The organism is Tamlana sp. 2_MG-2023 (assembly GCF_030548465.1).
Taxonomy (GTDB): Bacteria; Bacteroidota; Bacteroidia; order Flavobacteriales; family Flavobacteriaceae; genus Pseudotamlana.
The window spans coordinates 115344-173014 of record NZ_JAUOSF010000006.1 but is presented as its reverse complement, the minus strand read 5'-3'; the positions used below and the strand labels follow the sequence as shown (position 1 = coordinate 173014).

51 protein-coding genes and 1 tRNA gene (2 of these 52 cut by a window edge) are annotated in these 57671 nt (G+C 35.9%); 22 read left to right on the top strand and 30 right to left on the bottom strand.

What is annotated here, in order from left to right:
* The 5 genes from Q4566_RS12030 to Q4566_RS12010 form a co-directional block, all read right to left on the bottom strand.
* Window positions 1-1057, bottom strand: the 5' portion of a protein-coding gene (locus Q4566_RS12030; RefSeq protein WP_303421461.1) for a mannosyltransferase. It extends 419 nt beyond the left edge of the window; 1057 of the gene's 1476 nt are visible here — the first part of the coding sequence; its start codon is at window positions 1055-1057; its stop codon lies off the left edge, out of view.
* Between the two features lie 99 nt (window positions 1058-1156).
* Complete coding sequence (locus Q4566_RS12025) at window positions 1157-2644, bottom strand: cellulose synthase family protein (RefSeq protein WP_303421459.1); 1488 nt, start codon at window positions 2642-2644, stop codon at window positions 1157-1159.
* Window positions 2641-3333 (bottom strand): glycosyltransferase family 2 protein, encoded by a 693-nt coding sequence (locus tag Q4566_RS12020; protein WP_303421457.1) that lies wholly within the window; start codon window positions 3331-3333, stop codon window positions 2641-2643. Before Q4566_RS12020 ends, Q4566_RS12025 begins: the two co-directional genes overlap by 4 nt.
* A gap of 149 nt (window positions 3334-3482) precedes the next feature.
* Entirely contained in the window at window positions 3483-5084 is a 1602-nt protein-coding gene (locus tag Q4566_RS12015) for a 4Fe-4S dicluster domain-containing protein (protein WP_303421455.1), read from the bottom strand.
* Between the two features lie 12 nt (window positions 5085-5096).
* The gene (locus tag Q4566_RS12010) at window positions 5097-6404 is read right to left on the bottom strand and encodes an NAD(P)/FAD-dependent oxidoreductase (RefSeq protein ID WP_303421453.1); all 1308 of its coding nucleotides are present in this window, start codon (window positions 6402-6404) and stop codon (window positions 5097-5099) included.
* A gap of 163 nt (window positions 6405-6567) precedes the next feature.
* Between Q4566_RS12010 and Q4566_RS12005 the strand changes: the two genes are divergently transcribed.
* Window positions 6568-7299 carry a metallophosphoesterase family protein gene (locus Q4566_RS12005; RefSeq protein ID WP_303421580.1) on the top strand — a complete coding sequence of 244 codons (732 nt, stop codon included), beginning with the start codon at window positions 6568-6570 and terminating at the stop codon, window positions 7297-7299.
* Between the two features lie 5 nt (window positions 7300-7304).
* On the opposite strand, the gene Q4566_RS12000 is transcribed toward Q4566_RS12005, so the two are convergent.
* From Q4566_RS12000 to Q4566_RS11945, 12 genes are all read right to left on the bottom strand, one after another.
* The gene (locus Q4566_RS12000; protein WP_303421451.1) at window positions 7305-8819 is read right to left on the bottom strand and encodes a carboxypeptidase-like regulatory domain-containing protein; all 1515 of its coding nucleotides are present in this window, start codon (window positions 8817-8819) and stop codon (window positions 7305-7307) included.
* A gap of 182 nt (window positions 8820-9001) precedes the next feature.
* Window positions 9002-9706, bottom strand: a complete 705-nt coding sequence (locus Q4566_RS11995; protein WP_303421449.1) for a TIGR04283 family arsenosugar biosynthesis glycosyltransferase — start codon at window positions 9704-9706, stop codon at window positions 9002-9004.
* Entirely contained in the window at window positions 9699-10472 is a 774-nt protein-coding gene (locus tag Q4566_RS11990; protein ID WP_303421447.1) for a DUF547 domain-containing protein, read from the bottom strand. Before Q4566_RS11990 ends, Q4566_RS11995 begins: the two co-directional genes overlap by 8 nt.
* A 5-nt stretch (window positions 10473-10477) precedes the next feature.
* Window positions 10478-11374, bottom strand: coding sequence for a sterol desaturase family protein (locus tag Q4566_RS11985; RefSeq protein WP_303421445.1), 897 nt, complete (start codon window positions 11372-11374; stop codon window positions 10478-10480).
* A 67-nt stretch (window positions 11375-11441) separates the two neighbouring features.
* A complete protein-coding gene (locus Q4566_RS11980; protein WP_303421444.1) occupies window positions 11442-12005 on the bottom strand; it encodes a transposase in 564 nt (187 codons plus the stop codon).
* A gap of 177 nt (window positions 12006-12182) precedes the next feature.
* Window positions 12183-13151, bottom strand: coding sequence for an arsenosugar biosynthesis arsenite methyltransferase ArsM (gene arsM / locus Q4566_RS11975; protein WP_303421442.1), 969 nt, complete (start codon window positions 13149-13151; stop codon window positions 12183-12185).
* A 216-nt stretch (window positions 13152-13367) separates the two neighbouring features.
* On the bottom strand, window positions 13368-14180 hold the full coding sequence (locus Q4566_RS11970; protein ID WP_303421440.1) for a purine-nucleoside phosphorylase: 813 nt from the start codon (window positions 14178-14180) through the stop codon (window positions 13368-13370).
* Window positions 14181-14228: 48 nt separating this feature from the next.
* Entirely contained in the window at window positions 14229-14852 is a 624-nt protein-coding gene (locus Q4566_RS11965; protein WP_303421438.1) for a TIGR04282 family arsenosugar biosynthesis glycosyltransferase, read from the bottom strand.
* Window positions 14845-15339, bottom strand: a complete 495-nt coding sequence (locus tag Q4566_RS11960) for a rhodanese-like domain-containing protein (RefSeq protein ID WP_303421436.1) — start codon at window positions 15337-15339, stop codon at window positions 14845-14847. Before Q4566_RS11960 ends, Q4566_RS11965 begins: the two co-directional genes overlap by 8 nt.
* A 28-nt stretch (window positions 15340-15367) precedes the next feature.
* On the bottom strand, window positions 15368-16423 hold the full coding sequence (gene arsS, locus Q4566_RS11955; RefSeq protein WP_303421434.1) for an arsenosugar biosynthesis radical SAM (seleno)protein ArsS: 1056 nt from the start codon (window positions 16421-16423) through the stop codon (window positions 15368-15370).
* A gap of 66 nt (window positions 16424-16489) precedes the next feature.
* Window positions 16490-16825, bottom strand: a complete 336-nt coding sequence (locus tag Q4566_RS11950; protein ID WP_303421432.1) for an arsenosugar biosynthesis-associated peroxidase-like protein — start codon at window positions 16823-16825, stop codon at window positions 16490-16492.
* Between the two features lie 253 nt (window positions 16826-17078).
* Complete coding sequence (locus tag Q4566_RS11945; RefSeq protein ID WP_303421430.1) at window positions 17079-18221, bottom strand: acyl-CoA dehydrogenase family protein; 1143 nt, start codon at window positions 18219-18221, stop codon at window positions 17079-17081.
* Window positions 18222-18315: 94 nt separating this feature from the next.
* Between Q4566_RS11945 and Q4566_RS11940 the strand changes: the two genes are divergently transcribed.
* The 7 genes from Q4566_RS11940 (at window position 18316) to Q4566_RS11910 (ending at window position 23835) form a co-directional block, all read left to right on the top strand.
* On the top strand, window positions 18316-19380 hold the full coding sequence (locus Q4566_RS11940; RefSeq protein WP_303421427.1) for an anhydro-N-acetylmuramic acid kinase: 1065 nt from the start codon (window positions 18316-18318) through the stop codon (window positions 19378-19380).
* A 232-nt stretch (window positions 19381-19612) separates the two neighbouring features.
* The gene (locus tag Q4566_RS11935; RefSeq protein WP_303421425.1) at window positions 19613-20314 is read left to right on the top strand and encodes a MotA/TolQ/ExbB proton channel family protein; all 702 of its coding nucleotides are present in this window, start codon (window positions 19613-19615) and stop codon (window positions 20312-20314) included.
* 1 nt (window position 20315) lies between these two features.
* Window positions 20316-20708, top strand: a complete 393-nt coding sequence (locus Q4566_RS11930) for a biopolymer transporter ExbD (RefSeq protein WP_303421423.1) — start codon at window positions 20316-20318, stop codon at window positions 20706-20708.
* A 2-nt stretch (window positions 20709-20710) separates the two neighbouring features.
* Entirely contained in the window at window positions 20711-21589 is an 879-nt protein-coding gene (locus Q4566_RS11925; RefSeq protein ID WP_303421421.1) for an energy transducer TonB, read from the top strand.
* A 3-nt stretch (window positions 21590-21592) separates the two neighbouring features.
* Window positions 21593-22810, top strand: coding sequence for a folylpolyglutamate synthase/dihydrofolate synthase family protein (locus tag Q4566_RS11920; RefSeq protein WP_303421419.1), 1218 nt, complete (start codon window positions 21593-21595; stop codon window positions 22808-22810).
* Between the two features lie 65 nt (window positions 22811-22875).
* A tRNA-Val gene (locus Q4566_RS11915) sits at window positions 22876-22950 on the top strand.
* 114 nt (window positions 22951-23064) lie between these two features.
* Complete coding sequence (locus Q4566_RS11910; protein ID WP_303421417.1) at window positions 23065-23835, top strand: helix-turn-helix transcriptional regulator; 771 nt, start codon at window positions 23065-23067, stop codon at window positions 23833-23835.
* 387 nt (window positions 23836-24222) lie between these two features.
* Here the strand turns inward: Q4566_RS11910 and murF are convergent, their stop codons facing one another.
* A complete protein-coding gene (gene murF, locus Q4566_RS11905) occupies window positions 24223-25503 on the bottom strand; it encodes a UDP-N-acetylmuramoyl-tripeptide--D-alanyl-D-alanine ligase (RefSeq protein ID WP_303421415.1) in 1281 nt (426 codons plus the stop codon).
* An 81-nt stretch (window positions 25504-25584) separates the two neighbouring features.
* The gene (gene gldJ, locus Q4566_RS11900; RefSeq protein WP_303421413.1) at window positions 25585-27273 is read right to left on the bottom strand and encodes a gliding motility lipoprotein GldJ; all 1689 of its coding nucleotides are present in this window, start codon (window positions 27271-27273) and stop codon (window positions 25585-25587) included.
* Window positions 27274-27538: 265 nt separating this feature from the next.
* Here gldJ and porU point away from each other — a divergent pair, with 265 nt between their 5' ends.
* The 11 genes from porU to Q4566_RS11845 all read left to right on the top strand — a co-directional run bounded on the left by porU (window position 27539) and on the right by Q4566_RS11845 (window position 41781).
* Window positions 27539-31423 (top strand): type IX secretion system sortase PorU, encoded by a 3885-nt coding sequence (gene porU, locus Q4566_RS11895; RefSeq protein WP_303421411.1) that lies wholly within the window; start codon window positions 27539-27541, stop codon window positions 31421-31423.
* Window positions 31424-31457: 34 nt separating this feature from the next.
* Entirely contained in the window at window positions 31458-32696 is a 1239-nt protein-coding gene (gene porV / locus Q4566_RS11890; RefSeq protein WP_303421409.1) for a type IX secretion system outer membrane channel protein PorV, read from the top strand.
* A gap of 114 nt (window positions 32697-32810) precedes the next feature.
* A complete protein-coding gene (cdd, locus tag Q4566_RS11885) occupies window positions 32811-33296 on the top strand; it encodes a cytidine deaminase (protein ID WP_303421407.1) in 486 nt (161 codons plus the stop codon).
* A 203-nt stretch (window positions 33297-33499) separates the two neighbouring features.
* Window positions 33500-34498, top strand: a complete 999-nt coding sequence (gene pdhA, locus Q4566_RS11880; RefSeq protein WP_303421404.1) for a pyruvate dehydrogenase (acetyl-transferring) E1 component subunit alpha — start codon at window positions 33500-33502, stop codon at window positions 34496-34498.
* A 3-nt stretch (window positions 34499-34501) separates the two neighbouring features.
* Window positions 34502-36154 (top strand): pyruvate dehydrogenase complex dihydrolipoamide acetyltransferase, encoded by a 1653-nt coding sequence (locus tag Q4566_RS11875; protein WP_303421402.1) that lies wholly within the window; start codon window positions 34502-34504, stop codon window positions 36152-36154.
* Window positions 36155-36243: 89 nt separating this feature from the next.
* A complete protein-coding gene (locus tag Q4566_RS11870; RefSeq protein WP_303421400.1) occupies window positions 36244-37191 on the top strand; it encodes a M20/M25/M40 family metallo-hydrolase in 948 nt (315 codons plus the stop codon).
* Window positions 37184-37867 carry an SDR family oxidoreductase gene (locus tag Q4566_RS11865; RefSeq protein ID WP_303421398.1) on the top strand — a complete coding sequence of 228 codons (684 nt, stop codon included), beginning with the start codon at window positions 37184-37186 and terminating at the stop codon, window positions 37865-37867. The genes Q4566_RS11870 and Q4566_RS11865 overlap by 8 nt, the downstream gene beginning before the upstream one ends.
* 3 nt (window positions 37868-37870) lie before the next feature.
* On the top strand, window positions 37871-38521 hold the full coding sequence (locus Q4566_RS11860) for an HAD family phosphatase (RefSeq protein ID WP_303421396.1): 651 nt from the start codon (window positions 37871-37873) through the stop codon (window positions 38519-38521).
* 63 nt (window positions 38522-38584) lie between these two features.
* Window positions 38585-39181, top strand: a complete 597-nt coding sequence (locus Q4566_RS11855) for a SprT-like domain-containing protein (protein WP_303421578.1) — start codon at window positions 38585-38587, stop codon at window positions 39179-39181.
* A gap of 5 nt (window positions 39182-39186) precedes the next feature.
* Complete coding sequence (locus tag Q4566_RS11850) at window positions 39187-40266, top strand: mannose-1-phosphate guanylyltransferase (RefSeq protein ID WP_303421394.1); 1080 nt, start codon at window positions 39187-39189, stop codon at window positions 40264-40266.
* Between the two features lie 6 nt (window positions 40267-40272).
* The gene (locus tag Q4566_RS11845) at window positions 40273-41781 is read left to right on the top strand and encodes a DUF389 domain-containing protein (RefSeq protein WP_303421392.1); all 1509 of its coding nucleotides are present in this window, start codon (window positions 40273-40275) and stop codon (window positions 41779-41781) included.
* A 100-nt stretch (window positions 41782-41881) separates the two neighbouring features.
* Here the strand turns inward: Q4566_RS11845 and Q4566_RS11840 are convergent, their stop codons facing one another.
* The 3 genes from Q4566_RS11840 to Q4566_RS11830 all read right to left on the bottom strand — a co-directional run bounded on the left by Q4566_RS11840 (window position 41882) and on the right by Q4566_RS11830 (window position 45244).
* Window positions 41882-43633: a sulfatase-like hydrolase/transferase gene (locus tag Q4566_RS11840; RefSeq protein ID WP_303421390.1), complete on the bottom strand. Its 1752-nt coding sequence runs from the start codon at window positions 43631-43633 to the stop codon at window positions 41882-41884.
* A 106-nt stretch (window positions 43634-43739) separates the two neighbouring features.
* A complete protein-coding gene (locus tag Q4566_RS11835; RefSeq protein ID WP_303421388.1) occupies window positions 43740-44507 on the bottom strand; it encodes an ABC transporter ATP-binding protein in 768 nt (255 codons plus the stop codon).
* Window positions 44507-45244, bottom strand: a complete 738-nt coding sequence (locus tag Q4566_RS11830) for an ABC transporter permease (protein ID WP_216066319.1) — start codon at window positions 45242-45244, stop codon at window positions 44507-44509. Before Q4566_RS11830 ends, Q4566_RS11835 begins: the two co-directional genes overlap by 1 nt.
* 109 nt (window positions 45245-45353) lie before the next feature.
* Here Q4566_RS11830 and pafA point away from each other — a divergent pair, with 109 nt between their 5' ends.
* Together pafA and Q4566_RS11820 are read left to right on the top strand one after the other, a co-directional pair.
* Window positions 45354-47006, top strand: coding sequence for an alkaline phosphatase PafA (gene pafA / locus Q4566_RS11825; RefSeq protein WP_303421385.1), 1653 nt, complete (start codon window positions 45354-45356; stop codon window positions 47004-47006).
* On the top strand, window positions 47007-47816 hold the full coding sequence (locus Q4566_RS11820; RefSeq protein ID WP_303421384.1) for a DNA/RNA non-specific endonuclease: 810 nt from the start codon (window positions 47007-47009) through the stop codon (window positions 47814-47816).
* On the opposite strand, the gene Q4566_RS11815 is transcribed toward Q4566_RS11820, so the two are convergent.
* From Q4566_RS11815 to gcvP, 4 genes are all read right to left on the bottom strand, one after another.
* The gene (locus Q4566_RS11815) at window positions 47809-48657 is read right to left on the bottom strand and encodes a glycosyltransferase family 2 protein (protein ID WP_303421382.1); all 849 of its coding nucleotides are present in this window, start codon (window positions 48655-48657) and stop codon (window positions 47809-47811) included. The two genes, Q4566_RS11820 and Q4566_RS11815, sit on opposite strands and share 8 nt — an antisense overlap.
* A gap of 21 nt (window positions 48658-48678) precedes the next feature.
* The gene (locus Q4566_RS11810; protein WP_303421380.1) at window positions 48679-49203 is read right to left on the bottom strand and encodes a methyltransferase; all 525 of its coding nucleotides are present in this window, start codon (window positions 49201-49203) and stop codon (window positions 48679-48681) included.
* A gap of 59 nt (window positions 49204-49262) precedes the next feature.
* On the bottom strand, window positions 49263-50324 hold the full coding sequence (locus Q4566_RS11805) for a 3-oxoacyl-ACP synthase III family protein (RefSeq protein ID WP_303421378.1): 1062 nt from the start codon (window positions 50322-50324) through the stop codon (window positions 49263-49265).
* A 104-nt stretch (window positions 50325-50428) separates the two neighbouring features.
* Entirely contained in the window at window positions 50429-53278 is a 2850-nt protein-coding gene (gene gcvP / locus Q4566_RS11800) for an aminomethyl-transferring glycine dehydrogenase (RefSeq protein ID WP_303421376.1), read from the bottom strand.
* A gap of 120 nt (window positions 53279-53398) precedes the next feature.
* Here gcvP and Q4566_RS11795 point away from each other — a divergent pair, with 120 nt between their 5' ends.
* Window positions 53399-54217, top strand: a complete 819-nt coding sequence (locus tag Q4566_RS11795) for a hypothetical protein (protein ID WP_303421374.1) — start codon at window positions 53399-53401, stop codon at window positions 54215-54217.
* Here Q4566_RS11795 and Q4566_RS11790 read toward each other — a convergent pair.
* From Q4566_RS11790 to purE, 4 genes are all read right to left on the bottom strand, one after another.
* Window positions 54197-54457 (bottom strand): hypothetical protein, encoded by a 261-nt coding sequence (locus Q4566_RS11790; protein ID WP_303421372.1) that lies wholly within the window; start codon window positions 54455-54457, stop codon window positions 54197-54199. The genes Q4566_RS11795 and Q4566_RS11790 overlap by 21 nt on opposite strands.
* Before the next feature lie 3 nt (window positions 54458-54460).
* Complete coding sequence (locus Q4566_RS11785) at window positions 54461-55012, bottom strand: sigma-70 family RNA polymerase sigma factor (RefSeq protein WP_303421370.1); 552 nt, start codon at window positions 55010-55012, stop codon at window positions 54461-54463.
* Between the two features lie 46 nt (window positions 55013-55058).
* Complete coding sequence (locus Q4566_RS11780) at window positions 55059-57098, bottom strand: M3 family metallopeptidase (RefSeq protein WP_303421368.1); 2040 nt, start codon at window positions 57096-57098, stop codon at window positions 55059-55061.
* A gap of 153 nt (window positions 57099-57251) precedes the next feature.
* Window positions 57252-57671, bottom strand: the 3' portion of a protein-coding gene (gene purE / locus Q4566_RS11775; RefSeq protein ID WP_216066310.1) for a 5-(carboxyamino)imidazole ribonucleotide mutase. It continues 60 nt past the right edge of the window; only the last 420 of its 480 coding nucleotides appear in the window; the start codon falls outside the window, past its right edge; the stop codon is at window positions 57252-57254.

Below are 57671 nucleotides of genomic sequence, written 5' to 3'. Positions count from 1 at the left end.
AATACAAGCTACCGTTAAATTCAAAATTCTGAAACCATAAGGCCACGGTGGTGGCATAATTATTTATAAATTCTGAAGAATAAAAAGGTGCAAAAAGTAAAAGGGTGCAAAAACCTATAATAACATAAAAAGTGATGAGCTTAAATAGCCCTTTTTTGAATGTATTTAGTTCTTGGTTGATATTGTCCTCATTTATGATTTTAGAGTTAGGACAAGGCTCTGAAGGCGTAACAGGTATATGTTGCGCTCTTTCAGAAGTAGAACGTTTTATAAACCACTGATAAAAAAGCGGTAGAAAAATTAAAGGAATCAATTTCACCGATATGGATAAGGAAAACACCACCGCTGCCCATTGCCATTTTCCTATGTGCAGTAAATAAAGACTCCATATTAAAAAGAAAATCATCACCCCTTCAAAATGTAGATTCCCTGTTAGTTCTATGATGATAAACGGGTTTAGAACATACCAGAATATAAGATAGGATGGAAGTTGGAGTTTTTCAAGCAGTTTTTTTCCGAAGTAAAGGGTGCCAAAATCAGCTGCAATAATAAGTAATCGCATCGTAACGATGGCGCCAAGAATACTTTTACTTGAAATAAGCGCGGCGATAGCAAAACAAAGCTGATTAATAGGTGGGTAATTTGAAAAATGACTGGCGTTTAAATTGCCCATGCCTTTTTGAAGTTCTAAGGCCTGAGCAACGGGAGCATGACCTTCCGTGATAAGCGCATTCACCGTATTTAAATAGGGGTTAATACCTTCTAAAATGAGGCGCCCATCCCAAATAAAACGGTGAAAATCTTGTGACAGGTTGGGAATGGCACATATAAAAATGGCTCGAAAGGCAAAGGCTAAATAGGTGAGTGCTTTTGTGTTTCCTTTTAAAAGTTGAACCAGCTTATAAAATAAAAAGAAAAGTGCCGTATAGAGACTTATCAGCTTAATATAATCGGTTCGAACTAAGTTATATGCAAATGCCCAATAAAAAAGCAAACAAGAAAGCCCTAAAAGAATAGGTGTTTTGTTCAGTTTTAAAAAGGAAGCGTTTAGATGCATAAAAACCGAAGTTATGAAAAAACCAGAATAATTTTATGCCATTCAAAGTTAAGAATGAAACTACAAACTTGAAACTTTAAACTAAAAACTAGCAATCAACTACACCTTCGATCGTAAAGATTTAAAGAATACATAGCCAAAACCTACGAAAAGCATCAAGTGAAAAGGAAACAATCCAAAATCACCACCTTGATTTCCTACAGTGAAAGCACTGTACATACCAAAAGCAAAATACAACATCAATAACCCTTCAAAAATCACATTGATAGAAAGGTTTTTTGCCATGTATTTATTGCTTTTCCAGTTGTCTTTATATTTACTAATGTTAAATTTCGGCGTACGAATAAATTCAGATTTTTTTCCGGCATGACCTTCAATTACAGCAATTGAGTTGTGTAGAGAAAAGCCCATAGCAATGGAGAAAAACACGAAAAACATACCGATATATCTAATGAAGTTTTTAAAGCCACTGCCGTAGGTGTTTTTGTACATGAACCAGTAGCAAATGAAAAATATTATGGTACTCATAACAAAGAAACTCATCACATAAAAGTAAGGTCTTAAATGCGCATATTCATTCTTGATATATAACATTGGAATACTTAAAATACCAACAATAAGCACGTTTAAAAACATGGTGCTGTTTAGTAAATGTAGTAACCCGTGAACTTTTGTTTTAGATGATTGATCTGAACTTAATACGCGGCCAAGCATTTTTCTAAAGTTCTCTGCACCACCTTTATTCCATCTGAATTGTTGCGAACGCGCTGCACTAATTACAATTGGAAGTTCAGCAGGTGTTTCAACATCTTCCAAATATTTGAATTTCCAGTTTTTCAATTGGGCGCGGTAACTTAAATCTAAATCTTCTGTAAGGGTATCACCTTCCCAGTTCCCCGCATCGATAATACAGGTTTTACGCCATAATCCAGCGGTACCATTAAAGTTGATAAAATGTCCTTTGCTGTTTCTGCCAACTTGTTCTAAAGTAAAATGAGCATCTAGAGCGAAGGCTTGAATTTTTGTAAGGATGGAATAGTTTCTGTTAATATGTCCCCAACGTGTTTGAACGACACCTATAGCTTCATCCTTAAAATAAGGAACGGTACGTTTCAACCAATCTTTTTTAGGAAGGAAATCAGAATCGAAAATGGCAATAATCTCACCTTTTGCAATTTCTAAACCTTCTTTTAGTGCACCGGCTTTAAATCCTTTTCTGTCGGTTCTTGTAATGTGCGTGATATCTATTCCTGTAGCGTGAAGTCTTTCAATTTGTTTTCTTGTGCTTTCAACAGTTTCATCGGTAGAATCATCTAAAACCTGAATTTCAAGTTTGTGTTTCGGGTATTCCAGTTCAACAATATTATCCAGTAGACGTTCCATCACATACATTTCGTTGTAAACAGGAAGCTGAATAGTGATAAAAGGCACTTCGTCAGGGTTTGATAAATCAAGCTGTGGCGAATGGTCCTCTTTCTTTTTTGACGATAGATAGTTAAAAAGTAAGTTCAGCTGAGCCAAAGCATACATGAATATCAGCATTAATGAAATGCTGTAAATAACTATTATTGTGGTTTCTAGAATCATTTTTTTATACTGTATTTAAAAATCCAACCAAGAATTTTTGCGCCTGCAAATATAGCACCTTTTATTGTACCTGACACTTTTGAGACGCCAATTCTATTTCTATAATTTACAGGGACTTCCGTGTATGAAAATTCTCTCTTTAAAGCCTTTAATTGCATCTCTACAGTCCACCCATAAGTCTTGTCCTCCATGTTAAGTTCGAGAAGTTTAACGTATTTAATTGCCCTAAACGGACCGAGATCGGTAAATGTAGATTTGAAAAACAAGGCCATTAGTGATGTGGCGAGCCAATTACCAAAAATTTGAGGTGTTGTCATAGAACCTGATTCGCGGAGTTTTTCCACACGTGCACCAATAACAAAATCGATGTCATCATCAATGATTGGAGCGACGATTTTGGTTAACTCTTCGGGGAAATCACTGTAATCGCCATCAAGAAAAACAACGATATCAGGTTTTGTAGGTTGGTTGGCAATGTGCTGCATGCCTTTTAGGCAAGCATATCCGTAGCCTTTATTGGTTTCAGATAACACGGTGGCGCCGGCTTTTTTTGCATTGATTTCAGTATTATCTGTTGAGTTGTTACTCACCACAATAATCTCATCAACCAATTCAGGAATTGCTTTAACAACAAGGCCGATAGAATCAGCTTCGTTATAGGCAGGAATAATGACTTTTATTAGAGTCATTGCAGGGTTGGGTTAGTATTTGGGTTAAGGTTGCCGCAAATGTAACATATTTTTGGTGTTTCACAGAAATAGCTAACATTTTAACAGTGGCTTATCTCAGTTTTACTATTATTTTGTGTGCCTGTGTTTTTTTTAGCGTTGTTTTATTTCTATTTCTGGTTTACTAAATCCATTAAATCTACATCATTACCTAAAAGCACATCATTAGAGTTGATGCGTCCTTTCATAGTGTCGTTTTCCAATTTTAAAACGCCTCTTGGGCAAACAGCAGAACAAACGCCGCAACCAACACAGCTTGATCGTACAATATTTTCACCTTTTTGAGCATAGGCGCGCACATCGATACCCATTTCGCAGTAGGTAGAACAATTTCCACATGAAATACATTGTCCGCCATTGGTAGTAATTCTGAATTTCGAAAATAAACGTTGCTGAAAACCTAAAATAGCAGCCATTGGGCATCCAAATCGGCACCATACGCGATTCCCTAAAATCGGATAGAAACCAGTACCAACCACACCTGAAAATATTGAGCCAATATATAAACCATAAGCGGAACGTAGGCTGCTCGATTTTATAAAAAATAATTTGTCGCTGTTGCCTGTAAAATACATGATAAACAAGGCTGCGATGATGATAAAAAAGCCAATAGCACCATATTTGGCGTCCTTAGCCAAGGCATGACGTTTAAAAATAAAAGTTAGGGCGAAGACTAAGGTTAATAAAACACCAACACCAATTAAAAAAGTGGAGCGAGTGAGCCAATATTTAGAGGAATCATCACCAAGATAGGAGTAGACAACAGCTGTCGTCATGATAACTGAAAATACTAAAACCGTATGAATGAGCCAGCGTTCGAGTTTCCATGCAGATAATTTTTTGCTACTTAATTGGCGAAAGGAATCACCAGCAGTTTCGGCCAAACCACCACAACCACAAACCCAAGAGCAATACCAACGTTTTCCGTACTTGTAGGTTAAAATGGGTGAAACCACAAATATGGAAAGTACACCAAAAATTAAAAGACCTAGACCTAAATACCCTGAAGAAAGAAAGCCGTTTATAGACCAGCCATCAAATAAATAATAGTTTAAAGGCCACATGCTTTTTATGTCGTAGTATGGTAAATTATAATCAGGACTTTCATTTAATCGCGCCATAAATTCGGGAATAAGGAAAGCGAATGCTAATTGAAAAAACATGACCGAAACCGTTCGTAACTGTTGGTAGCGGTTGTGGCGGTATTTTAAAATGTATTTATAGCCGAAAATTAAAATGGCCAGCGTATAAAGTGTACCGTAAACGAACCATTGACTTGCAGGTCTTCCGCTTAAAAGGAAACTTAGCGGATCGAAAAGAGTTATGAGTCCGCTATTCGCTTCGCCATTACTACCTTGCCCTAAGTATTGCGGAAAAAAGTAAAGCACAATGTAAAATCCAGTTAAAACAATTCCGATAATCCAGGCCAAAACACCTCTAGAGGTGAGGGATTTAAACCAAATTCCGTCATTTTTTATACCCTCTAATTTGTCGAGGTATAAACTGTTTGACAAAAGAATGGTGCCTGCAGTTATGAGTCCTAAGGCTAAAATTAAGAATAGAGTTTTATTAGGGAAGTTGGTGTTGAACACGGCTAGTGCTAAAATGAAAAGCCCTGAGACACCAAGGAAAACCGCTGCTTTTTGCTTTCCTGAAAGCGCATTCGTGTCAGGTGTTGTTAAAGACATGCTATGGTTTTGTTTATCGCTCATATGTGGTTTTAATTATGCTGGTTGAAATTGGTTTTTATACGATTCAAGAATATCCTTTTCGTATGTTTTATAGAATTCAGGGTCAAAATTGGCTTCAGCTAAATGCTGAACAACATAATCAATGTCTCGCTTTTCAGTGAGCCAGCCGTCAAAAGTTTCGTGTTTCATCCGAATTCCAAAAGTGTTAATACCTAAAAACTGATTCGTATTTTCATGAAAAGCGATGGTAATGCATTTGGTGTCATCGTCATGTTTCCAATGAAAATGATTTTCATAACCTGGTCTTCCTTTTAAACCGTGTACCCAACCATAAGTTTGATATTCGATGTCTAAGAATTTTGCCGAGTTAAACCAATGGCCGGGGTTGTAGGCCATGCGATTGCCACAAATGGTTTGCGCCAAGACTTCACCCATCATGCGGCCTGTGTACCAAACGGCTTCAATAGGTGGACGCTGGTCTATAGCTTCCTCTTGTTCGGCACAATCACCAATAGCAAAAACATCGGGGATATTGGTTTCTAAAAAACGATTCACTTTAACGCCTTTATTGGTTTCAATTTTTGAGTTTTTAAGGAAATCGATACTTGGAGAAACGCCAGCGGTAAGTCCGACAACCGTACAAGGAATTTCTTCACCAGTCTCTTCGATAATAACAGATTTCACCTGACCATTTTCATCGGAAACAATTTCTTTTAAATTCGTGTTTAAACGTAAATCGATATGATGATTTTTAATATGGCGGTTAATCATTTCACTTTCACCTTGTGGTAAAACGCCGTTCCAGAAACTTTTTTCTCGAACTAGAAAAGTCACCGGAATATTGCGTGAATTCAACATTTCGGCTAGCTCGATGCCTATTAAACCGCCACCAACAATCACAGCGTGTTTACAGGTTTTATTGTCTGGAGCATGTTTCTCTAAACTGTCTAAATCCTGCTTGTGATACAGCCCCATAACACCTTTTAAATCCTGTCCCGGCCAACCAAACTTGTTCGGTTTACTACCTGTAGCAATGATGAGCTTGTCGTAATTTAAAGATTCGCCACCTTCAAAATGAAGAGTTTTAGAGTCACTATCAACCGTTTTGACATAACCTTTTTTTAATTCGATTCTGTTTTTCTCCCAAAACCAGTTTTCATAAGGTTGGGTGTGCTCAAATGTCATGTGCCCCATGTAAATATACATAAGGGCTGTTCTGGAGAAAAAATAATCGGTTTCCGCAGAAACAATTGTAATTTTTTTATCGGATAATTTTCGAATATGCCTAGCCGCCGTAACGCCGGATATCCCATTTCCTATAATAACAATATGTTCTTCCATGGATTTTTTTAGATTATGTTGTATTGGGTCGTAGTTAAAGATAATAACTTAACAGCAGAATGTCATTTAGTTGAACTTTTCTTATAAATAATAATAATTACTTAACTAACCCATTTAATATTCTTATCAGAAACCTTTAGTTTTGCTGAAAATAGATTTTATGATGCGCACAATTGCAATTGGAGACATTCATGGTGGCTTAAGAGCACTAACTCAAGTCCTGAATAAAGTTGAAGTTAAAGACGAAGACAAACTTATTTTTGTTGGCGATTATGTTGACGGATGGAGTGAAGCAGCTCAAGTTGTTCAACTTTTAATTGAGCTTTCTCAAAAAGTGAATTGCGTGTGCATTAAAGGAAATCATGATGTTTGGACTGAAGAATGGTTACGTTCTGGTGAAGTGAACCAAACCTGGTACATGCACGGCGGCAAGGAAACTATGGAAAGTTATAGTGGGTTTTCTGAAGAAGATAAAAAAGCACATTTAGCCTTTTTTGAAAGTATGCCGTTGTATCATTTAGATGATGAAAACCGTTTGTTTTTGCATGCTGGGTTTACGTCAGTGAAAGGTATTGAGCATGAGCTTGATCAGCGTTATTTTTATTTAGACCGTACCTTATGGGAAATGGCTTTAACGATGAAAACTGATATTGATGAAAATGATGTCATTTACCCGAAACGTTTAAAGTTTTACAAAGAAGTTTACATAGGGCATACGCCAACCACAAATTTTGGTGTTGAAGTACCTATGAATGCCATGAATATTTGGAATATTGATACCGGTGCAGCTTTTAAAGGTCGTGTAACCGCTATGAACGTCGATACTAAGGAGTTTGTGCAAAGTGATAATTTGCCAGACTTATACCCTAACGAAACCGGCAGAAATAAAAGCTAAATCTCTTATTCGAGACTTTTAAAATCTTTTATAGCTTGGTTGGGTTCTATAACATTGTAACCTTTCCAGAATTCGGGGTCGTATTTAGGGAGGTAAACTGGTTTTACATCAGGTTTTTCGGTGAATGCATCAAATTCAGCTTCTGAAATGACTTCGTTTTCAAACACGATTAATTCGTTTTTTTCAGTGTTTCCAACTTTAAAATGAATGTCAGAAGATAATTCGTTTTGCTTTCTTCTACCTCTAGTGTTTTTATTTTTTTCTATGATTTTTAAGGGACGCTCAATTTCGAATATCGTACCATTTTCTACATCGGCATATCTTAAATCGTAAGTGCCAAGGCTGTTTTTAGCATATATAATCGTGCCTTTTTTATGGTAATGTTTATAAGACACCCCGAACATGCTGAATTTTTTTAAGGGGTTTACGTTTTCATAATCTAACCTTATTATGGCAAAGTCATCGGTGCTTACATAAATAACGCCTTTGTAATCTTCACTACGCTTGGGTTTAAAGCTGATTTTATAAACAAATTCATCGTTTAAGAAACTATAGTCTTCGAGTTTAAATTCGTAGCGGTTAGATTTTTCGAGAAAATTGAAGTCGCTATCTTCAAAAACAAAACTGTTATTTTGAATGTCAGATATGGCCGATTTTCGGTACTTTAAAAAATCAGCTTTTCGTTCTTTTTCTTTTTTCTTTTCTGCTTCAAGCATGGCTTCTGTTTGGCTACCTTTATCGTTATCGAGCTCATTGAAAAATGTCGAATCTATATCTTGTTTTGTTCCGAAAAAGCCTGATTTTATTTTGAAATAGGAATCTCTTTTGACGTGTTTTTTAATTATGTTATTAAACTTTTCTTCGTAAAACTCGAAAGTAACTTCATTGCTTTTATCATATAAATGAGAAGCTTTAATGATATCTAACTTTTGCGAATCTTCTAGGCCAGATTTGCCGTAGATATCAGCTAATATTTCAGTGTGATCATCGGCTTCTTTTGGCATGGCTGTAACGACGCTATCAATAAACTGCTGATTAAGTTCTGGAATACTCGTTTTTTTGATGTCAACATCACTTTTTGTGACACGGTTAAAGTTAGATGATCGATAAAAAAGGCGGCTTTTAATGGGCGTACGGTTGTAGTTTTCTTCTAAATTTTCGTTTATTTTTTCAATAATTTCTTCAGTAGAATAATTTTTATTTGAAACCATAACTTCATCAAGTTCGATAGAGGTTTGATTTAGAAACACTATAGAATCTTGAAAGGCTTCAATTAAAAACTGTTTGGTTTCATAGCCTAAAGATCTAATTTTTAGCGAATCGGTTTTTGATGTCTTCTCGGTTAAGTATATTGAGAAATCGCCATTTTCATTACTAATCACGCCCGAATTTTCGTTTATAGATATAGTGGCGTAAGGAATGGGTTCTTTTGAAATAGAATCTAATAATTTAGCTTGAATAGATTCTTGAGCTTGAATGCATAATGAACTAAAAATAAAAACGAGTAAAAATTTTTTCATGTGGTTCTGTTGGATGTTTGATGCTCTAAATGTATAACGATTAACAAACACATTTGTAACATTTAGTGTTTTGTTAAGGCTCTTTTGTAGGTTTTTTAACATTTCAGACTCCTTGCTGATGATGAATCAAGTTGATGAGCTAACAAGAAATGTTGTAATAAATAAGAAGTTTCTATTGCGAATTACCTAGCAACACGACTTAAATAAAACTGGTGAAGTTCTTCGGCCGAAGCGCCAAACCATTTTTTTACGTAAACACTCCAGTAGATGTACTGTATTTTCCAAACGCCATGTTCTTCATAACATCGGGCCGATGTTTGCAGTTTTTTATTAATTACAACAAATTGCTTTCGGGCGTAGAGTGCGTTAATTAACATGTTATCTTCATAGATAATATAGCGTTCGTCAAAACCTCCAATGTCGCGGAATAGTGATTTGGTTATAAACTGACTTTGGTCGCCACCTCGACAGGCGCGCCATGAAAATTGCGTAAGCCAACTTGCTAATTTTAACCACCAATGTTGGCTGTCAAATTGCATTCTGAAACAGCCAGCCTCATGGCCTTTTTGTACTTCAGCTAAAATGAATGTATCAAAATATTTCGGCGGGAAGGAATCGGCGTGAAGAAAATAGAGGATGTCTCCATTGGCTTGTTTAGCGCCAAAATTCATTTGTTTGGCACGTCCTTTTTCCGAGTGTAAATACGTGATAGGACCTTCAGAAAAAGCTTGAACAATTTGTGGTGTTTCATCGGTGCTTCCACCATCAACAACTAAAATTTCAGTAATATTTTCCGCGGAAGCGTTATCTAAAAGATGCTCTAATAGCTTTCTAATAAAAGGTGCTTCGTTTAAAACCGGGATGATTATGGAAATTTGACTACTCATTGAGGTCCCAAATATAATCTTTATAATGGGTTTTCGCTTTCGCGGAAATGTGTACGTTCGAAAATTGGTTGAGATAATCAATTAAAGAACTACCGTGTTTAAAATCTTTAGTAAACCATTGAAAGATTTTAGATAGTTCTAACTGCTCTTTTGAGATGCTATTTTTTGCGGAATCATTTATAAAAGTTCTAGCAGCTTGGTCTAACTGAAGCTCTAAATTTGATGCGGTAAAAGCTTTGTTTTGTAGAATCGGACAAGAAACAGCAGCGCAAACAATCGCAAAATGGATGCGAGGTTCATTCATTTTTCTTAAAATTTCATGTTCAATATCGTGAAGATCATATGTGGTGTCGCCGAGTGTCCAAAGTCTCTGTTTCCAAGGATTTTTGATGTCTTTTATACTCCTTATGGGATAGTTTCTAACAATTAAATCAACTGTTAAGGCGTTGTAAGCATTAATCCAGTAAGCGAGTTTTTCTGCTTTGCTCCAAGTGGATTTTGGTGTGTTTTTAGATAATTTTGAAATGTATTGATTAAGTCGTTTTTTATCGGCTAAAAAGCCTTTGTAATTTACTTTTCCGTCGTTAGAAACGTGTTTTTGAAGTAAGTCATCCCACAATTGATGGTTAAACGGTTCTTGTGTTTTTGTTGAAATTGAATCTGCAGTCGTAATGTTTGTGTTCATCTCTATTATGACATTGTAGGCGCGAAGCTGAAATGTGCCAAGTAGCAAAAAACTAATAATTAAGAATAAAAGGCTTTTCATAATGGTTAATCTTTTGAGGTTTTAGTACCTGCGGGGTACATTTCCTGTTTGAAAAAATCTTGCGGAAAGTTTTCATCGCCGTCAAAACCCAGCTCAATGTCTTTTCCGCTATGCGGAATATAATCTGTTTTGAAAATATAATCCCAAAAGCTGAATGTGAGTCCGTAGTTCATGCCGTATTTCAGATGTTTTGGTAAGGCTTTTGCATGGTGCCAAATGTGCATTTTCGGGTTGTTGAAAATATATTTTAGCACACCGTAATCCCAACCTAAATTGGCATGGTTTAAATGCCCAATAACAATACTGAAAAAGTAAACAAAAGCCACGTCTTTAGAACTGTAGTTGCCAATAATGGCTAGCGGAATATAAAGTAAGGATTTGTAAACAATGGGTTCCATCCAGTGGTAGCGTAAGTGTGCTGCAAAGCCCATTTCTTTAACCGAGTGGTGGACTTTATGGAAATTCCACAGCCAGGGCACGCGGTGCAAAAGTCGATGCGTGTTCCATTGTACAAAATCTGAAACCAAGAAAAAGACCAATAAGCCCAACCATGTAGGTAATTGGTTCACATCAAAAAGCTGAAAACTAGAAAGTGATAAACCAAAAACGTTTAAGGCATCGTTCAAAATTTCAGCGGCGGTGTTTGAAAGTGCGATTAATATGATAAGGTTCAGAAGAAAGAAATTAAAGAACATGTAGAAGGTATCTAGCCAAAAGTCTTTCCTAAAAATCGATTGGTTTTTCCGCCAAGGAAATATAATTTCTAGCCCCCAAACAAGTAGGGAAATAATGATTAAACCATAAAAATAGTTATCCCAATTACTAGGGAATTGCACCTCATGTTTGAGGTAATTCCAGTAACCCGAATAGGCTTTTTTTATGAGGTCTAAATATTTTTCCATTCCTTATTCCCGCAGACCCTTCAGGTTTCTAAAACCTGAAGGGTCTTAATTTCTAAACTAGAAGTTTTTACTCCAGAATTAAATTTTCGTTTTCAATATTAATAATTACTTTTTTTTGAAGATGTGTTTCTTTAAAGTTATTTATATCATCAAATAGATTGATGACCTCTTCTCTTTGAAGGTTTGTTTTGGCTTGTGATATTATAGATTGGTACGATGAATATTTATATGTGCTAAAATTGTTGTGAATTTGGTGATGCTCGGGATTCAAGTGAATATATAAAATCAAAGTTCTAAGATATGCTTCATTTAAAATACAAATTCTTTTAAAGGGCTTTTCTAAAAGGCTTCCAGTTCTGTCATATTTCTTATTAATCCCTTTTGTATACGCATTAAATAGGTTTGATAAATTTTGAGAAGGATTAGGGCAGTCTTCATTAATTTTTAATAACAGATGAAAATGATTAGGTAAAAGACAAAAGCTTAAAATTTTGAAGTCCGGAAGTAAGTGTCTTTTGATTAAATCTAGAAAATAGGAGTAGTTAATAGCTTCTATGAAAATATTTTGGCCGTTATTTCCACGATTGTAAATATGATAATAATGTCCTGCTACTAACTTTTCTGTTTGCATATTTTCTATAATAAATATTATGTTTTTTTGGTTGGTAGACCCTTCAGGTTTTAAAAACCTGAAGGGTCTTAGTAAATATCTAAAATTCAAACTAAAATCGGTTAAGAACTATAGTTTTTCATATCACTTGAATTAACCTTTTAGGTCTAATTCACGAGATTCCTGCTTTCGCAGGAATTAGCAACAACCACCTCCATCATAGTGGTAAGTCGATTTACTAATATAAATATCATCACGATCTAAATCGGCTAAAGCTCCAGCGGTTTTATCACAAATAGCTAAGGGCTGATTTTTCAATAAAACATGTCCTTTTTTATCATCAAAATAATCGTCTTCACCATAATAAATAGCAGCTTTTCCAGTAAAAACACATGGGCCATCTTCTGGCATGGGGTCTTTAATGGCAGCAACTTCAATCGATTCGATGTAAATTAATTCTTCCGTAGGATAATTTTTAGGATCTAAAATTCTATAAGGTTTTCTAGCGCGAATTTCAATAGTGCCAAAACCAGCATCGGTAAGTGCTTTAACGTATTCGGCAATTGGTAAGCTTCCGCTAAGGCATAAAGCACGTAAGCGTTCGTCATTGCGTAAGGCATCATTCATCGGTTGTTCGCAAGTCGGGTCGCTCATAACTAATTTACCGTGAGGTTTTAAAACGCGGTACATTTCAGCAATGGCTTTCTTTAAATCTTCAGCTTTAAAAATATTAAAAAGGCAGTTTTGTGCCGCCACATCAATGCTGTTGTCTTCCACCGGAAGATTCATGGCATCACCTTTTTTAAGGTCAACGAATTCACTTTTAAACCAAGGGTTTTGGGCTTCAGCCTCAATGAAGTTTTTTCTTGAAGCTTCAAGCATTTCATCAACGACATCAATACCAATAACGCCATGTTTTTGACGATTGAAATACGAGAACTGTAAGAGTTCCATACCGCCGCCTACACCAACGTAAAGCATTTTTGGATTATTGGTTAAATCGCGGGCATGTACCGTGGTGCCACAGCCGTAATTCATCTCTTGCATGATTTTCGGAATTTTTAATCCCGGTAATTCCCAAATCGGATTCGTAGTGCAGCACAAGCCAACGTCTGGCGTTAGTGCGGCTTCTTTATAAACATCGTGTGTGGTTTCTAGGTAGCTCATAATTTACATTCCCATGAAAGTGGGAATCTCTTGGTTTTAAGTTGATTATTTCAAATTTCTGTAAAAAAACATAATAGAATATGTTCACCTCAAATCTAGAGAGTTGTGTTGAATTTTAGATTTCAGAGGCTTAATCATAAGTTTTTTGCTTTCAAAATTAATGAGATGCCGAATCAAGTTCGACATGACGCAGTGAAAGTTTTATGATATCGTATTCTATAAACTTTTTATAAGTTCCTTAAACAAAGTAATCATCACCGGTTCAGCTTTGTGAGCCATGGCAATAATCTCTTCAATATTTACAGGTTCCAGATTGTCTGGGTCGCATTCATCTGTTAAAACTGACACAGCAGCCACTTTTAATTTTAAATGGTTGGCTACGATAATCTCTGGAACGGTACTCATCCCTACGGCATCGGCACCTATGATTTTAAGCATGCGGTATTCAGCGCGGGTTTCCAGTTGTGGACCTACCACACTAGCGTACACGCCGTTGTGTAAATTAATGTTATGGGCTTTGGCGATATTTTTAAATTTTTCATTGATTTCTGCATCATAAGGTGCGCTCATATCCACAAAACGCTCACCCATTTTTTCAACACCATTAAAGGCTAGGGGAGAGCCCCCTTGCAAATTAATATGGTCTTCAATAAGCATAATCTCTCCTTTTTTGAAATCTAAATTAATAGCACCTGCAGCATTAGAAACTAATAAAGTGTGAATGCCTAGTTTTTCCATAATGCGAACCGGGTAGGTAACATCCTGTAGTGTGTAACCTTCATACAAATGAAAGCGCCCCTGCATAATCACAACTTTTTTTCCTTCTAACAAGCCAAAAATTAATTTTCCTTTATGGAATTCTACGGTTGCCGTTGGGAAATAGGGAATATGATTATAACTAATTTCCTTAATAATCTCTATTTCATCAATAAGCTGCCCTAAGCCCGTGCCCAGAATAATACCGATTTCAGGCTTGTCGAAGCCTTTATCTATTAAATATGTTGTTGTTTTTTCTATTTGATTTATCATAAGTATCTATTTTGTAAACTTAATAAGCAAAGATTTTGAGTTTTGATATTAAAGGTTATTATGATTTGAGCTGTTTAAAGCAAGTTTCATAAGTTGAGGATTAGCCTCAAGATCTTCGATAGTATCAATATCGTTTAAGGATTCTAAAAGCGCATAAGTTACTTTTCTTTTATCCAGTTCATTTAACGTGGTTTCTAGTAAATTAGTTTCACTCCACGGCTTATTTTCGAAAATAATATCATGTTTTTTACTTAGCCCAACGAGATAGTAACCGCCATCTTCAGCAGGACCAAAAACAACGTCATTATGTTGTAATTTATCTAAAGCCGTGTTGAGGTGCTCAGTGGTTAAACTTGGCAAATCAGACCCTATTAAAACAATGCGTTCATAACCTTTTTCAAAACTGGTTTTAAAGGCGTTTTTCATGCGGTCCCCTAAGTTTTTTCCTTGCTGGATGGTTTTATTCGTGTTTTTCCAAAGGGTATCGTCTATGGTTTCAGAAAAGTGAATACAAACATCGGTATCGAGGTTTTTGGTCACATTTTCAGTGATTTCTAATAAGGCTTTGTAAACCTTTAAGGCATTATCATCACCTATGGTTTTAGCCAATCGTGTTTTTACTTTACCAAGTTGTATGTTTTTTACAAATACAATAACGAGTTCTTTATTCATATACTTTAATGCCGTTTTTTAACCATTTACTCCAAGATTTTGAATAGGTATGGATGCTATCCGTGGCCTTATCTTGCGAGTTGTAAACTGGTAAATGGTTGTTTTTCCATTCAAAAATTCCACCGTATAGGTTTTTTACGTTGGTGTAGCCGTTTTGTTTTAATTTTTCGCCAATAGTTTCCGAGCGCATTCCTAAGCTGCAATAGATGACGATGCTTGATGTTTTTTCATGAATTATTTCATTTAAAGAATCTATACTGAAAAAATCGTAACCTACTAAAATAGCGTTTTTAAGATGACTTACCGCGTACTCATTGGATTCTCTGGCATCTAAATAGATAACTTCTGAAGATGTGTTTTGTAATTCTGAAACAGTGATGTAAGGAACAGCATCGTTATTATGTTTTTTGAGCAGTTTGTCCAGTGATTTTTGTGCAAAACCTGCTGTAACGCTTAAAAAAAGTATGAATAAAATTAAGTTCTTCATGGTTATGAGATTCCTGCTTTCTCAGGAATTAAGCAACAACACCCTGGCAACTGCTTCCAGCACCAGCAGTACAGCCGTAACAATGTTGTGAGATAGCGATATTTCTACCTTCTAAAAGTGATGCGTTATACTCTGAAATATGTTTTGCTTTACTATTTATCGGAAGTTCAAGCATTTGATTAAAATCGCAATCGTATAAATAGCCGTCCCAACTAATTGATAGGGTATTGGTACACATTACATTTTTTACAGCTTCTGGATTATAGGCTTCTACCAAGGCATACATATAATCTTCATAGTTTTCAGAAGCTATCAAGTAATCTAAGAAACGAGAAATAGGTAAATTGGTAATGGCAAAAAGATTATGAAAATCAATATTGAAATCTTCTTTCAATGCTTTTTTAAATTCTTTTTCCATGGAGGCCTGGTCGCCAGGTAAAAATGCACCAGAAGGGTTGTAAACCAAATCAAGCTTTAAGTCGCTATCTGGCATACCGTATCCAATGGCGTTGAGGTCGTTCAATGCTTTAATCGACTTATCAAAAACACCATTACCACGTTGCTTGTCTGTTTTTCCACGGGTCCAGTGTGGCATAGAGCTGACTACGTGAACTTTGTGCTTTTTAAAAAATTCAGGAAGGTCGTAATATTTTTTGTTTGCTCTAATGATAGTTAAATTGGAGCGCACAATGAAATCTTTAATCCCTGCTTTGGCAGCTTCTTCAACAAACCATCTAAAATCAGGGTTCATCTCTGGAGCGCCGCCGGTTAAATCTAATGTGTGCGCGCCGGTTGTTTTTATCACATTCAAACACTGTTGCATGGTGTCTCGTGTCATGATTTCTTTACGGTCTGGACCTGCATCAACATGGCAATGGGTACAAACCTGATTGCACATATAGCCCAAATTAATTTGCAAAATCTCTAGTTTTTTCGCTTTCAGCGGAAATTGATGCGTTTCTGAAATTTTAGTTTTAAAAGTTGGTAAATCCCCATTTTGGAAAATACCATTTGATAAAATTTTTAGTTGCTTTTCGCTTTTTGCTAGTGCGCTTTCACGCTTATTTAAGGACTTTATAGCCATTAATCTGTTTTAAGTTTTATAGAAATCGATTTGAAATGGGTGTGATCATTTATTTTTTGAAGCAGGTTACATGTCCAGTTTATTCACTTTATTCATCATTTGAACACCATGAACCAACGTCGCACCACTTTTAATGGCTGCGCCAACATGAATGGCTTCCATCATTTCCTCTTTGGTGACACCGCGTTGCAAGTTGTCTTTGGTGTAAGCGTCAATGCAATACGGACACTGTTCAGTATGAGAAACAGCTAAGGCGATAAGTGCTTTTTCACGAGCCGTAAGGGCGCCTTCTTCAAAAACTTTGCCGTAGTAATCGAAAAATTTCTCACCCAATTCAGGGTTCCATTCGCTAATTTTTCCAAATTTCTTTAAGTCGGCAGGGTCGTAATATGTTTTTTGCATGATGTGTTTTTATGTTATACCAATTTAATTGTATAATGTCGTATTTTTAATTTGAATTATTTTTTGTTCAGATGAAATATAAAACTCAAGTGAAAAAGAAACAAATTATATGCGATATTATAGGGTTGAAATGGTGTTAGTCTGTAAATCTAAAATTTTAAGTCGATAAGTTTAAATCAACATAACAAAATCCGTTGTAATATTTTAAAAATAGTTTACAACGGATTCAAAAGTTTATGAATAATCCTAATAGTTAATCTCTAGTAATACTTCTGGAGATAATGATTTTTTGAATTTCAGAAGTGCCTTCGTAAATCTGCGTTATTTTGGCGTCGCGCATTAAACGTTCTACATGATATTCTTTTACAAAACCGTTGCCTCCGTGAATTTGAACGGCTTCTACCGTGTGTTCCATAGCAACTTTAGAAGCGAATAATTTCGCCATGGCACTCGATAAATCGTAGTTTAAACCTTGGTCTTTTTCCCAAGCGGCTTTCATCACTAAGTGTCTGGCGGCTTCAATATCAGTGGCCATATCTGCTAATTTAAAAGCAATGGCTTGGTGGTTGCAAATTTCAACCCCAAAAGTTTTACGAGTTTTTGAATATTTTAAAGCCAATTCGTAGGCGCCCGAAGCAATGCCTAATGCCTGAGCGGCAATGCCTATACGGCCACCAGAAAGTGTTTTCATAGCAAATCGAAACCCAGAACCATTAACGCCAATTCTATTTTCCTTCGGAACTTTAACGTCGTTAAATTGAAGGGTGTGTGTGTCGCTTCCGCGGATGCCTAGCTTGTCTTCTTTAGGTCCAACATGAAAACCTTCAGTACCTTTTTCAACAATAAAAACATTAATGCCGTGTGAGCCTTTTTCTTTATCGGTTTGTGCGATGACTAAGTAAACATCGGCACGTCCGCCACTTGTAATCCAGTTTTTGGTACCGTTAATAATGTAATGGTCCCCTATATCAATGGCTGTTGTTTTTTGTGATGTGGCATCACTTCCGGCTTCCGGCTCGCTTAAGCAGAAGGCGCCAATAAATTCACCAGTAGCTAATTTTGTAAGGTATTTTTGTTTTTGCGCTTCGGTACCGTAACATTCCAAGCCAAAGCAAACTAACGAATTATTAACAGAAACAATCACCGAAGCCGAAGCGTCAATTTTAGAAAGCTCTTCCATAATAATCACATAAGAAATGGCGTCCATGCCACTACCGCCGTATTTGGGGTCTACCATAACACCTAAAAAACCAAGGGCTCCCATTTTTTTTACGAGTTCATCGGGGAAGTGTTGGTTCGTGTCACGTTCAATCACGCCTGGGAGTAATTCAGTTTGAGCAAAATCGCGAGCGGCATCGCGAATCATGATATGTTCTTCAGAGAGCTTAAAATCCATAATTCGTAATAATTTAGTTTATTTGGTGATATATTTTATCAAATATAGCTTTTTCATGTGAATTATTTAATCGTCTTTCTTATTTTTACCAGCTATGTTAGAAGATAAGTATCATGTTATTGGAGTGATGTCTGGAACCTCATTAGATGGGATTGACCTCGTTGAAATAAATTTTCAGTTTAAAGGAGAATGGCAGTTTGAAATTTTGAAAGCTGAAACGGTCTCGTATCCGTCATTTTGGAAAACACAGTTGAGCGCATTAGTTTCTTATTCCGAAGAAAAATTAAAACGTATTGATGCCGATTATACGGTTTATCTTGCTGAAGTCATAAAAACCTTCATTCAAAAACATAATTTAAAGGATATCGATGCAGTTTGTTCGCATGGGCATACAGCTTTGCATCAGCCGGAAAAAGGCATGACTTTACAAATTGGAAACCTGCCTGAGATTTCAAAATTAATAGGAGAAAAGGTAGTTTGTGATTTTAGAGTTCAAGATGTTCTGTTTGGCGGACAAGGAGCTCCTCTGGTACCTATTGGTGATCAGTTTTTGTTTTCTAATTATGACTTCTGCCTAAATTTAGGAGGCTTTGCTAATGTGTCTTCAGATATTAACGGTGTGCGCATTGCTTATGATATTTGTCCCGTGAACATTGTATTGAATCATTATGTGAACCGTTTAGGTTTTGATTATGATGATGGCGGAAAAATAGCTTCTAAAGGTGTTTTGAATATGAAACTTCTTGATGAGTTAAATGCCCTTTCTTTTTATAAAGCAGCTTTTCCCAAATCTTTAGGTTTAGAGTGGGTTAAAGAACAGGTGTTGCCGCTAATTGATTCTTATCATTTAGAGGTTGCAGATATTCTTAAAACCTTTGTGGAGCATATTGCCTTTCAAATCGCAACGCAATTTAAAATTAAGGAAACTGGTAAGGTGCTGGTTACCGGTGGCGGGGCATACAATATCTATTTAGTGAATGCTCTAAAAGGACATACTTCTCTTGAAATTATCATCCCTTCAAAGCGCCTTGTGGAATTTAAAGAAGCCTTGATTTTTGGTTTTTTAGGCGTATTGAAACTTAGAAATGAAGTGAATTGCCTACAAAGTGTTACAGGAGCTTCAAAAAATCACAGTTCAGGAGAAATATTTCTGGCCTAAAATCTTCAAAAAATGAAGTCTAAATAGTTTAGTTTTTTATATTTGTTCGGTTTCCAAAATTAACCAGGCGTATTTAAACGTTTTGTAACTAGTTAATTTGAAACTTTAACGAACCAAATCATATTGTTGAACAACCACATGAACACTTATATAAAAGAGAAAAGCTTTTGTATACGGTTTATACTTTAACCAAGAAAGTAACGTTATAACGTTGCAATAAATAACAGAATTTATGGTGAATATTTTAATACAAGAAGCACAAGAGGGAGTCGATGTACTTCCGGAAGGAGAATCGGTTGAAAAAACACTTTCAATTATTGAGTTAATAGCTAGCGGGGGAGCAGCGGGACAGGTTATTATAGCCATATTGTTTCTACTGCTTGTAGGTGCTATTTATATTTATTTCGAACGTATTTTCGCTATAAAAGCAGCTTCGACTATTGATGCTAATTTTATGAATCAAATTAAAGATCATGTTAGCAATGGTAAGATTGAATCGGCACAGCAATTATGTGCTCAGATGAATTCACCGGTATCACGATTAATCGGAAAAGGAATATCAAGAATTGGAAAACCTTTGGCTGATATTAATACGGCTATTGAAAATGCAGGACGTCTAGAGATTTATGGTCTTGAGAAAAACGTAAGTGTTTTAGCGACTATTTCTGGAGCGGCGCCCATGATTGGTTTCTTAGGAACTGTGGTAGGGATGATTTTAGCCATTTTCGAATTGGCTAATGCTGGAGGAAGCATTCAAATGGATGTTTTAGCAAGTGGTTTATATACAGCGATGACAACCACAGTTGCTGGTTTAATTGTGGGTATTGTTGCTTATATGGCATACAATCACTTGGTAGTAAAAACCGATAAGGTTGTTTACCAAATGGAAGCGCACTCTTTAGAATTTTTAGATCACTTAAACGAACCAACTTAGTATGAATCTTAGAGGAAGAAATAAAGTAACACCAGAATTCAATATGTCGTCTATGACCGATATTGTATTCTTACTACTTATCTTTTTTATGATTGCATCTACTTTGGTAACCACTAATGCTATTGATATTTTATTGCCAAAAGCAAGTGGTAAAACAGAAAATAAGAAGTCTGTTGCAGTTAGTATTAAAAAAGATTTAACGTATTATATCGATCAGAAACGAGTTGGCGTAAGTGTTCTAGAAAACGAATTACTTGCAGAATTATCAGCCGCAGACAAACCAACCATTATATTACGTGCCGAAAAATCGGTGCCTGTAGATAATGTGGTTAAGGTTATGGATATAGCCAATAGAAATAAATTTAAAGTCATTCTTGCGGTACAACCGAATTAATAATGAAATACTTAAGAACCAAACACGAACGGAATTCAGCAAAATTAACGGCTTTAATTAGTCTCATTATTTTGTTGCTTTTATTTGTGGTTGGCACCAAGTATATGGACCCACCTGAAGAATATGGTGTTGCCGTAAATTTTGGTAATTCTAGTGTTGGAAAAGGTGATGTACAGCCATTGAAACCGGTAAAATCGGAACCTCAAGAGGTGGTTGAACCTGTGGAGCCCGAAGTTTCTGAACCCGAACCAGAAGCAGCAGCGCCTGCTGAAGCTCAGGAAGAAGTACTTACCGAAGATAACTCTGAAGCGATAGCTATTAAGAAACAAAAAGAAGCCGAAGCTAAAGCCAAAGCGGACGCAGAGGCCAAGGCAAAAGCAGAGGCGGAAGCCGAAGCCAAAAGAAAGGTGGAAGAAGCAGCCAAAGAAAAACGCGAACAGGACGAAAAGAAGAAAAAATTAGATGCCTTAATTGGAGGTGTTAAAAAATCTGAAGGCTCTGAAGTAGGAGGTGAGGGTAATGATAATAAGTCTGGGGATAAAGGCCAATTAGATGGCGATCCTTATGCTACTAGTTATTTTGGCGGACAAGGTTCAGGAAGTGGCGGTGTAGGATACGGTTTAAATGGTCGTGGTACTGCTTCATTTAAAAGGTTGACACAAGACTGTAACGAATCGGGAATGGTTGTTGTTAGGATAGTCGTGAATCAAAGTGGAAATGTTATTGAAGCGACTCCAGGGGTTAAAGGTACTACCAATACAGCTGGATGTCTTTTAGATCCTGCTAAAAAGATTGCTTTATCGCACAAGTGGCCAGCAGATTCTAAAGCACCGACGCGTCAAATAGGATTCGTGAGTGTGAACTTCAAAATAAGTGAATAACAAATGACTTATAACGATACGCTAGAGTGGATGTTTTCTCAACTTCCCATGTATCAAAATCAAGGTAGTACGGCGTTTAAAAAAGACTTAAGCAATACCCTTAAGCTTGCCAAGCATTTAAATTTTCCAGAAAATAATTTCAAATCCATTCATGTGGCTGGAACCAATGGGAAAGGTTCTACAAGTCATATGCTCGCTTCTATTTTACAAGAGGCTGGATATAAAGTAGGACTTTATACTTCACCGCATTTAAAAGATTTTAGAGAACGTATTAAAATTAATGGTAAAGAAGTTTCTGAAACTTTTGTTATCGATTTTATAGCACGTAATAAGTCGTTTTTTGAATCAGAATCTCTGTCTTTCTTTGAAATGACCGTAGGTATGGCTTTTGAATACTTTTCAGAAGAAAAAGTAGATATTGCCGTTGTTGAAGTCGGAATGGGAGGGCGATTAGATTCTACCAATATCATTACGCCTGAAGTTTCAGTGATTACTAACATTGGACTAGATCATACACAGTTTTTAGGAAATACCTTGGAAGCGATTGCTTCCGAAAAAGGCGGAATCATTAAAAATCATGTTCCCGTGGTAATAGGGGAGACGCAAAGCGAAACCCAAACGGTTTTCGAAACGCTAGCGGAAGAGCATCAGTCTAAAATCGTATTTGCCGATCAGGTGGTAAAAACGGACTATAAATCAGATTTAATTGGAAGCTACCAGTCCAAAAATATTAAAACTGTTATACAGGCCATTAAAGAGCTTCGTGAAAAAGGTTTTGTTATTTCTGAAGACGAATTAAAAACAGGTTTGCTTCATGTGGTTAAAAACACCGGACTTTTGGGAAGATGGCAAATTTTAAATGAAAATCCGAAGGTGGTTTGTGATACCGGACATAACGAAAGTGGTCTAAAAGATGTCATGAATCAACTGTCAAAAGAAGATTTTGACGCCTTACACATTGTTTTTGGAGTAGTAAATGATAAAGATTTAGGGTCGATTGCACATTTGTTACCTAAAAACGCAAAATATTATTTTTGCAAACCAGAAATTCCTCGAGGTATGGATGCAAGCCTCTTAAAGGAGGCTTTATCGGCTTTCGGGCTAGTAGGAATGGCGTATTCGTCTGTAAATGAAGCTTATAAAAAAGCTTTAAAAAACGCGAAACCAAGTGATTTTATTTATGTTGGAGGAAGCACTTTTGTCGTTGCAGAAATAATTTGAAAATTTTTTCAAAAAAGTTTTTGTAAAGTGAAAAAGGGTTGTATATTTGCAGCTCCTAATAATTAGGGCGCGTAGCTCAGTTGGTTCAGAGCACTTGGTTTACACCCAAGGGGTCAGGGGTTCGAATCCCTTCGCGCCCACAGAAATTAAAAAAACCTGATGATTTTCATCAGGTTTTTTGTTTTTATAGGGATTTGTATTTCAAAATAATATTGTAATTTGAAGCATTATTGTTTTTAGAAAAATATATCCATATGAAAGGTGATAGTATTAGAGATACTTACAGAGAGATATTTAGTTCGCACGACCATCCAACTTTAGAGAAACATATTGAGAAATTAATTGAGCTTGATGTTTTTCTTCCATATAGCTCTACTTTTTTTTGCATTACAAATACCCAGGACTTAACGTTCGAATATGTAAGCAAAAATATCCATGCTTGCTTAGGTTTAGATGGGGCAGATGTAAAGACTAAAGGGATGCGTTATTTTTGGAGTAGAATGCACCCAGAAGACTTAGATTTATGGTTACATGCATTAAGTGACCTTATGAAGTTTACGTTGAATAAAATTAGTGTAGAAGAGCGTAGTAAAATGACCTATACCTGGAATTATCGTTTGATGAATAATTATGGTAACTACGTTAATATCGTTCAAAATACGACACCGTTGGAATTTGATAGTGGTAATAAACCCATTATTGGTCTAGCTCATTACACGGTGTTGGTTCCAGAGATAAATATGCAAATATGTGCCTCTGCGAAGTTACTAAATGGGAATAATGAATATGAAACGGTTTACTATAATAATTTTTCTCAAAAATTACTTTCCAACGGAATTAGTAATCGGGAACGTGATGTGATTCGTCTTTTAGTTTTGAATCAATCTAGTAAGGCTATTGCTGAAAAGCTAAATATTAGTCCGAACACTGTAGATACACATCGCAGAAATATTTTAAAAAAGCTGAATGTATCCTCAACAGGTGAACTTGTTGGTATGATTAAAATGAATACCAATTTGATATAGGTCATACCAATTTAACCATATAATGTCGCACATAAGTTGTTTCTTTTTCGCCCATATTTCAATATAAAATAAAACCGTAGCTAATGCTATGCTTGAATTTTCTATTTCATCTGAACAAAAATAATTCAAATTAAAAATACGACATTATACGGTTAAGTTGGTATTATTTCTTCGGGAAACAAGAAAAGTTTGACTTAAAAATGTTCAGATTACCCTAATAAACGGTCGTTAATCGAAATTTAAATAATTACTCAAATTGAGTATTGGCTTAAAGCTAATATAATTGCAACTTTGAGTTGCTATTAATTAGTTCTTAGGGAGAATTATTTATTGATGTCTGTCTTATATATTGTTTATAAGGCAGGCATTTTTTTGTATTATTAATTTTTAAAGCAGTTCTAGTACGCGTTCCAAAGCCATGCCTCTAGAGCCTTTTATTAAAAGATTAGAGCCCTTAGGTGTGTTTATTTTACCTTCAGATTCAAAATCGGAAAAAGTAGAGTAGGATATTGCTTTTTCAGATAGGATATGGGTACTATGAAAATTTTCTCCTAAAAAGTAGACGCTATCAATATCAAGGGTTTCTACTAAATTTACGATGTTTTGGTGTTCTGTTTTGGCATCTTCTCCAAGTTCAAACATATCACCTAAAATAGCAATTTTAAAGCCTTTTTGTTTTTCAAAATTAAGTAAAGCTGCTTGCATACTTGTAGGGTTGGCATTGTAGGCATCTAAAATGATTTTATTGGTGCCCTTAGTGATAATTTGTGAACGATTATTGGTAGGGGTGTAGTGTTCTATAGCTGTTTTAATAGCGTCATCATCGACTTTAAAATAATTTCCAATAGTTATGGCTGCCGCAATATTATTAAAGTTGTAATCACCTATAAGGCAGCTTTCAACTTTCATGTCATTATATTGGCTTATTACGAAAGGTTGTGCTTTAATAAAGTTTATGTTAACATCGTTGTTATCAGAAGAATTTCCGAAAGTATAGGTGTTGGCCTCTATTGTTTTATCGACTTGAATTTTATCGGTGGTATTTATAAAAATGGTCTTATTGTTTTTTATTAAATAGGCATACATCTCACTTTTACCTTTAATAACACCTTCGACGCCTCCAAAACCTTCTAAATGTGCTTTTCCAAAATTAGTAATGTATCCAAAATCTGGTTTAGCGATACTACATAAAAATTCTATTTCTTTTAGATGATTTGCGCCCATTTCTACAATACCTATTTCAGTATTCTTAGTCATTGAAAGTAGGGTTACAGGAACTCCAATATGGTTGTTTAAGTTACCTATGGTTGCGGTAGTATTATATTTTTTTGATAATACAGCGTTGATCAGTTCTTTTGTTGTGGTTTTGCCGTTACTTCCTGTTAGAGCGATTATAGGTGTATTTAAATAACTGCGGTGAAAAGAGGCTAACTCTTGTAGTGTTGTTAAAACATCATGAACTAGAATAGTATTGTCTGAAGTGTTGGCAGATTCTTCATCTACTATGGCATATTTTGCTCCAGCTTCTAAAGCTTTTTTAGCATAAGTGTTGCCGTTAAAGTTGTCGCCTTTTAAAGCAAAAAACATAGCGTTTGGGTGCATGCTTCTAGTGTCTGTACAGGCTGAATGACAAGTTAAAAATAAGCTGTGAAGTTTTGATGTTTTCAAGTGAAATAAATTTTAAATAAATGTATAAAAAAAGTCCTAACAACTGGTGTTAGGACTTTAGTTTATCTGTTAAAAGTAAGCTTAATTTTTAGTTTTAGCTTTCGATTTACTTTTTGATCCAACTCTAGACATCGCACATCTAAATCCGATGTAATCTGTTGCCATATCTTGTGGGAAGTAACGTCTTGTAGCTGGGTCTAACCAGTACTCTCTGTCTTTCCAAGACCCTCCTTTGTATACACGAACTTCATCATTAATTAAAGAGGTTCTGTTTGATGCTTTATCAAATTCTCTAATAATGTTCCCTGAAGAATCTCTAGAGATTGTGTGTTTAGGCGAGTTGTACATTTGTCTTGTTTCTGCCTCAGGGTTTTTTCCTAAATCATCATCATTAAAGCTTTCGAAATAACGAGATGAACGTTTGTCACCATCACGGTAGTTAATATGGTTACTTCTATCAAAGTTAGTTCTTAAGTATGTTTCATTTTCATCAACAGGAACTTGTGAAATCTCTCCAGGTAAATCTCTAGCAATAACTCTTCCGTTAGAAAGGGTGTCATAAACAATGTTACCAGGTGTCACGATTTTTACAGTACCATCTTCGTTTATAGCGTTTTTCGTGTAAACGTTTCCACGGTAGTAGTTAAAATCATTAAATTCATCATCAATAATAGGACGGTAAACATCAGATACCCATTCAGCAACATTCCCTGCCATATCGTATAATCCAAAATCATTAGGGTCATAAGATTTTACAGCATTTGTAATATCGGCACCGTCATCAGACCATCCTGCAATTCCACCGTAATCACCTTTACCTTGTTTAAAGTTAGCCAATTGGTCACCACGTATTTTACGTTTTCCTGAACGTGTATATTGTCCATCCCATGGGTATTTTTTACGTCCACGGTATAAGTTATAATCTCTAATTTCACTTAAACCTAAAGCTGCATACTCCCATTCTGTTTCAGTTGGTAGTCTGTATTTCGGAGAAAGAATTCCTGTTTCACGAGTGGCGTATACTCCAGTTTCGTTACCTTCTTCATCAACTCTAGCATTTCTACTTCTAGCTCGGCCATCATGAATTTCTTCATTTCCGCCATAGGTTCTTGAAGGTGAATTTATGTAAGTATCTGTACTGAAGGTTTGATCTGCAGTAACTTCAGTAGTTTTTGAGTCACGTTGCAAGTAACCTGCTTCTTCAAGATTCTTCTCATTAACACGATCAGATCTCCAATTAGCAAATTCTACCGCTTGAATCCAACTTACACCAACTACAGGGTATTCACCATATCCTGGGTGACGTAAGTAGTTGTTAGTCATTACTTCATTAAAACCTAAACGGTTTCTCCAAACTAATGTATCAGGTAAAGCACCATTGTAAATTGCTCTAAAGTTTCCTTCCGATGGTGGGTATACACGTTTTAACCAATCTAAGTACTCCATGTACATCATATTGGTAACCTCTGTTTCGTCCATGTAAAAAGATTGCACGTGTTGTTGACTAGGGCTATTATTCCAGTCGTGCATTACGTCGTCTTGAACACGTCCTTTTGTAAATGTTCCTCCTTCAACAAAAACCAATCCAGGAGCAGTTTCTTGTTCTCTAAAATTTGTATTGTACTGGAAGCCACCCTCTCTAGAGTTTAATTGCCATCCAGTCGCTCGCGAGCTGTTTTTTGAACTCGAAGATTTTGAACAACTAGTTGAAGCTATAGCAAGTGCTAATACAGCTAAAACTTTGCATACGACTACTTTTTTCATATCCATACTTTTAAGTAAGCTAAATAATGTTTTGGTGCTGCAATATAAGAATTAAACCGAATATCGCAAGCTAATAATTACATTTTGACTAAAAAATCGTGTATTTCGTCCTGTTTTTTAGGCCTTACAACGATGATTTTGTCCGTTTTTCAGTGTGTTTTCGTCTATGTTAACGAAGGTTTAACAAATTTATTATTGTATTTTTGAAGTACTTTTTTAAAAATGTTATTTCTTTTAATAATAACATATTATTAATGACGTTATTTTATCAATGAAAAATAATATTTTCTTTTTACTACTGTTAACCTCAGTAGCCTTATTAGCGCAACAGAAAAAATATAGTATTTCTTGGGAGGGTACTAAGAAGCTTTCAGGGGCTGGTTTTTCAATAGAGTTGCCTGCGTTTAATGACGAGCATTTTACCTATACCGATGAAGGTCTTCGCTTTGTAGATCAGTGGGAGAGTCAAACTCAGATTGATGAAGCTTCAGCTAATCTTACAGGGGTCGTTTATCAAAATATGGCGGCTTCAGAATTAAAAGACTTAGATGTTAGTAAGATACCTAGCAAATTAGAGTTTCAGCTTAAAAATGCTATCTCTAGAAATAAACGCTACCTCTCCTTTCAGTTAAACCCCATTATAAAAGATAGTAATGGTCGTTTTAAAAAAATCACTTCATTTCATTTAAGTTATAAGCACGGGTTTACAACTAAAAGGGCTGTTTCAAATAAGGGGTATGTGTCATCGAAAAGCTTATCGAGTTCTGCTTTGAGTTCAGGTAAATGGTATAAGTTTTATATTGATACTACTGGGGTATTTAAATTGTCCAAAAACTTTTTACAGCGTTTAGGGGTTGATGTGAATTCGGTAAATCCTAATCGTATTAAATTATATGGTCATGGCGGACAAATGATTCCTTATTCGAATGTAGAGCCTTATCCATATGATGTGCCTGAAAATTCCATAAAGTTTGTTGGAGGAGAAGATGGCGTGTTTAATGATCAGGATTATATTTTGTTTTATGGTCGCGGACCAAAAGGATTTGATGTTGAGAGTGCGACACATATAAATTGTTATACTGATAAGACTTATTATTATATCAATGTTGGTACTAGTGGGGACGGTAAACGTATTCAATCTTTTGCGCAACCAACTGGTTCAGTAGATTTGATGATTGATAGTTATGAGTCTTATCAATTTCATGAAATTGATGACTATAATTTAATAGCCTTAGGAAGGCGTTGGTTTGGTGATAAATTTGATGTTCAAAACAATAAAACCTTTGAATTTGATTTCCCTAACCTGATCACTACAGAGCCTATCAAACTTAGTGTTTTGGTAGGTGCGGTTAATGGGACAAATTGTTCGTTCGATGTTAGTGTTAATGGTTCTGCTGTTTCGAGTATTAGTTTACGTGGTGTTTCTAGTCCAAATTTAGCTTCTGGTGGTGCGTTATATAGAGATGTTAATGTAAACGGATCTAAAGTTTCCGTAGGGCTTAATTTTAATAATTTAGGGAATCCGAGTATTGAAGCCTATTTAGATTATATTTCTATTGAAGCTATGAGTGCTTTAAGTTTCTCAGGTAAACAATTTCAGTTTAAAAATAGTGTGGTGACATCAGTGTCTGGTGTAGGACAGTATAACCTAACAAATGCTTCAAATGTTTCCGAAGTTTGGGATGTTACCGATTTGTATAATATTTCGAATGTAGAGAATACCCAGGGGAATTCTACTTTAAGTTTTAGATCTCAACTAGGGAGTTTAAAAACTTACGTGGCCATAACGCCAACCGATTATTTTGAGCCTAAGTTGGATTCTAAAACCGATGTAGTCAATCAAGATATAAAAGGAACCATTTTTAAAAATGAGCAGGGCAATTTTCAAGACATCGATTATATTATTGTATCTCCAAATAATATGATTAATCAAGCCGAACGTTTAGCAGATATTAACCGTAATCAATATGGTTTAAATGTTAAGGTTTTAGGTTTGGATGAGATCTATGCTGAATTCAGTACAGGGAATCAAGATGTAGGTGCGATTAGGAATGTTGTAAAATATGTTTATGATAATGCGAGTGCTCCAGATAAAAGAATAAAATACTTATGCTTATTTGGTGATGGTTCTTTTGATTATAAAGATCGAATTCCAAACAATACAAATATGGTGCCTTCATGGTATTCGTATAACAGCTTTAGTTTGGCTAGTTCGTTTGTTTCTGATGATTTTTATGGAATGATGGATGATAACGAAGGTGCTATGGGGAGTTCGGAAATGTTAGATATAGCTGTGGGTAGAATTATTGCTGATTCCCAAGAACGAGCAAAAGAATTGGTTGATAAAGTCTCTTATTACTATCAAAAAGAATCTTTTGGGAGCTGGCGTAATAATTTTGTAGTGATTTCAGACGATGTTGATGCTGATTGGGAAGGCATATTGCAAAAGACTACTGATAGCATTGGGAATTTAGTCACAGAAAAAAAACCATTTATCAATGTAGTTAAAATTCACTCCGATTCTTACGTGCAAGAAACTTCAGCTGGAGGGAATAGATATCCTGCGGTAAATACTGCGATTTCAAATGCAGTTGATAACGGTGCTTTAGTTGTTAATTATTTTGGACATGGCGGTGAAGATGGTTTAGCGCAAGAGCGTATTTTAACGAAGCCAGATATTGAAAATTTTAGAAATTATAATAAGCTTAATTGTTTTGTAACGGTTACTTGTGAGTTTACACGATTTGATAATCCATATCGTGAAACCGCTGGAGAATTTACATTTTGGAATAAGCAAGCGGGTGCTATAGGTTTGATTACTACGACAAGGCAGATATATGTGAGTTTTGCAATTAATTTCAATAATATATTAGGACAATATTTGTTTTCATATAGTAACACTGACGGGTATGATGACAATGAATATCCTTCAATGGCTGAAGCTTTAAGGTTAGCTAAGGCAGATCCTGCGGTATCAAACAACAGTCAGCGTAGGTTGGTCTTTTTTATAGGAGACCCTGCAATGAAATTAAATTTTCCAAAGCCAAGTATTAGGTTGACTAAAATTAATGATGTGCCATTAGCACAGTCTACCGACACTATAAAAGCATTAAGCAAAGTGAAATTAGCAGGAGAAGTTACCGATGTTTCAGGAAAAGTATTAACTGATTACACTGGGGTTCTTTCAACTACCATTTACGATAAGTATATTGACCGAAGTACTTTAGGGAATGACCGCACACAACTAAACGGACAGCTGGTAATTTTAGATTTTAAAACCCTTGGTGAGATTATATTTAGAGGACAAGCTTCTGTAAAAAACGGGCAGTTTGAGTTTGATTTTGTAGTGCCAAAAGATATAGGTATTCCAGTAGGTTATGGAAAAGTAAGTTTTTATTCGGAAAATGAAGATGTAACACTTGATCAAGCTGGGGCGAGTGTTAATACCATTAAAATTGGTGGTTTAAATGAAAATGCAGCTGAAGACAATATTGGTCCGGTAATTAATCTGTACATGAATGATGAAAACTTTGTATCTGGAGGTATTACTAATGAGTCGCCTACATTATTGGTTAAATTAGAAGATGCTAATGGGGTAAATACATCTAGCGGTGTTGGACATGATATTGTAGCCATACTTGATGGTGATGAAAAAAATCCAATAATTCTTAATGATTATTATCAAACTGAAATTGATGATTATACGCGCGGCGTTGTGAGTTTTCCGTTAAGAGATTTAGAACCAGGATTACACACCTTAACCCTTAAGGCTTGGGATGTTTATAACAATTCTTCAGTTTCAGAAATTCAATTTATGGTCTTTGATGAAGATCAAGAATTGGTTATAAATAATGTGCTTAATTACCCAAATCCTTTTGTAGATTATACAGAATTTTGGTTTAACCACAATAGTTCGGAGTCTTTAAGCGTTTCTATACAGATCTTTACCGTGTCTGGGAAACTGGTAAGAACTTTAAACGGGAAAACCTCTGGGGGCGCAGTAGTTAATAGTTCGTTGTCTCGAGATATTGTTTGGGATGGTAGAGATGATTTTGGTGGTAAAATAGGAAAAGGCGTTTATGTGTATAAATTAAAAGTACATTCCGATTTATTGAATAAAACTGTCGAAAAAATAGAGAAACTTGTAATACTGTAAGAAAAAATTATATTTGCTAACTAAACCATATTTCATGAAGAATAGATTATTGCTATTAATAGCTTTTGCTTTCATTTTTAAATTAGAGGCCCAAACTACTATCGTACCTAACGATAACGACTCTAGAGTGATTACAACAGGAATGCCATTTTTACTAATTGCATCCGATGCCCGTTCTGCAGGTATGGGAGATATGGGGGTTGCAACCTCTGTAGATGCTTTTTCTCAGCAATGGAATACTTCAAAATACGCTTTCGCGGAAACCAAATCTGGTGTTGGCGTGAGTTATACACCATATTTAGGTAAGTTAGTAAATGATATTTTTTTAGGAAGCTTAACTTATTATAATAGAATAGATGAACGTAGTGCTTTTGCAGGGAGTTTAAGATATTTTTCATTAGGAGATATTGAGTTTACAGATAATGAATTTGCAACACCATATACGCAACGTCCAAATGAGTTTGCTTTAGATGCATCTTATTCCTTGCGTTTAGATGATCGTTTTGCAATGGGGGTAGCTATGCGTTATTTGCGTTCAGATCTAAAGTTAAATGATGGTACGAGTGATACAACTCCTGCCAGTACTTTTGGAGTTGATATTTCTGGATATTACCAAAGTGAAGAAGTGGCTTACGCTGATTTCAATGGTAGATGGCGTGGTGGATTTGCCATTCAAAATATTGGTCCGAAATTTAAATACGATGAAGGTGGTCAAGAAAACTTTCAACCAACTAACTTGAGGTTAGGTGGTGGATTTGATTTCATCTTTGATGATTATAATAAAATCGCAGTTACTACAGAGTTTACAAAATTATTAGTGCCAACACCTCCAATTTTAGGTGATGAGTACTTGTATGATGACGTAAATAATAATGGTCAATATGATGAAGGAGTCGATACTTTAGGTGATTTAGAAAATGCAGATGTCATTTACAAAGGTAAATCTGATGATGTTGGTTTTTTACAAGGCATGTTCCAGTCATTTGGTGATGCGCCAGGAGGGTTTAGAGAAGAAATGAAAGAGATTACATGGGCATTAGGAGCAGAATATACGTATCAAGATGCTTTTGCTTTCAGAGCAGGATATTTTCATGAAGCTGAAGAAAAAGGAGCTAGACAATTCATGGCTTTAGGGGCTGGATTTAAGGCAAGTGTTGTAAATATCGATTTGTCGTATTTATTCTCAACTTCGCAAGTACAAAGTCCTTTAGAAGGAACTTTACGTTTCTCTTTAACATTTAATATTGGAGCAGGAACGTATGCAGAATACTAAAAATGAATTATGGTTCATTCATCAAAAAACTATTGTGAAAGCAATAGTTTTTTTGTTTCTAAGAGTTTCCTAACTTGTCATAAAAAATGAGAGTAACTTAATAATTGCCGTCTTATGAAAGAAGTAAAAATAGAATCGAAGTTATTCGTTTTTGATAACCTAGAAGAATTGCCTCGTGATATTGCTGGTTTAATGGGAAAAGCTATAAAGGCTAGAAGTCGCGCTTATGCACCATATTCTAACTTTCAAGTCGGAGCAGCGCTATTGCTTGATAATGGTGAGATTATTACAGGAAACAACCAAGAGAATGCTTCATATCCTTCTGGGCTTTGCGCTGAACGTACGGCTATTTATTATGCGGGCTCCCAATACCCAAATGCTAAAGTGCTATATATGGCTATTACGGCAACCGCGAAAGACAATCCGACGAAAGAACCCATTCCGCCTTGCGGCGCTTGTAGGCAAGCAATGGTTGAATATGAAATTAAACAACACGCCCCTATTGCGATATACTTTATGGGGAAGATAGGCGCTGTTGCAAAGTCTAATTCAGTGTCAGACTTACTGCCATTTGTGTTTGATAAATCTGTTCTTTTTTAACTATTTGAGCGCTTTCTGGGCGTGAAATCACTCTCAAATTTAAAATAAAGAGATAATACAGTCAAAAAATTATCAAATAATCAAAGGAGCGAATTATGGCTATATATTTCAATTTTTTTCACACTTTAGTGAAATTGCGTTTTTGCATTACAGCACAATGTGTTACTTTTGTAGTCGCTTATAAATTATCATAAAATTATTCCATGCAAAAAATCACAAAAGAGGTTTACCTCAAATGGTACGAAGACATGTTGTTCTGGAGAAAGTTTGAAGACAAACTAGCTGCAGTATACATTCAACAGAAAGTAAGAGGATTTCTTCACTTATATAATGGTCAAGAAGCTGTGTTAGCTGGAGCTTTACACGCTATGGACTTAAGTAAGGATAAAATGATTACCGCTTACCGTAATCACGTGCAACCAATTGGTATGGGGGTAGATCCTAAACGTGTTATGGCAGAATTATACGGAAAAGTTACAGGAACATCTAAAGGAATGGGTGGTTCTATGCATATCTTTTCTAAAGAATTTAGATTTTATGGTGGTCACGGTATTGTAGGGGGACAAATTCCTTTAGGTGCTGGTATCGCTTTTGGAGATAAGTATCACGGTAGTGATGCGGTTACATTATGTTGTTTCGGTGACGGTGCTGCAAGACAAGGGTCGCTTCATGAGGCTTTTAACTTGGCCATGTTATGGAAACTACCTGTTGTGTTTGTTTGTGAGAATAACGGATACGCGATGGGAACTTCAGTAGAACGTACAGCAAACCATACCGATATTTGGAAGTTAGGTTTAGGATACGATATGCCTTGTGCACCTGTAGATGGTATGAACCCAATTAAAGTTGCTGAAGCTTTTGATGAAGCTATCCAAAGAGGACGTCGTGGAGATGGACCAACTTTCTTAGAATTAAAAACGTACCGTTATAGAGGACACTCCATGAGTGATGCTCAACATTATAGAACGAAAGACGAAGTTGCAGAATACAAGAAAATTGACCCAATCACGCAAGTGAAAGATGTTATTCTTGAAAAGAAATACGCAACGGAAGATGATATTAAAGAAATTGATAAACGTGTTAAAGAACGCGTTTTAGAATGTGAGAAGTTTGCAGACGAGTCTCCATACCCAGAAAAGCAACAGCTTTACGATATGGTTTACGAACAAGAAGATTATCCATTCATTCAACATAAAATATAGACTATGGCAATAGTAGTAAATATGCCGCGTTTAAGCGATACCATGGAAGAGGGTACGGTAGCGGCTTGGTTAAAAAAAGTAGGAGACAAAATTGAAGAAGGTGATATTCTAGCTGAAATCGAAACCGATAAGGCAACTATGGAATTTGAGTCTTTTAACGAAGGAACCTTACTTCATATTGGTGTTCAAGAAGGTGAAACTACAAAAGTAGATGAGCTTTTAGCTATTATTGGTGATGAAGGTGAAGATATTTCTGAAATATTAAACGGAGGTGGAAGCGAAGCTCCAGCTGCTGAAGAAGCTAAAGAAGAAACAGCGGAAGCTGCTTCAACTGAAACTGAAGAAGCTCCTGCTGAAGAGGCTGCTCCAGCTGCTGCTGAATTACCAGAAGGTGTTATCGTGGTCACTATGCCGCGTTTAAGTGATACCATGGAAGAAGGTACCGTAGCCACTTGGTTGAAAAAAGTTGGTGATTCTGTAGAGGAAGGTGATATTTTAGCTGAAATCGAAACAGATAAAGCAACTATGGAATTTGAATCATTCCAGTCTGGTACTTTATTAGAAATAGGATTAAAAGAAGGCGAGTCTGCAAAAGTAGATTCTTTATTAGCCATTATAGGCCCTGCAGGAACTGATGTTTCTGGAGTTGCAGATAATTTTTCTGCCGGTTCAGCACCAGCTAAGGAAGAAGCTCCGAAAGCAGCTGCTCCTAAAAAAGAAGCGTCTAAATCAGCACCGGCTGCAAAAACGGCTTCAGCTCCTAAAAAAGCAGCAGCACCTGCACCAACGCCTGTTACAGAAAACGGACGTGTGTATGTGTCGCCATTAGCTAAGAAATTAGCAGAAGACAAAGGGATTAACTTGACTAAAGTTCAAGGTTCTGGTGAAAATGGTCGTATCGTTAAACGCGATATCGAGAATTATGAACCTGCAGCTTCTGCAGCTTCAGCTGGTAAATTTGTTCCTGCTGGTCAAGAAGATTATGATGAAGTTGATAACTCGCAAATGCGTAAAGCGATTGCTAAGGCACTAACGAATTCTAAATTCTCTGCGCCTCACTATTACTTAAATGTAGAGTTTGACATGGAAAATGCTATGGCATTCCGTGCACAATTCAACTCAATTCCAGATACTAAAATATCTTATAATGATATGGTTGTTAAAGCTTGTGCTTTAGCATTAAAACAACATCCTCAAGTAAATTCACAATGGTTCGCAGATAAAATGCGTTTAAATAACCACGTGCATGTTGGGGTTGCAGTAGCTGTACCTGATGGTTTAGTTGTTCCTGTTGTTAAGTTCGCAAACGAGCAAACTTTACCTCAAATTGGTGCAGCTGTTAAAGAACTAGCAGGAAAAGCGAGAAACAAAAAACTGACTCCAGACGATATGCAGGGTAGTACGTTTACAGTTTCTAACTTAGGTATGTTTGGTATTGATACATTTACATCAATTATCAACCAACCTAACTCAGCAATTCTTTCTGTTGGTAATATTGTTGAAAAACCAGTAGTAAAAGATGGTAAGATTGTAGTTGGACACACCATGAAATTATCTTTAGCTTGTGACCACAGAACGATTGATGGTGCAACTGGAGCACAGTTCTTACAAACATTAAAAGGATTTATCGAAAATCCAGTAACGATGTTAGTGTAATTAATTTTTCTTCCTCTATTGAAGGAAGTCTCAATAATTTTAAAACCTGTTTCATCTTTTTTGAAACAGGTTTTTTTTATCTTTAAACTATGAAAAACATATACTATTTATTCTTTTTACTACCTATTTTAAATTCTGGTGCTCAGGAAGTGCAGAAGCAATCAGAACAGTCTATTTTAAAAGAAAGTGTTGAAAAAAGCATGAATTACCTAGCTTCTGATGCTTTGGAAGGACGAAAAACAGGAACCGAAGGTTTAGAAAAAGCAGCCGTTTATATCGAGACCTTTTTTAAAAGTAACAACATAAAACCATTTTTTGAAACTTATAGAGATAGTTTTAATATTCAAGACCTTGTTGGTTACAACATCGTAGGGTATATTGAAGGTCATGATCCTAAATTGAAAAATGAATTTGTGGTACTTGGTGGGCATTACGACCATATTGGTTCTGCAAAAGAAGTAAACGGCGACACAGTTGCCAATGGGGCTAATGATGATGCCTCAGGAACAGTTGCTGTCATGGAATGGGCCAAACATTTTGCCAAGGCAAAATCTAATAAGCGCAGTATTTTATTCACACTTTACGATGCTGAAGAAATGGGCTTAAAAGGGTCAGAGCATTTGGCAAAACGGTTAAAGGAAATGAAAATTGATTTGTATACCATGATCAATTTTGAAATGATTGGGGTGCCAAGGGCTGAAGGTGAAATCATGGCCTATGTCACGGGGTATAAAGAATCTAATATGGCCGAGAAACTAAACAGTTACGCTAAAGAAGAACTGATTGGCTTTTTAGCTCAAGCCAAAGCTTACGGGCTTTTTAAGCGATCAGATAATTATCCGTTTTATAAGGCCTTTAAAGTGCCTGCGCAAGCCATTTCGACTTTCGATTTTACCAATTTTGAATATTATCATCATGTAGATGATGAAGTTGAATTCATGGATTTTCAGCATATGATAAATTTTATTAATAAAATGATTCCTGCGTTAGAGGGTATGATAAATGCACCAACTAAAGAAATTAAACTACATGAGTAAAAATATTATAATTACAGGAACAAGTCGCGGCATTGGTTTTGAATTGGTCAAGTTGTTCTCTAAGGCTGGGCATCAAGTGTTAGCGCTTTCGCGGAATGAAAAGCCCATTTTCGACTTAAATCTTAAAAATGTAACCGCCTTCTCATTCGATTTATCTGATGGCGATGCTTATAAAAAAGTTGAAGACTTCATTAATGAAAACTGGAAGCAAGTAGATGTATTGATTAATAATGCGGGTGCTTTAGTTAACAAGCCCTTTTCAGAGTTATCAATGGCTGATTTTGAAAGCGTGTATAAAACCAATGTTTATGGTGTTGCCGAATTAACACGCATCGTTTTACCCTTTATGAACGCCAAAAGTCATGTGGTAACCATTAGTTCTATGGGTGGCGTGCAAGGTTCTATGAAGTTTCCTGGGTTGGCAGCTTATAGTTCTAGTAAAGCCGCTGTAATTACCTTAACAGAGTTATTAGCCGAAGAATATAAAGAATCAGGTGTTTCATTTAATGTTTTGGCTTTGGGTGCTGTACAAACCGAAATGCTGGAAGAAGCATTTCCTGGTTATCAAGCTCCAACAAGTGCCTTAGAAATGGCGGAATATATTTTTGATTTTTCTCTTAACGGAAACAAATATTATAACGGTAAAATGTTACAGGTTTCCAATTCAACACCCTAATTTATGAGTAAATATAAATGTATTATTTTTGATTGTGACGGTGTATTAATTGATAGTGAGACTATTGCTATCGGTACTCTAGTTGAAATGGCTAATTTATTAGGTGCTAATATGGATAAATCCCAATCTATTATAGATCTCAAAGGGAAATCTTTTAACCATTGCCTTAATTTAATTTCCAATCGAATAAATAAGTTATTGCCTGAAGATTTCGAGTCAGAATACAGAGTCAATACCTTTAAAGCTTTCAAAGAAAATATACAGCCTATTAAAGGGATTAAAGAGGTTATTAAGAACTTGAAAATCCCATTTTGTGTGGCGTCTAGTGGACCAGAAAATAAAATTAGGTTAAATCTTGAAGTCACGGGCTTATTGCCTTCTTTTGAAGGGAAGATTTTTAGTTGTTATACCATTCAAAAATGGAAGCCAGAACCAGATGTTTATCTGTGGGCTGCAAAAACTATGGGGTTTAAGGCTAGTGAATGCCTAGTTATAGAAGATAGTGTTTCAGGCGTATTAGGTGCGAAAAACGGTGGCTTTGATGTTTACGGCTATACAGAACACGATTATAAAAACGAATTAGAAGTTTTGTCCACTAAAACTTTTTCTAAAATGAGTGATTTATTAGGGCTTATTAATAACGAAACAGCTTGATATTTGTCAATATCTCTTCAGATTTAAAAAGGACTTCAAAAGAATTCTGTTATTTTTGTTATGATGCAGAACCTACTTCAAAAATATATTCCACCAAATGCTCTATCGTCAATTTCAGAGCTTTTACAACACGAGAATTTGGTTGTTAAAATAAAGAAGGAACGTAAAACGCGTCACGGAGATTATAGACGCTTGCCAAATGGGAAGCATGAAATAACCATTAACTCCAATTTGAATTCCTATCGCTTTTTAATAACTTTGATTCATGAAGTTGCACATTTAGAAGCATTTAAAACTTACGGAAAGACTATAAAACCACACGGAAAAGAGTGGAAATATACGTTTCAGCATTTAATGTTACCATTTTTAAATCCTGAAATCTTCCCTATGGAGTTACTTCCTTTATTGGCAAAACATTTTAGAAACCCGAAAGCAAGTAGTGATACGGATGCCAATTTATCGTTGGCTTTAAAACAATATGATGAACCTAACGATAAAACCTATATTTTTGAAGTCCCACAAGGAAGTGTTTTTAAGATTTATAACGGTAAAATATTTCAAATGGGTACCAAGCGCGTAAAACGATACGAGTGCATGGAGGTAAAAACAGGTCGTATGTATTTGTTTAACCCCAATGCAGAAGTCGAACTGATAAAATAAAAACTATGAATAAGAATTATTATGCCATTTTAATGGCCGGAGGGGTAGGATCTCGATTTTGGCCTGTGAGTACTGAGGAATTTCCAAAACAATTTCATGATATGTTAGGCACAGGTGATACCCTGATTCAGAAAACATTTCACAGGTTAGCAAAGCTTATTCCGAAAGAAAATATTTTTATTTTAACTAATGAGCGTTATAACGATTTGGTTTTAGAGCAACTTCCTGAGGTAACCCAACGTCAAGTCGTTTTAGAACCTGCCATGCGTAATACGGCACCTTGTATCTTATATGCTTCTTTAAAAATTCAAAAGGAAAATCCAGATGCTGTCATGATTGTGGCACCTAGTGACCATTGGATTGAAGATGAAAACACTTTTTCTAAAAATGTAGAGCAAGCATTTGAATATTGTTCAGAAAATGATGCGCTAATGACCTTAGGTATTCAGCCAACTTTCCCTAATACAGGATATGGTTATATTGAATACGATAAGTCTTCCGCGGAAGCGATAAAATCTGTAAACCAGTTTAGAGAAAAGCCAGATTATGAAACCGCCAAAGATTTCATTGCGCAAGGAAATTTCTTGTGGAATGCTGGGATCTTTATGTGGAGTGTGCAAACAGTGGTTGACACTTTTAAGAAAAACCAACCGGGATTATTCGAATTATTTGAAAAAGGATTAACAGTATATAATACAGATGCTGAAGCAGATTTTATTTCAGAAAATTATCCGAAGGCAGAAAATATTTCCGTCGATTATGCCATCATGGAAAAGTCTAAAAACGTTTTTGTTATCGCTGCAGAATTCGATTGGAACGATTTAGGAACCTGGGGAAGCTTATACGACAAGCTAGATAAAACCGAGAACGGTAATGCTGTTGTGAATGCTAGAGTGTTGCCAGAAGACGCTTCGGGGAACATGATTCGTACTAAAAAAGATAAAATCGTAGTTGTAGACGGCTTGAACGATTATATTATTGTTGATAAAGAGGAAGTTTTACTTATCTTTCCTAAGTCAAAAGAACAAGATATTAAAAAAGTACTTCAAAATGTAAAAAACACTTTTGGAGAGCAATACGGATAATCATAAATGAGCGAAGAAAGTAAATTCAATTTTTCGGAAGAAGAAGCTAAAGAGGCTAAAGCAGAGCAAGAAACGCAAGAAGCACAGGACGCCGAAAAGGACAAAAACGTAAAAGAGTCAAAGGACGCCGTTAAAAAGGACGCCCAAGGACTTTTGGATAGTATCAAGATTTTTCTAAGAGAATTATTAGATTTTAGAGATGATACCGATAGGGAAGCCACAACCAAAGCCATTGTGGCTGATATTCCGTTTAAAGGTGCAACCGCATGGATTTTGGTATGTTCCATTTTCGTGGCATCTATTGGTTTAAATGCTAATTCAACAGCAGTGGTTATTGGAGCCATGTTAATTTCTCCGCTTATGGGGCCTATTTTAGGTATAGGCTTATCTATTGCTATAAATGATATTGATACCTTAAAGAAGTCTTTGATAAACTTAGCAACCATGATTGTTTTAAGTTTATTAACGGCTTTTCTGTTTTTCTGGCTATTTCCATTGAGTGAAGATACTTCTGAGCTCTTAGGACGTGTGCGACCAGATATTCGTGATGTTTTAATTGCCTTTTTTGGTGGTTTAGCTCTGATTATTGCTCGAACTAAAAGAGGAACTATAGCTTCGGTAATTTTTGGTGTAGCGATTGCTACAGCCTTAATGCCGCCACTTTGTACAGCTGGTTACGGATTAGCAAAAGGAAACTGGGTTTACTTTGGTGGTGCCATGTATTTGTTCACCATTAATACTATTTTTATTGCATTAGCAACCTTTTTAGTGTTGAAACTTTTAAGGTTTCCAATGCTAAAATATGCGAATTCTAAGCGGCGTCAATTCATTTCTAGAGCAGCCATGTTATTGGCTATCGTGGTGATGGTTCCAGCAGTTTGGACGTTCTTAAATGTATTAGAAGAAAGTAATTTTAAACGTGATGCCAGTAATTTTATTAGGGAAGAACTAACCGATTTACCGCATGGAGAATACATAAAAAATAACGCTTCTTATACTTTTATAGATGATGAAAACACATCTATTGATTTGAATACATTTGGTTTAGATGAAATTTCTGAAACCACTATTACTTTATTACGTAATAGTATGAAGGACTATAGCGCGTTGGCAAACACAAAGTTAAACATCAATCAGAATCGTTCTAAGAATTTAGATAACTTCAAATATATGGAGGAGTTACGTACCCGTGATTCTTTAGATCTTTTGTCGCAATCTGACAAAATTAAGTATTTAGAAGATCGTTTAAGGCGTTTTTCGAAACTTGAAAGTACTTATATGGCTTTTGATGGTTTAACTGAGGAGCTTAAAATTAATTATGAAAACATAGATAAGTTTTCATATTCTAATGTGATTAATACAGACTTTAAAAAGAAAGACACCATTTCTGTGTTTTCCGTAAAGTGGAAGGATGATTACAAGGATAAACAGCGCGAAAATGATAAAGCTAAGTTGGAAAAATGGCTGAAGCTGAAACTTAAATTAGATACTTTAGTGGTTAGACGATTGAATTAGAATTCCAAGTAAAAAAGTAAAAACCAAGACTTGATTAATTTTCAAATCTTGGTTTTTTTTATATAATAATTTTAAGTTTTTTTAAACTATGAAGAGTTTATTAATTCACGATAAACCCTTTGCTAAACATGCCTTCGGATGATCTTACTCGTAAGAAATATTGTCCTGGAGAAATATTTGAGTTTAAGCTTATCTTTAATTTGTCAGTAGAGTTATGAGAAAGATTAGAGTTTATTTGAATTGGTCTACCTTGAGTATCATAAACAATAATTGAAATGTCTCCAGATATTGGCGACGTGAACTTAACCGATAACTCAGAGTTTTGTACTGGGTTAGGGTATATATAGCCGTGATTAGAAGTGTTAATATGGATACCTTCTATAGATAATGTCGTATAGCCATCAAAGGTTACATCTTGCCAAGGAGTGGTGTTAGATGGGTTGTTACTACTGTTATTATCATACCAGGTAGTTTCAGCTCCTGGGCTATCAAAGAACTCAGGTTCGGTATGTGTAAGAGACCATTGGTAGGCATCGTTAATCATTTCTTCTAAAATATCTTGATAAGCCGGGTTGTTACTTAAATCTTGTGCGTTGTTTTCACTAATATTGGTGTCCAGGTCAAAGAGGTACCATCTTCCATTTCCAGAAGTAAATGCTTTTAAATTATCCCTTCTAATGCCAACATTGTTAATTGTTCTGTGTCTAATTGAATAAATAGACTCTCCTGATCGTGGGTTTGTACCAGCAATCACATGTGGCATTATGTTTTTACCATCAATTTGTTTTCCATTAGGAACTGAAGCTCCAGCAAGATCAACAAAAGTTGGATATAAATCCAAAGCAGATACTGGGTAGCTATATGTAGCTCCTGCAGGTACATTACCAGGCCAGTACATAAACATTGGTACACGAAAACCACCTTCATAAGTGTCTCCTTTATTCCCTCGTAGTGGCGAGTTGTTCGCTCCTTGGTCTGATCGTCCGCCGTTATCACTCATAAATACAATTAGTGTATTGTTTATTTCGCCATTAGTATTTAAAGCGTCTACCAGTTTTTTAACACCTCTATCTACTGAATATACCATAGCAGCATAATTATGTCGACTATCATCTGTATAGCTATAATTATAAGGTGAGCTAGTTAATGCTGTCTTATCGGAATCTAATGCAGTAAGTGGTGTATGTGGTGCGTTATACGACATGAATAAGAAAAATGGGTCATTATCATTGGCTTCTGCATTTTCAATAAAGGCTACCCCTTCATCTGTAAATAAATCTGTTAAATATACGTTACTAGGTTCATTAGCAGGACCATTGTTTTTTATTAAAGGTCGGTTATATGCGCCGCCGTATCCACCACCAGCAGTTGAGTTTGTCCAATAGTTATGACCACCGGTAAGCATTCCGTAGAAGTAATCAAAACCACGGGCATTGGGGTTATGTACGGAAGATTGACCTAAATGCCATTTGCCAATTAAGCCTGTGTTATAATTAGCATTTTGTAAAATTTTACTAAAGAAAGTTTCATTGGCATCAACACCTAAGACATACTCGTTGTCGTTTAAGTTAAATTGAGCACCAAATTCATGTGGATAACGACCAGTTAATAATCCTGCACGACTTGGTCCGCAAAAAGGATGTACTGCATAGGCCGATGAAAAAACGGTGCCATTATTAGCTAAATTATCTAGATTCGGCGTCGCTATATCTGTAGCTCCGTTATTAAAGCCAACATCTGAGTACCCCATATCATCGGTTAGAATAAAAATGATATTAGGTGATTGGCAAAGGGTAGTGAAATAATTAAAGCTTATGAAGCATAAGCATAAAAGTAATTTTTTAGGTACCATTATTTAGGGTTTTAATTGAAAATCCTGCAAGGTACGAATGTGAAGTATGAATATATAAGCTTGTATTTACCCTAAATATACTCGAAATTATCTCGTTTGAAGGTTGTTAACTATTTTCCTCTAAGTACATTTTACGTACTTTTTTAAATAAGTTTGAGGAATAAACAAAGTCCGTAACCACTTCATTGTCTGTTCTAAAAATATTTTCATGAGAGCCTTCCCATGCTTTTAATCCATCTTTTAAAAACACGATTTTCTCGCCAATTTCCATCACCGAATTCATATCATGCGAGTTGATAACCGTCGTGATTTGGTATTCATCTGTAATCTCTTGAATCAAGTTATCAATAACAATAGCCGTTTTTGGATCTAATCCAGAATTCGGTTCATCACAAAAGAGATACTTTGGTTTATTCACAATAGCACGGGCAATAGCCACACGTTTTTGCATACCACCAGAAGCTTCACTTGGCATTTTGTTATGTGCATTTTCTAAGTTCACTCTATTTAATACGAAGTCAACACGGTCTTGCATTTCGCTCTTACTTTGTTTGGTAAACATGCGTAAAGGAAACATGACGTTTTCAGCAATGGTCATAGAGTCGAATAAAGCACTGCCTTGAAAAACCATGCCAATTTGTGCGCGGATATTCCTTTTCTCGTCTTCATCTAAATTTGACAATACATTGCCGTCATAAGCAATCGAGCCACCTTCGTAATCAAAAATACCCAATAAACATTTTAAGAATACCGTTTTACCAGCACCACTCTGACCAATAATTAAACTGGTTTTGCCTTTTTCAAAAGTTGTGGTTATTCCTTTTAATATTTCAGTATCACCAAACGATTTACGTAAATCTTTAACTTCAATCATTAGCTTAATAACATTTGGGTTAATAAATAGTTTAAAAGAATGATAAAAACACTAGTCCAAACGAATGAGGTCGTACTTGCTTTTCCAACTTCTAACGCACCACCTTTCATATAAAAGCCATGATAAGAAGGAATGGTTGCTAGTAAGAAACCAAAAACACATGTTTTTATAAAGGCGTAGGTGATATGAAAAGGATCAAAATCCATTTGTACACCAGTAATATATGCTTCAGGAGAACTAAAACCGCCATACATACATGCCACTAATCCACCAAGAATACCTAAAAACATACCAATACATATTAGAAAAGGGTAAAGCAGTAAAGCGATGAATTTAGGAAAAACCAAATAGTTTACAGCGTTAATACCCATAACTTCAAGGGCATCTATTTGTTCGGTAACACGCATGGTCCCTATACTAGATGTTATAAATGAACCCACTTTACCAGCCATTACAATGGAGACAAATGTAGGAGCAAACTCTAATAAAATGGACTGTCTAGTAGCGAATCCAATTAGAGATTGGGGTATTAAGGGATTGTCTATATTCAATGCAGTTTGAATGGTAACTACACCACCAACGAAAAAAGAAATAAAAGCAACAATGCCTAAAGAGTTGATGATTAGGTCATCGATATCTTTTAAAATAAGTTTTTTTAAGACGCTCCACTTGGTGGGTTTGTGAAACATTTCACCGATCATTAAAAAATAGGTTCCTATATTATGCAGGTATTTCATATGCAGTTTTGTAGCTGCTAAAGTAAAAAAAACTTAGGGGTATTTAACCTTAATTTTAAATTAAGGCAGTATTAAATATGTATTTTTGGCTTTCCAAATTTAAATTATAATGAAATATATATTTTACATCGCTTTTACCATTGTATTTAGTTTTTCTGCTAAAGTACAAGGGCAATCTGTTTCTAATAGTTCAAAATCACCAGTTAAACCCAAGTTGGTAGTAGGTATCGTAGTGGATCAAATGCGTTATGATTATTTGACGCGTTTTGATTCAAGATATGGAGAAGGTGGTTTTAAGCGTATGATTAATGAAGGGTTCAATTGTAAAAACAATCATTTCAATTATGTGCCCACAAAAACGGCACCTGGTCACGCTGCGGTTTTTACAGGAACAACTCCAAAATACAATGGGATCATTTCAAACTATTGGTATGATAAAGAAATAAAAGAAGAGGTATACTGTGCTGGAGATGAAAGTGTGCAATCAATAGGAACAACAGATAAGGCCGGTAAGATGTCACCTAGCCGAATGTTGACGACAACCTTTGCTGATGAAAACAAATTGTTTACTCAAATGAAGGGTAAAACCATTGGTATTTCGGTGAAAGATCGTGGTGCTATTTTACCTGCAGGTCATACTGCTGATGCTGCCTATTGGTTCCATGGTGATGATGAAGGCGTTTTTATTTCAAGTTCTTTTTATATGGAAGCACTTCCAAAATGGGTAAACAAGTTTAACTCTAGTAAACAAGCGGATTCTTATTTGAAAAAGTGGGATACTTTTTATGATATGGACACCTATACTGCTAGTGGAGCCGATTTAAACGATTATGAAGGTGGATTTAAAGGGAAAGAAACGGCTACATTTCCTTATAACTTGAAAAAGTTAAAAGATGAAAATGGTAATTATAGTATTTTAAAAGCGACCCCATTCGGGAATAGTTTAACCACAGATTTTGCCATCGCAGCTATTGAAGGTGAAGATTTAGGTCAAGATGATATTACCGATGTACTTACACTTAGTTATTCTTGTACTGATTATGTAGGACATAATTTTGGTGTAAATTCAAAGGAAGTAGAAGATACTTATATCCGTTTGGATAAAGACTTAGAACGTTTTTTCAATGTTTTAGATAAAGAAGTTGGGAAAGGCCAATATGTAGTTTTTCTAACGGCCGATCATGGTGCTGTTGATGTGCCTGCTTATTTACACGCGCACAATATTCCTTCTGGATATCTAGATAACAAAGGGCGTAAAGAAGTGTTTAACGACTTTTTAGTTAAAACTTATGGGACTACAGAAGTTGTTGAAAACATAAGTAACGAACAGATTTTCTTGAATAAAGCCAAATTAAAAGAATTAGGCCTAAAGTCGGTTGATGTACAAAATGCTATTGTGGAAGAGCAAATGTCATACAAGCATATTTCAAAAGCTTATACTAGAGACGCCATTGTTTCTACGGAATTCACTCAAGGTATTGAGGGGATGATTAAAAGAGGATTCAATCAAAAACGTTCTGGAGATGTTGTTTTGGTGAATGATCCGGCCTACATTTCATACGGAAAAACCGGTTCTACTCATGGTAGTGGGTTGAATTATGATACACACGTGCCTTTCTTGATTTTTGGTGAAGGTGTAGCTCACGGTGAAACCTCAGAACGCACAAGCATTACGGATATTGCACCAACCATTTCAACTTTATTAGGTATTAGTTTTCCAAATGCTGCAACAGGAAAACCTTTAGGTTACGTATTAAAATAAATGAGTAAACGGAGTTTGTATGCTATTGTAGCCGCACTTATCATGGTAGGTGTGTATGGTTATGAACATTATTTAAAAGTAGAAGAGCAGCAAGTTGTTGTTGAAGCAGGTAGTACACCGAAAACAACCACGAACACTTTCTTCTTGCCTACCAGTACCACCGGGCAGGTGATACATCACAAAGGCTATTCTTTGTCTTATAGTGAAGCTCATGAACAACCAGAATGGGTGGCTTATGAATTGAAAAAATCTGATCTATCAAATCACAATTTTAAGCGGCCATATTTTGAAATTGATCCTGCAGTAAAGACCGGCGCAGCCCATTGGCGTAATTATAAGAATTCAGGCTATGATCGCGGACATCTATGCCCTGCAGGAGACAGGCGTTCAAGTAAAGCTGCCTATGATGAAACTTTTTTGACTAGTAATATTAGTCCGCAAGAACATCAATTTAACGCAGGTATTTGGAACACCTTAGAGCAAAAAGTACGCTATTGGGCGGCCAAATATGATGGTGTTTTTGTCGTGACTGGCGGTGTTTTAAAAGGCGATATGGATGTTATAGGTGATGAAGATGTGGCTGTTCCTAATTATTTTTATAAAGTATTGGTAGATTATAATGGTGGAACTCCTAAAATGATTGGGTTTTTAATGCCTCATAAAAACTCCAATAAGCCACTTTATGATTTTGTAGTACCTGTGGATCAAATTGAAGGGCTTACTGGTATTGATTTTTTTCCTGAGTTGGAAGATGATTTAGAAGATCAATTAGAAGCTTCAGCGCAGTATAAAAATTGGATGTTTAACTAAACTTGGCGAGCATGCCTTTCCAACGGAGGTTTCTAATGAATTTCCCTTCCTCTTCGGAAACTAGAAAATCAATTTGGTTCTTTTTGGCTTTAAAATAACCCGCTAAGTAGTCCTTAAACAATGCGAAACTTTTCTTTTTAAAGGCCAATTTTGCTGCTGAAATTAGGGTGATTGTAAAACCATAGCGCATTTTATACATGGCCTCGCCTTGTAAGTACTTAGAAGCTTTGTTGTAGCTGATGCCTGTTGGTTTTAAATGTTTTACGTGTAAGGATTCGTCGGTGATGAGCGCCCAACCGTAATATTTAGCCAGTAGTTCATCAACGGTGTCCCAGCCCATGGAAGGTTTAAGTTGTCCGATTTCTTCAAAACAAGCCTTTCTATAGGCTTTTAAGGCACCTCGAATATGGTCTTTGTTGGTGAGGTTTTCTAAAACCCAATCGTTGTTTTTTTCAATATAACAGAAGCCAGCGGCCATACCTAGTTTCGGGTTGGCTTTAAAATGAGTTGCTAATTGTTCTAAATAATGCTTCGGAAAAATAAGATCGGCATCAAATTTACAAATGACATCGTAGGTTTCGTCTAAGGTTTCAAAACCCTTATAAAAAGCATTGATGATTTTTGAACCCGGTAAATGCTTGTTTGATGATTTTGAATTTACCAATGAAATAAACGGATGCTTTTCCGCGAAAGCGTTTACAATAGATTGCGTTTTATCTGTTGAATTATCATTTACCACAACCACACGTTTGGGCAACAAGGTTTGATTGACCAAAGACTCTAAAGTGAGCCCAATCGAGGTTTCTTCGTTATGTGCAGGAATGACAATGTAGAAATTCAAAATAGAATTTTTTATAGGGTGCTATTTAATGCGTTCGGCATAAACAATATAATATCTAGGGGTAAACCAACGTAAAATAGGGCGAATGCCAATTTTTTTAGTCGGGTTGGTCCATTTTTGGCGGTCTATAATCTTCCAGCCTGCTTTTTCTAAGAGCCAGTCAAACTGCCAATCTTCAAATTCGTGATAATGACGGTCCAACATATCGGTTTTACTTCTGTAGGCAGATGAAAACCAAAGTTTCAGCGGAATACTCGCCACCAATTTATCTGATTTAATGGCTTTAAGAACGGTGAATGGGGAGAGCAGGTGTTCAAAAATCTCAAAGGCTGTAATGACTTCGGCTTCAGAATTTATAATGTTGGAGGTGTCGGTATCTAAATCTTCACCTTTTGTGTTTTCAACCTGATAACCGTGAGCTTTCATGATTTTAGAAAACGGATTCACAACGCCTAAATCTAATATAGACTCAGAAGTATTGATGTGTTTTTCTAAAAATTCAATGGTATGTTTAAAACGTTTATTGGGAAATGTTTTTTCGTACATGAATGGTTTATTTTTTTATTTCCGTGAAAACGGAAACGACAAATCATGAATTCCTAAGCTTATACCTCGTAAACAATGGCGTTGATGTTCATACCAGCGCCAACACTAGCAAACATGATATGGTCACCTTTGTTGATTTCTTGTCCGTCCATCTCACCATTCAATATCAAATCGTATAAAGTTGGCACGGTAGCCACGCTAGAATTACCTAGTTTTCCAATACTCATTGGCATAATACCTTCTGGCATTTCCATGTCGTAAAGTTCGTAAAAACGCTTTACAATGGCTTCATCCATTTTTTCGTTGGCTTGATGAATCAGGATTTTTTTGATTTTAGAAATAGCGATGCCACTTTTATCTAAGCAAGATTTCATGGCCATAGGGACGTTAGTTAATGCAAACTCGTAAATTTTACGTCCGTGCATTTTGATGTAACACCTTGGGTCATCACTCTCTTTGTTATAGGTTTCTCCGAAGAAAATAAAATGAGATTCATCTAAAGCGAAAGTAGCCGCTTCATGGGCTAAAATACCACCTTGTTGCTCTGTCGTCGCTTCTAGAATAACCGCACCAGCACCATCACTATAAATCATGGAATCTCTATCAAAAGGATCGATCACTCTAGAAAGTGTTTCAGCACCAATAACCAAACATTTTTTAGCGATACCAGACTTGATAAAAGCTTCCGCTTGAATCACACCTTGAATCCATCCTGGGCAACCAAATAGTAAATCGTAACCCACACATTTTGGGTTTTCAATACGTAGAAGGTGTTTTACTCTAGAAGCGATGCTTGGTACGGTATCACTTTGAATGCTTCCGTTTTTTACATCACCGTAATTGTGAGCCACAATAATATAATCAAGGTCTTCTTTAGAAATATTCGCTTTGTCAATAGCTTTTTCAGCAGCAAAAGTCGCAATGTTTGACGTTGTTAAATCTTCTTTGACGTAACGACGTTCTTTAATTCCAGTAATGGCTTTAAATTTTTTAACAACAACTTCGCTTGGGGCTTTAATTATTGAACCATCACTATTTAAAAATGTTTGTTTATGAAAATCTTCGTTTCTTTCTATGATAGAAGGAATGTAACTTCCAGTTCCTGTTATTTTTATATTCATAAAATAGGAAATTGCCTTGATTAGGTTTACTATCTAGCAATATAAATAGTTTTAAATAATGATGGTTTTAATTTGTAAATAATTTACGATGTTCAACCCTTGTTTTAAGCCTCAATATAGTCTTCAATAGGAGCGCAAGAACATATTAAATTTCTATCACCATAGGCATCATCTACACGTCTTACGCTTGGCCAAAACTTATTATCTTTTACATAATCCAATGGAAAAGCAGCTTGTTCACGCGTGTATGGGAAGTCCCAAGTGTCGTTAGTTACCATCGCTAAAGTATGTGGAGCATTCTTTAAAACGTTGTTATTATCATCTTTTGAAGCGTTATCTATCTCATTCTTAATGGCTATTAAAGCATCACAGAATCTGTCGATTTCAGCTTTGCTTTCACTTTCCGTAGGCTCGATCATTAAAGTTCCTGCAACAGGGAATGATAGGGTAGGCGAGTGGAAACCGTAGTCTATTAATCGCTTGGCAATATCGGTAACTTCAATGCCATTAGCTTTAAATGAACGACAGTCTACAATCATTTCGTGTGCTGCTCTACCACGTTCACCTGAATATAAAGTATCAAAACTTCCTTGTAAACGGTGCTTGATATAATTGGCGTTTAATATGGCTATTTTAGTAGATTCGGTTAATCCTTCAGCACCTAACATTTTAATGTATCCGTAAGAAATCAAACAAACTAAAGCAGAACCAAATGGCGCCGCAGAAATTCCTGTAATCGCTTCTTTACCACCAGTTTTTATAATTGGGTTTCCAGGTAAAAATGGTACAAGTTGTTCAGCAACACAAATAGGTCCAACACCTGGGCCACCACCACCATGAGGAATGGCAAATGTTTTATGAAGGTTTAAGTGACAAACGTCTGCACCAATGTTTCCAGGATTTGTTAATCCTACTTGGGCATTCATGTTGGCACCGTCCATATATACTTGTCCGCCATTATCATGAATAATCTTAGTGATTTCTTTAATCGCAGATTCGTAAACCCCGTGTGTAGAAGGGTATGTTACCATTAAACATGATAAATTATCGGCGTGTAATTGGGCTTTTTCACGTAAATCATCAACATCAATGTTACCTTCAGCAGTTGATTTTGTTACGACTACTTTCATACCAGCCATTACCGCACTTGCAGGATTTGTTCCGTGAGCAGAAGAAGGAATTAAGCAGATGTTTCTATGATGATCATTACGCGATTCGTGGTAAGCCTTTATAACCATAAGTCCAGCGAACTCGCCTTGAGCACCAGAATTTGGTTGTAAAGAAGTAGCAGCAAAACCAGTAATCTCTGTGAGTTGATCTTCTAAAGCTTTAAGAATCGTTAAATAACCTTTAGCTTGTTTTAGTGGTGCAAAAGGGTGAATGGTTCCCCAGTTAACCGAACTAAGGGGTAGCATTTCTGAAGCTGCGTTTAATTTCATCGTACAAGATCCTAAAGAAATCATAGAATGATTTAACGATAAATCTTTGCGCTCAAGCATTTTGATGTAACGCATTAATTCCGTTTCAGAATGGTGACTGTTAAATACCGGTTCTGTTAAGAAATCTGTGGTTCTTTGAATGTTTTCTGATATGTTATTGAATTGTTCAACTTCAGAAATTGCAATCGTTTTTTTCTTCGCTGCTTTAGCAAAAATTGAAATTAAATCGTTGATGTCGCTAACAGAAGTCGTTTCATTTATAGAAATGGTAACGGTATTCTTATCAGGGTAGAAGAAATTCACCTTTTTATCTGAAGCGATTTTTTCTATTTTCTTTGCTTTGGTTTTTATTTGAAGCGTATCAAAATACGAAGTGTTCGTTTGTTCGTATCCTAATTGCTTTAAGGCATTTGCTAAAGTTGCCGCTTTGTTGTGAACTTTGTTTGCTATGAATTTTAAGCCTTTCGGGCCATGATATACGGCATACATACTTGCCATCACAGCTAATAGTACTTGAGCCGTACAAATGTTAGATGTTGCTTTGTCACGTTTTATGTGTTGCTCTCTTGTTTGTAGAGCCATACGTAGTGCACGGTTTCCGTTGGTATCTTTGGTAACTCCAATAATACGACCCGGTAAATCACGTTTGTAAGCATGTTTTGTTGCGAAATAAGCCGCGTGTGGGCCACCATAACCCATAGGAATACCAAAACGTTGCGTTGTTCCAACAACAACATCGGCACCAAATTTTCCTGGTGCTTCTAATTTAATTAGACTTAGAATATCGGCAGCAACGGCTACTTTAATTCTGGCGTCGTTTGCTTTTGAAATAAAAGATTCTATATCGGTAATTTGTCCTTCTTTTCCTGGGTATTGTAAAATAGCTCCGAAAAATTCAGAAGAAAAATCGAAGGATTCCTCATTACCAATCACTAATTCAATACCAATTGGTGTGGCTCTTGTTTGAAGGACAGATAAAGTTTGAGGTAAAATGTTTTCTGAAACGAAAAACTTATTAATACCCGCTTTTTTCTGATCGCGTTCGCGAACTGCAAATAATAAACTCATAGCTTCTGCAGCAGCAGTACTTTCATCTAAAAGTGATGCATTGGCAATTTCCATACCGGTTAAATCGATAATCATGGTTTGGAAATTCAATAGAGCTTCAAGTCGTCCTTGAGCAATTTCAGCTTGATAAGGCGTGTAGGCTGTGTACCATCCTGGATTTTCTAACACGTTACGTTGAATCACCGCCGGTAAGACTGTTGGATGATACCCTAAACCGATATAAGTTTTGTAAACTTTATTTTTTTGAGACAAAGCATGAATATGAAGTAAGTATTCATATTCGGTCATAGGTTCATCTAAATCAAGCGGTTTTTTTAAACGAATATCATCAGGAATGGTTTCGTAAATTAATTGATCTAACGAGTCTAAACCTAGAGTTTCTAACATAAGGTTTTGGTCCTCTTCTCTAGGGCCAATATGACGCAAAGCAAACGCGTTTGTATTCATAAAAGTGTATTTGTATAAATAATTCGCAAAATTAATGAATATTTATCGTGATTTATTGCGAAAAATCGAAAGTTTTCAACCAATTGAATTCTCTAGCAACACTTTAACTACATTTGTTTTATGAATTTGTTAAAAAAGCTTTTTGCTTTCTATATTTATAGTAGTGTTCACGTGGCTTTAGCCGCGATGTCTTTGGCTTGGGTGACCTTATTGGAGTTAGGCTTAGGTGTTGATAAAGTAGTCCTTTGCTTTGTCTTTTTCGCTACCATTTCGGGTTATAATTTTGTTAAAATTTATGGTCTTGGAAAATTTTATAAGGAACGCTTCTCAAATTGGCTGCAATGGATTCATATTTGCTCGCTTTTTTCCTTTATAATGATGTGTTATTATGGTCTGCATTTAAAACTCCAAAGTATTTTGGTTATGGGGGTGTTTGCCGTATTAACCTTCTTTTACGCCATTCCGTTTTTACGAGGGAAAACAAGAAACTTACGACAGGTAGAAGGGTTGAAAGTTTTTATTATAGCTCTGGTATGGATGGGAGTTTGCGTTTTTCTACCGGTTATTAATGAAGATTATGGTGTGACTCAAGATGTGCTTCTAATGGGGATTCAACGTTTTACCTTTGTACTTGTAATGATGTTGCCTTTTGAGATACGTGATCTAAAATATGACCCTTTAAATTTAGAAACGATTCCGCAGAAAATTGGAGTGAAAAAAACTAAGGTTTTAGGGCAGCTACTTTTGGCTTTTATTTTGGTGCTGGAGTGTTTTAAAACACAGTTTTCTTTTTCTAGAATGGGTGTATTAGGAGCTGTAGTGTTCGTAACGGGAATGATGGTTTGGCTTTCTAGAATAGAACAGCAAAAATATTACGCTTCTTTTTGGGTTGAAGCCTTACCTATATTCTGGTTGCTTTTAGGGTTGATAGTTTTTTAGCGCCTTGTCTAAAGCTTTTTTCATGGCTTCCTTACATTTGGGGTCTAGGCAATCGACATTCGATTTTTTAATGCATTCTGATAATTTGGTGTTCACTTTGGTGTGTTTACGGCAGCCTCTGCATAAAACAATATGCAGGTTTAACTTTATTTTTTCCCAAAGTGAAGCTTCTTTGTATTGTACCTTGTCACAAACCTGACTCGCCTCTTTGCAAGGCATGAAAATCCTTATCCTACTCATAATTTATAACCAATTTTCTTTTAAACAATCTGCCATCGCGGTTCGTGCTCTGTGAATGATTACCCAGAGATTAGACGCTGTAATATTTAGTTCATTACAGATTGTTTCAGTTTCATAATTAAGAATGGTTTTCATTTTAAAAACTTCCGCTTGTTTCTTAGGGAGTTTGCTTAAACAATTGTGTATGGCATCACCAAGTTCTGAATTCTCAAGAGAATCTTCAGCAGTTTTATCAAAAGGATCGGCAACGCGTTCTTCTAACCAATCGCCTTCGCTTTCGGAGTCTCTATAGTTAATACGAACTTCAGCTTTACCTTTATTAGAATTTATTTTACGGTAGTGATCAATAATTTTTCGCTTTAAGATGGAGATTAACCAGGTACGTTCACTGGCTTCTCCCTTAAAGTTTTTCATCGATTTTAAAGCTGCTAAAAAGGTGTCTTGTACCAAATCTTGCGCCATTTCCCTGTCGCTTACACGGGCAATGGTGTAATTGAATAAGTAATCTGAATACGAATCGATCCACTTATCAGGGTTAATTTGATGATCTGGCATTGAGGAATAGTTTTAGTGTTTCAAATGTAGTTGAAAAAAATGGATTTTATTTAGAGATTAATCCTGCACGTCTCAACAAGGCTTCTGGTTGAGGTTCTTGGCCTCTAAAACGCTTGTAAAGTGTCATTGGGTTTTCAGTGCCTCCTAGAGAAAGTACGTTGTCCTGAAATTTCTTGGCTACCGTTTTATTAAAAATCCCTGTTTCTTTGAAATATTCAAAGGCATCAGCATCTAGAACTTCAGCCCACTTGTAACTGTAATAACCAGATGAATAGCCACCTTGGAAAATATGTGAAAAGGCAGTGCTCATACAATTTTCTTCAACTTCAGGATAAAGTGTTGTATTTTTAAAAGCTTCTTTTTCATGCGCTTTTACATCTGAAATATGGCTAGGATCTTCACCATGCCAGCTCATATCTAAAAGACCAAAGCTTAACTGACGCAAGGTTTGCATGCCTTCGTGAAAAGCTGCCGATTCTTTAATTTTTTCAACCAAATCCATAGGAATCACTTCGCCAGTTTCGTAATGTGTGGCGAATAATTCTAAGGCTTCTTTTTCGTAGCACCAGTTTTCTAAAACCTGACTTGGTAATTCTACAAAGTCCCAATACACGCTAGTTCCAGAAAGACTCGGGTAGGTGGTGTTGGCTAGCATACCGTGTAGGGCATGTCCAAATTCGTGGAATAAAGTCGTGACTTCGTTAAAGGTTAAAAGTGAAGGTTTGCTTTTTGTAGGTTTCGTGAAATTGCAAACGATTGAAATGTGTGGTCTGCTATTTTCGCCATCTTTAACGTATTGTGGTTTGTAAACCGTCATCCAAGCACCATTTCGTTTTCCAGCTCTTGGGAAAAAATCGGCATAAAAGATAGCGACTAAATCGCCGTTAGCGTCGGTCACTTTATAAGTTAAAACATCGTCGTGGTATTTATCGATGTCGTTAATTTCTTCAAAATTTAAATCGAATAATTTATTAGCAATGGTAAAAGCCCCGTTAATAACATTTTCTAATTTGAAATATGGTTTGAGAAGCTCATCATCTAAACTGAATAATTTTTGCTTGAGTTTTTCAGAATAGTAAGCACCATCCCATTTTTCTAAATGATCGATACCATCAAGTTTTTTAGCGAAAGCTTCGAGTTTTTTAAATTCAATTTCAGCCGCAGGCTTAGCTTTCTCTAGAAGTTCGTTTAAAAAGTTTGTAACGGTTTCTGGAGTTTCCGCCATGCGTTCCTCTAAAACAAAGTGGGCGTGTGTTTTGTAGCCCAATAAGTTGGCACGCTCCTGACGAAGTTTTACGATTTTGAGAACGTTGTCTTGATTGTCTAAAGCATCGCCTTTAAAAGCTTTAGCACCCGCTTCCAAAGCTAGCTTTTTTCTTAATTCACGATTATCGGCATAAGTAAGAAACGGAATGTAGCTTGGGTAATCTAAAGTAAACATCCAACCGTCTTTGTCTTTAGATTCCGCCAATTGTTTTGCAGCTTCAATGGTGCCTTCAGGAAGACCAGATAAATCGGCTTCATTGGTAATTAGCATTTCAAACTTATTAGTTTCAGCTAAAACATTCTCACCAAATTTAAGACTCAGTTGACTCAGTTGTTTGTCGATGTCTCTTAATTTTAGCTTTTTGTCTTCCGCTAGGTTAGCTCCATTTCTAGAGAAACCTTTATATTTTTTATCAAGCAGTGTTTGTTGTTCTATGGTAAGGTCTAAATCAGCTTTAGAATCGTAAACCGCTTTAACACGCTTAAACAAATCCTCATTTAAAGTAATGTCGTTACTAAATTCTGAAAGTAAAGGAGAAACTTCTTGAGCTATTTTTTGAATGGTTTCGTTAGTTTCTGCTGAGTTTAAATTAAAGAAAATACTTGCCAAACGATCTAATTGTTCCCCCGAAAAATCTAAGGCTTCAATCGTATTTTCGAAAGAAGGCTTTTCAGAGTTATTAGCGATGCTATCAATCTCCTGTTTAGCACTTTCAATGGATGCTTTAAAAGCAGGTAGAAAATCCTCGTTTTTAATTTTTGAGAATGGAGCCGTATGAAACTTAGTATTGTAAGGTGTTATTAATGATTTATTTAGCATTTCTTTAATTTATGTGTTAAATATTTATTTTACTATGTGCGCATAATAAAAAAATACGTATTTTTGAAGTCATAATTGCAGAGTGACTAACTCAATAGAATTATTTGTTAATAGCTGAAAAGCCTCGAATTTATTTTCGAGGCTTTTTTCATACTATAAGTCTTTGGCAGATTCGTTAACTTTAACTTTCAAGCCTTCTTTATACATAATAATCTTATCAAGCACGCATTTATCACTAGCGCCAATAATTTGTGCGGCTAAGATACCTGCGTTTTTAGCACCGTTTAAAGCTACTGTTGCTACAGGTACACCGCCTGGCATTTGTAAAATAGATAATACAGAATCCCAACCATCTATAGAATTACTGCTTTTTACAGGCACTCCAATAACAGGAAGTGGTGATAAAGAAGCAATCATACCTGGCAAATGCGCCGCACCACCAGCACCAGCAACAACTACAGAAAATCCTCTAGTATGTGCATTTTTACCATAATCAAATAATTTTTCTGGTGTACGGTGCGCTGAAACAATATCAACTTCTACCTCAATGTCAAAACCTTTTAAGATGTCAAT

Excerpts from the sequence above, each read along its gene's own strand:
- Q4566_RS12025 (WP_303421459.1), bottom strand. The coding sequence starts at position 2,644 with ATGATTCTAGAAACCACAATAATAGTTATTTACAGCATTTCATTAATG.
- Q4566_RS12020 (WP_303421457.1), bottom strand. The coding sequence starts at position 3,333 with ATGACTCTAATAAAAGTCATTATTCCTGCCTATAACGAAGCTGATTCT.
- Q4566_RS12015 (WP_303421455.1), bottom strand. The coding sequence starts at position 5,084 with ATGAGCGATAAACAAAACCATAGCATGTCTTTAACAACACCTGACACG.
- Q4566_RS12010 (WP_303421453.1), bottom strand. The coding sequence starts at position 6,404 with ATGGAAGAACATATTGTTATTATAGGAAATGGGATATCCGGCGTTACG.
- Q4566_RS12005 (WP_303421580.1), top strand. The coding sequence starts at position 6,568 with ATGCGCACAATTGCAATTGGAGACATTCATGGTGGCTTAAGAGCACTA.
- Q4566_RS12000 (WP_303421451.1), bottom strand. The coding sequence starts at position 8,819 with ATGAAAAAATTTTTACTCGTTTTTATTTTTAGTTCATTATGCATTCAA.
- Q4566_RS11995 (WP_303421449.1), bottom strand. The coding sequence starts at position 9,706 with ATGAGTAGTCAAATTTCCATAATCATCCCGGTTTTAAACGAAGCACCT.
- Q4566_RS11990 (WP_303421447.1), bottom strand. The coding sequence starts at position 10,472 with ATGAAAAGCCTTTTATTCTTAATTATTAGTTTTTTGCTACTTGGCACA.
- Q4566_RS11985 (WP_303421445.1), bottom strand. The coding sequence starts at position 11,374 with ATGGAAAAATATTTAGACCTCATAAAAAAAGCCTATTCGGGTTACTGG.
- Q4566_RS11980 (WP_303421444.1), bottom strand. The coding sequence starts at position 12,005 with ATGCAAACAGAAAAGTTAGTAGCAGGACATTATTATCATATTTACAAT.
- arsM (WP_303421442.1), bottom strand. The coding sequence starts at position 13,151 with ATGAGCTACCTAGAAACCACACACGATGTTTATAAAGAAGCCGCACTA.
- Q4566_RS11970 (WP_303421440.1), bottom strand. The coding sequence starts at position 14,180 with ATGATAAATCAAATAGAAAAAACAACAACATATTTAATAGATAAAGGC.
- Q4566_RS11965 (WP_303421438.1), bottom strand. The coding sequence starts at position 14,852 with ATGAATAAAGAACTCGTTATTGTATTTGTAAAAAACATACAACTTGGT.
- Q4566_RS11960 (WP_303421436.1), bottom strand. The coding sequence starts at position 15,339 with ATGAAGAACTTAATTTTATTCATACTTTTTTTAAGCGTTACAGCAGGT.
- arsS (WP_303421434.1), bottom strand. The coding sequence starts at position 16,423 with ATGGCTATAAAGTCCTTAAATAAGCGTGAAAGCGCACTAGCAAAAAGC.
- Q4566_RS11950 (WP_303421432.1), bottom strand. The coding sequence starts at position 16,825 with ATGCAAAAAACATATTACGACCCTGCCGACTTAAAGAAATTTGGAAAA.
- Q4566_RS11945 (WP_303421430.1), bottom strand. The coding sequence starts at position 18,221 with ATGGATTTTAAGCTCTCTGAAGAACATATCATGATTCGCGATGCCGCT.
- Q4566_RS11940 (WP_303421427.1), top strand. The coding sequence starts at position 18,316 with ATGTTAGAAGATAAGTATCATGTTATTGGAGTGATGTCTGGAACCTCA.
- Q4566_RS11935 (WP_303421425.1), top strand. The coding sequence starts at position 19,613 with ATGGTGAATATTTTAATACAAGAAGCACAAGAGGGAGTCGATGTACTT.
- Q4566_RS11930 (WP_303421423.1), top strand. The coding sequence starts at position 20,316 with ATGAATCTTAGAGGAAGAAATAAAGTAACACCAGAATTCAATATGTCG.
- Q4566_RS11925 (WP_303421421.1), top strand. The coding sequence starts at position 20,711 with ATGAAATACTTAAGAACCAAACACGAACGGAATTCAGCAAAATTAACG.
- Q4566_RS11920 (WP_303421419.1), top strand. The coding sequence starts at position 21,593 with ATGACTTATAACGATACGCTAGAGTGGATGTTTTCTCAACTTCCCATG.
- Q4566_RS11910 (WP_303421417.1), top strand. The coding sequence starts at position 23,065 with ATGAAAGGTGATAGTATTAGAGATACTTACAGAGAGATATTTAGTTCG.
- gldJ (WP_303421413.1), bottom strand. The coding sequence starts at position 27,273 with ATGGATATGAAAAAAGTAGTCGTATGCAAAGTTTTAGCTGTATTAGCA.
- porU (WP_303421411.1), top strand. The coding sequence starts at position 27,539 with ATGAAAAATAATATTTTCTTTTTACTACTGTTAACCTCAGTAGCCTTA.
- porV (WP_303421409.1), top strand. The coding sequence starts at position 31,458 with ATGAAGAATAGATTATTGCTATTAATAGCTTTTGCTTTCATTTTTAAA.
- cdd (WP_303421407.1), top strand. The coding sequence starts at position 32,811 with ATGAAAGAAGTAAAAATAGAATCGAAGTTATTCGTTTTTGATAACCTA.
- pdhA (WP_303421404.1), top strand. The coding sequence starts at position 33,500 with ATGCAAAAAATCACAAAAGAGGTTTACCTCAAATGGTACGAAGACATG.
- Q4566_RS11875 (WP_303421402.1), top strand. The coding sequence starts at position 34,502 with ATGGCAATAGTAGTAAATATGCCGCGTTTAAGCGATACCATGGAAGAG.
- Q4566_RS11870 (WP_303421400.1), top strand. The coding sequence starts at position 36,244 with ATGAAAAACATATACTATTTATTCTTTTTACTACCTATTTTAAATTCT.
- Q4566_RS11865 (WP_303421398.1), top strand. The coding sequence starts at position 37,184 with ATGAGTAAAAATATTATAATTACAGGAACAAGTCGCGGCATTGGTTTT.
- Q4566_RS11860 (WP_303421396.1), top strand. The coding sequence starts at position 37,871 with ATGAGTAAATATAAATGTATTATTTTTGATTGTGACGGTGTATTAATT.
- Q4566_RS11855 (WP_303421578.1), top strand. The coding sequence starts at position 38,585 with ATGCAGAACCTACTTCAAAAATATATTCCACCAAATGCTCTATCGTCA.
- Q4566_RS11850 (WP_303421394.1), top strand. The coding sequence starts at position 39,187 with ATGAATAAGAATTATTATGCCATTTTAATGGCCGGAGGGGTAGGATCT.
- Q4566_RS11845 (WP_303421392.1), top strand. The coding sequence starts at position 40,273 with ATGAGCGAAGAAAGTAAATTCAATTTTTCGGAAGAAGAAGCTAAAGAG.
- Q4566_RS11840 (WP_303421390.1), bottom strand. The coding sequence starts at position 43,633 with ATGGTACCTAAAAAATTACTTTTATGCTTATGCTTCATAAGCTTTAAT.
- Q4566_RS11835 (WP_303421388.1), bottom strand. The coding sequence starts at position 44,507 with ATGATTGAAGTTAAAGATTTACGTAAATCGTTTGGTGATACTGAAATA.
- Q4566_RS11830 (WP_216066319.1), bottom strand. The coding sequence starts at position 45,244 with ATGAAATACCTGCATAATATAGGAACCTATTTTTTAATGATCGGTGAA.
- pafA (WP_303421385.1), top strand. The coding sequence starts at position 45,354 with ATGAAATATATATTTTACATCGCTTTTACCATTGTATTTAGTTTTTCT.
- Q4566_RS11820 (WP_303421384.1), top strand. The coding sequence starts at position 47,007 with ATGAGTAAACGGAGTTTGTATGCTATTGTAGCCGCACTTATCATGGTA.
- Q4566_RS11810 (WP_303421380.1), bottom strand. The coding sequence starts at position 49,203 with ATGTACGAAAAAACATTTCCCAATAAACGTTTTAAACATACCATTGAA.
- Q4566_RS11805 (WP_303421378.1), bottom strand. The coding sequence starts at position 50,324 with ATGAATATAAAAATAACAGGAACTGGAAGTTACATTCCTTCTATCATA.
- gcvP (WP_303421376.1), bottom strand. The coding sequence starts at position 53,278 with ATGAATACAAACGCGTTTGCTTTGCGTCATATTGGCCCTAGAGAAGAG.
- Q4566_RS11795 (WP_303421374.1), top strand. The coding sequence starts at position 53,399 with ATGAATTTGTTAAAAAAGCTTTTTGCTTTCTATATTTATAGTAGTGTT.
- Q4566_RS11790 (WP_303421372.1), bottom strand. The coding sequence starts at position 54,457 with ATGAGTAGGATAAGGATTTTCATGCCTTGCAAAGAGGCGAGTCAGGTT.
- Q4566_RS11785 (WP_303421370.1), bottom strand. The coding sequence starts at position 55,012 with ATGCCAGATCATCAAATTAACCCTGATAAGTGGATCGATTCGTATTCA.
- Q4566_RS11780 (WP_303421368.1), bottom strand. The coding sequence starts at position 57,098 with ATGCTAAATAAATCATTAATAACACCTTACAATACTAAGTTTCATACG.